Genomic DNA, 55,934 nt, shown 5'->3' on the forward strand with positions numbered 1-55,934 from the left:
ACCTCGCCGCTTGACACCCAACCTCCAGGGATGTCTGACCGGGGGAGGGAGTCAGCTCGAAGGACTGCCCGTCGTAGTGGACGATGGTCCGTCCGTCGGGGGTTTCGTTCGTGGTGACACTCAGCCCGATACCCATCCACCATTCGTAGCTGATCGTCGCCGGGTGATTTCAACCCGTATCCGTGGTTCGCGGCTGGCCGAATCCGGCCACACCTGCGCAGTGGGCGCACCCTCCCGTCGGGGCGCTCCGGTCGGGAAATGTGATCATCAGGTGGTGAAGGACTGCACCTTTTGCGGGATCGTTGCGGGGCGGCTGCCGTCATATCGGGTCCTTGAGGACGAGCGCACCGTGGCGTTCCTCGACATCGCCCCGGCCGCGCCGGGACACACGCTGGTCGTCCCGCGTGAACACGCCGCCGATATCTGGACCATCTCCGAGCCCGTTCATGAGGCTGTTGCTCGGATGGCGCATCGGGTCGCCGCCCTGGTGAAGGCGACACTGGCGCCAGACGGAGTGAACGTGACCCACTCCACTGGAGAAGCCGCCGGGCAGGAGGTCTTCCACTTCCACACCCATGTGGTTCCGCGCCGACATGGTGACGATCTGCGCTTGATGTGGAACTCCCACCAGGCTCCGGCTCACGAACTAGAACGCACCCTGGAGCTGATCACTACGCCTCGCTGATGCGAACAGCCCGGAGAGGCATCCGAAGGTGCGGGTCAGCGCAGGAGTGTGTTGGCTAGCGTGATGCCGTGCAGGAGGCGGAGTCTGCGCAGTTCGTAGTAGGCGAGAGCGGATACCGTCACCGGCGCCCCGAGCATCAGTGCCAGGGCCAGGACCTGCGGAACTCCCTTGTAGGAGTCGCTGAAAAGGTTGACCACGGCCATCACCCAGGACGCCGACACGCTCACCAGGGGCGGTACCACCTCGTGGATGTCGGCCGTCCGGAACACGTTGGTCAGTGAGAGGACGATGCCGTAGAGGGTGAAGGGGAGCATCCAGAGGAAAAGGACCACTCCCACGGGGATCATCACCACCGGCCCCGCCGCGTCGCGCGCACCCTCCAGATCGGGTACGGCCGCGAGCACGAACGTGAACATGGAGCCGAACATCGCCGCGACCGCTATCAACGGGTAGCGGAGCCGGCGCGCGAAAGCGCCACGGTTCGGCGGCCGGGCGGCAACGACGAAGGCGCCCACGACCAGTGGCAGGACGCAAGTGAGGATCAGGACGTTGATCCAGGCGTCACCGAACCGCTCGTCCGCCAGTTCCTTGGGGGCGGTGGCCCTGTAGACCCCGGCCACGGCGAGAGTCACCACGATGCCCGCCCAGGCACGGGCGACCTGCAGCTTCCGGACGTGCGTGTCGACGATCAGGTCCGGCCGTGAAGGCCGGAACACCGCCCGCGCGGCGAGGAACGGGTTCAGCTTCCGGAGGATCCGCCGCGCCCGCGACGGCGGCCGCGGAGGTCCGGGCGGCCGATACGGCGGGTGCGGAGGCGGGGGCTGGGGCGGGTAGGGACGTTGCGGGTGAGGCGGATACTGCGGCGGCGGCGGTGGCGGGCCCTGCCACCAGGGCGGCGGTGGTCCATATCCGGGAGGGGGTGGACGGTGTTGCGGCGGAATGGGGGGAGGCGGTGGCCTGTGTCCGCCTTGTCCCCACGGCGGACCAGCGGGTCCTGTCACCGAGAGCTCCTCCAAGTGCTGCCGCGGACGTCCCGAACACCCGGCCCGGAATCGGCTCGCGACACTATTGCATGATCTTGTCGGCTTCGTGGGGCCGAAGCGGCCGACTCGGAAGCCGTTACAGGGCTTCCGACGACTCCGGCGGCTGCCGGGTTCGGTGCGTCTTACCGACCGCGGCCGGACGTTCGTCACCACCGGTCCGCCCGAGGGGCCTATGGTTCGGCCGAGTGTTCGAGAATCGAGGATGTGTCGGCGCTGCGGGTTCTAGGGTCGCGGCGTGGTGAATTCCGAAGGCGCTGAGCCTTGCCGCGGTTTCTGGGCCGATTCCGCCCGGATCCGGACCGGCTATCTGGCCGACGTGCCGACGCATCTGCTGGTGATGAAGATCGCCGAAGAGGTCGGCGAGGTCGTCGAGGCCTACCTCGGGATGACCGGCGGCAATCCCCGCAAGGGCATCCACAAGACCGCCGCGGATGTGCTGGACGAGTTGGCCGACGTGATCCTTTCCGCCGCCGTGCCCATGGTCGACCTGGCCGGGGGCCCTGACCAGGCCGGACAGCACATGGCTAAACGGCTCGGCGTCGTCTCCGCCCGCGAGGTCGGCGGGGCGGACGCGGTCGCTGCGAACGGCTGGCACGGATCCTTCATCGCGCCCCACGTGTTGCTGCGGCGCGAGGACGGCGCGGTGCTGGTGCTGCGCCGCCACAACACCGGCTACCGCGACGGCTGGCTCTGCCCGCCCGCCGGACGGATCGAGCCCGGCGAAGACGTCCTGGCGGCCGCGATCCGGGAGGCCGGGGAAGAGACCGGCGTGACCCTTCACCGCGACGATGCCGTGTTCAGCCACGTTATGCACCGCGCCGAGGCGTCGTTGCCCGGCCCCTGCCACGCGATCAGCGACTACTGGTTCACCTTCCGCCGCTGGGGAGGCGAACCGCGTGCGGCCGAGCCCGATAAGGCATCGGAGGCGCTGTGGATCGACCCAGCGGCTCCACCGGCCGACCTGATCCCCCACTGTGCGCGGGCCCTCGCCGCGATCGAGCGCGGGGAAGCCTTCAGCGTCCACGGGTGGACCCCGGACGACTGAGCCGCTCGGCACGCTGCGGAGAGCCCCGGGTCGTCCGAAAGGCGACGCCCCCACCTGCGCGCCATTCGAAGGAGCTGGCTGGAGTGCTGAGTCCTGGTGACGCAACACCTCGGAGTTCGACGGCACAACCTGCCCTCTCGCGAGAATGCTTGCGTGACCACAGCCACATGCCGCCGCTGACAGGGTCTGGACGACGGGCGCCTCACTCGTTGCGGCGCTCCGCTGCCGCGGCCGCTATGCGCGTTCGCGGATCAGGGTTTCGGTGCCGGTCATGATGGCTTCCTCGCGTAGTTCGACGAGCTGACGCCCGTGTCACTTGAGGAGGGTAAGGAAGAAGTCCCGGACGTCCTCGGCGAGCAGTTCCGGCACCTCCATCGCGGCGAAGTGGCCGCCGCGCTCGAACTCCGACCAGTGCCTGATGTCGTACAGCCGCTCGGCCAGCGGTCGCACCGACTGCGTGATGTCGTGGGGGAGCACCGCCACGCCGACCGGTACCGGGCACGGCTCGATCCGCCGCGGAGTCTCGCGGGCCAGGCGCGCCGAGGACGCCGCCGTGGCGGTCAGCCAGTACAGCGAGATGTCGGTGAGCATCCGCTCGTCGCTGATCTGCGAGCGAGGGTCGGTCCACTGCGCGAAGCGCTCGGCGATCCAGACCAACTGGCCGACCGGCGAGTCGGTCAGCGCGTAGCCGATGGTCTGCGGGGTGAGCGCCTGCAGAGCCTGGTACGGCGGACGATTCGCCATCAACTTCCGAACCTTGTCCAGCCGGGCCTCATCCGTTTCCGACAGTTCGATGTCGGCGTCCGGGACCGGCCGGGTCGGCAGGTAGTTGACGTGCACCCCGACGACCTGTTCGGGTACGACCGCGCCGAGCGCCATCGAGATGCCCGCGCCGAAGTCGCCCCCCTGCGCGCCATAGCGCTTGTACCCCAGCCGGCGCATCAGCTCGGCCCAGGCCCGCGCGACCTGGACGACATCCCAGCCGCGCTCAGAGGTCGGCCCGGAGAAACCGAAACCCGGGATGGACGGAATCACCAGGTGGAAGTCGCGCGACAGGGGCTCGATCACGTCGAGGAACTCCAGGAACGAACCGGGCCACCCGTGGGTGAGGATCAGCGCGAGCGCGTCCGGCTTCGAGGACCGGACGTGGACGAAGTGGATGTTCTGGCCGTCGATCTCGGTGGTGAAGTGCGGAAGCTCGTTCAGCTCGGCCTCCTGCGCACGCCAGTCGTAGCCGGTGCGCCAGTACTCGGCGAGTTCCTTCAGCCGAGCCAGCGGGAAGCCGTAGTCCCACCCGGCACCGGCGATCTCGTTGGGCCAACGGGTGCGGGAGAGGCGGTCGGCCAGGTCGTCGAGGTCGGCCTGGGGGATGTCGATGCGGTACGGCTTGATCATGATCTTCACTCCAGGAAAATCGTTCGGAGGTCTAACGTTCGTGTCACTAACGAAACTAGACTGTTAGTGTCACTAACGCAAGAGGTGGAGGAGAACCCATGAGCCCGACCCCCGAACCCACTCCGGCCCGGCTGCGCGCCATCCCCAGCCGCCTGCTCGCCGGGGCCGCGGCCGCCGCCGACCGGCTCGTCAGCGAGCGCCTGGCCGGCGAAGGCGCTCGCAAGTGGCACTTCGCCGTGCTGACCGCGCTCGCCGAGGCCGGTGCCGCCAGCCAGGCCGAACTCAGCCGCCGCACCGGCATCTACCGCAGCGACATGGTCGCCGTCCTCAACGAACTCGCCGGCGCCGAATACATCCGCCGAGAGGCCGACCCCGCCGACCGCCGCCGGAACGTCATCACCCTCACCCCCGCCGGCCATCGCCGCCTGGAGCACCTCGACGCGCTCGTCACCGACGCCCAGCGCGAACTCCTCGCCCCCTTCACCCCCGGCCAGAAGGACGAACTCACCCGCCTGCTCATCGTCCTGACCGAGCACCACCGCCCCTCGCACCCCCGCCCGCACGACGCGAAGTAACCCATCCGCCGCCGCTGACGAGGGCTGGACGACGGGCGGCTCACTCGTTGCGGCGGGCGGCCCAGACGGTGCGTTCGGTGCGTACCGCGAGGTCGTCGCGGCGCAGGACGCTGTGAGGGCCATCGTCGTCGAGCAGCCGGTCGAGCGCGGCGAGGTCGTCCGCCGAGAGTGCATCGGCGACCTTGGCGCGGATGCGCCGCAGGCCCCCCAGGGCGTAGCGGCCGACCGCCTCGCTGCGGGAGCCCGCGATGTTCACGGAGAAGGTGCGTTCGCCCTCGATGGTGAATCCGGCGGCGGTCAGCATCGGCCCCCAGTCGGCGCCGCGATGGTCCACGCGTCCGGCGTGGAGGTGGTCGGCCGCGGCGTGGCAGCGCTCCTCCAGGCCCGGTCGGTCCTCTGGGGCGTCAGCGGGCAGGAAGCGGGGGAAGCCGGCCAGTTCGACGACGGCGAAGAGGCCCCCCGGCACGAGGATGTCGTGGACCTTGCGCAAGGCGCGCTCGGGGTCGGCCATGTGGTGCATCGAGGCCGAGGCCCACACCAGGTCCGGCGTGCCGAGGTCGGGCCAGTCGGCGTCGAGGTCGGTCTGGACGGGGTGGACGAGATCCGCCACCCCCACTGCGCGCGCCTTCTCCTGGAGGCGGTGGAGATAACCGGGCGAGGAATCGACGGCGGTCACGTGTGCCTGGGGAAACTGGGCGAGCAGGGCCAGGGCGCCGGTGCCCGTCCCGCAGCCCAGATCCACGATCTGACGGGGTTCCGCATGGACGGGTAGCCAGGCGGTGATGCCGGCGATGTGGTCGGCGAGGACCTCCGCGTCCAGGTCGAGGAGCTCGGCCTGGCCGTCGAGGTCGTGCGGGTGATCGGGCTGATGCCCCAGGTGGTGGCCGGGGTGCGCTGCATGCGGTGGAGTGGCGTTCACGCCGCCATCCTGCATCGCCCATGCGTCAATGGCATCGCGGCTTGCCGAACGCGCAAGGCGATGCCCGTCTGATCTGCCGACCGCGCAAGCTGCGTACCGGGCCGGTGTGCGCCGCGTCCGTCACTGCTCGGGGCGGTTCGCGTCGTCGTCGCCGTCACCGCGCTGGTGACCGCGGCGGGCGTCCCGGTCGAAGATGCCCAGGATCTCGCAGGGGCCGCCCTCGGCGCCGATGGCGTGCGGCAGCATCGTGGGGAACTCCGCGGCCTGGTTGGTCTCGACGCGGAAGCGGCGGTGCCCCAGCATCAGGACCGCGGTGCCGGACAGGACGACCAGCCATTCGCGTCCGGGGTGAGCGCGCATTCGCGACGGGTTGTCAGGCGGCGGCTCGGTCATGCGCTGACGTACGACGATCATGCCGGGATCGGCCTTGATGGGCCAGCGCATCGTGCTGTGGGCGCTGTCGATCATCGGGCTGATGACCACGTCGTCGGACGCGTCCTCGACGAGCTGATCGAGAGTGGTGTCCAGGGCGCGGGCGAGCGTGACGAGGCTGTCCAGTGCCAGGCGCCGCCGACCGTTCTCGATGCGGCTGAGCGTGGACTGGCTGAGATGGGCGCGCTTGGCCAACTCCTCCAGCGACCATCCCTGCGCGACCCGCAGGGCGCGGATTCGTTTGCGCACCAGGCCGTCCAGTTCTCCATCATCTTGCGTCATAAGCAAAATTCTATGCCTCTTGGGCAAACGCGACTAGCTTCCGTGCAGGTAGGGCGGACGGCGGCGCCACCCGCCGACATCCGCCCGCGCCGGAGCACCACGCGACCGCGCCCCTGTGGCGCGCGGCTCCGCCTTCCCCGTCCGATGCGACCGGCTCGCCCGGCGCGCAGTCCGCATGCCCTTTGAGAGGAATCCATGAGTATGAACCAGTCTCCGCAGGTGGGCGCCACCGGAGCTGCCGAAGCCGGGGGCGCCGCCTCGGGCCAGGACTCACCGGACCCACGCCGACTACGCATGATCCTGATCGCGGTCTGCGTCGCGTTGATGGCCGTCATCGCCTCGGTGTCCGGGCTGAACGTCGCCCAGCCCGATCTGGCCGCAGCCTTCGACGCATCGCAGAGCACGATCCTCTGGATCATCAACGTGTACACCCTCGCACTGGCCGCCCTGCTCCTGCCGCTCGGCGCGATCGGCGACCGGCTGGGCCGCAAACCCATGCTGATCGCCGGTCTGGGCGTCTTCGGCATCGCCGGCGTCCTCGCGGGTCTGGCCCCGTCGGCCGAGGTCATGCTCGCCGCGCGCCTGCTCGGCGGCGTCGGCGCGGCGATGATCATGCCGATCACCCTCGCGGTGATCACCTCCACCTTCCCCGCCCGGGAACGCGGCCGGGCGATCGGCGTCTGGACCGGCGTCGCCGGGGGCGGCGGCATCCTCGGCATGTTCCTGTCCGCCGCCCTCGTGGACCTGGCGAGTTGGCGATGGCTGTTCGTCCTGCCCGTCGTCCTGGTCATCGTCGCGCTCGTCATGGTGCTGCGCTCGGTGCCCGACTCCCGCGAGGCCTCCGGGCACTCCTTCGACATCGTCGGGGCGCTGACCTCCGTCATCGCCGTGATCGGCCTCGTCCTCGTCCTGCAGGAGGGGCCGCAGCGCGGCTGGACCCACCCCGCCGTCCTGATCAGCCTCACCGCCGGGATCGCCGCCACCGTCTGCTTCGTGACCTGGGAGCTGCACCGCCGGGACGCCTCGCTGCTGGACGTGCGCCTGTTCCGCGAGCGCGGCCTGGCCGGCGGCTCCATCACGCTGATGACGGTCTTCGGGGTGCAGGCCGGCATCTTCGTGGTCCTGTTCCCCTTCCTCCAGGCCGTGCTGGGCTGGTCGGGGCTGATGTCCACACTCGCGCTCATGCCCATGGCCGTACTGATGATGGCGGCCTCGGGCCTAGCCCCCAAGATGGCCGCCCATGTCGGCCCCCGCGCGACCATGGCGACGGGCATCCTGCTGGCGGGCGCCGGCCTGGCGCTTATGGCCGGCATCGTCTCCGTTGACGGCGGCTACCTGTCCGTCCTCCCCGGCATGCTCGCCATGGGCATCGGCATGGGCCTGTCGATGACCCCTTCGACCGAGGCCATCACCGCCTCCCTGCCACGCGAACGCCAGGGCGTCGCGTCTGCGCTCAACGACGTCACTCGGGAACTCGGTACGGCATTGGGCGTCGCCTTGCTGGGCACCCTCTTGGCCGTCGGCTACCGCAACGCCATCAGCGGTAAGCTCGACGGCGTCCCTTCGAGCACCGCCGCCACCGCCCGTGAAGGCGTCGCCAACGCCATGAAAGCGGCCGACGGCGCGGGCCCGCATGCACCGACACTTGTGCATGCCGCCCAGCAGTCGTTCGTCGAGGGCTGGCAGCAGTCCATGTGGGCAGGCGTCGCCGTCATGGCAGCCCTGCTCCTCTTCGTCCTAGCCCGAGGCCCGAAGCGCGGCGCCCCCACGGCCGACCAGGCGGAGCCGGCCGAATAACGTGCCGCCGCCATCTCCCGCCCGATGGCGGCGGACACGCGGCCGACAGCCGGTAGATCACGGATGGATGCGTGACCAGACCCACTTGCCGCCTGCCGGGTCACCGGTGACGCCGCACTTGGCCGACAGCGCTTGGACGATGTGCAGGCCCCAGCCGCCGTTGTCGTCGAACGCCTCCTCCGACAGGTCCAGGTCTTCGAGGGTGAGTTCCTTCATCGGCTTGGTCTGGGGCAGGGCGTAGTCGGCGTCCCAGACGGCGATGACGATGCCGTGCCCGTCCCGGCTGAGCTGGAGGCGGATCTCCTCGTGCGGCGTCTGCCGGGCCGCGTTGGTCACGAGCTCCGAGACGACCAGAAGCGCACTGTCCAGAATGTGGAAATAGTGCCAGTTGCGGATTCGTGCATCCACAAGCGTTCGCGCCAGTCCCACTGCGGACGGTGTGCCCATAAGGGGCATAACCAGATCCCCACTCGCTGTCATCGCCATCGCCATCGCCCCGCCCTTGCCGAGATTTTGATTTCCTGCGACAAGGATCACGGGGGGTCTTAGTGTTGACCTGTACATACAACATTGCAAAACAGGAGGACTGGTGCCCCTCGTTCGCGATCCCCTCGATCCCAAGATCTCCATGTATCACTTCCTGGCCTTCTACCTGCGTTTTCTTCGCGAGAGGGCTGGTCTCTCGCTCGCTCAGGCCGGAAAGATCATCGGAGTCACGAGGTCTTCTGTTTGTAACATCGAGGCGGGGAGGCAGCGTCCTCAAGAAGATCATTTGGTGAAGCTCGACGAGAAGTACGGGACCGGAAGGCTGTTGCAGCTCTTACTCTGGTTTGCCCGAATGATGCACGATCCGGATTGGGGGAGGCAGCTCGACAAGTACGAAGAGGAGGCCATCTCCGTCAAGACCTATCACGGTCAGGCCGTCCCCCTGGCGCTCCAAACAGACGACTACACCTGGGCCTGCGTCGAGGCGAGCAGGTTCAAAGATCTGGACGCGACCATGGCTCGCCGCGTCGCGCGCAAGCGGGCGTACTGGGAGAAGGGAGATTCGCTCCTGACCTGGGCGGTGATTGACGAGGCTGTCCTCGCCCGCATGGTCGGTGGCCCAGACGTAATGAGGAAGCAGTTTGAGCATCTGCTTGCCCTTGCTGAGCTTCCGCATGTGAGTTTGCGCATCATCCCTTTCTCGTCCGGCGCGCACATGGGTTTCGAGGGGTCGGTGCAGATCCTTGGACTGGAGGACCGCGACGTCGCGTACTCCGGTGCGCAGCATGGCGGACGCCTGATCGAAACGCCTGGCGAGGTTCGGGAGCTGTCCGTTATGTTCGATCGCATCGGCGTGAAGGCTGCCTCTGAGGAAGCCTCTCGCGAGATCATCAAGCAGTATGCGGAGCGACTCACATGAGTACGAAGTGGCGGAAGAGCTCGTACAGCGGCGGCGTGAATGATGAGCACTGTGTTGAGGTCAGCCGCCTCGCGCCAGGGGGCGAGATCGGTGTTCGGGACTCCAAGAACCCAGACGGTGGTCACCTCTCGCTGCCTGTTGCGGAGGCTGCATGTCTGATCCAGCGGCTCAAGCAGTATCAGGAAAGTCAAGCGTGACGAACGCATGGCGCAAGAGCACTCACAGCGGTGGAGCAGATGACCAGCACTGCGTTGAGCTGGGACGACTTGCGCCAGACGCCGGGGTCGGGGTGCGGGACAGCAAGGACCCGGGTGGGGGCCACCTCTCTCTGTCCGTGGCGGAAGCCGCCCGCCTGATCCAGCGGCTCAAGCAGTACTAACGTTAGCGTCGCCGGGCGTCCGTGTGTCGGGAGCGGGCCTCGTTGATTTCCGCCTCGTGGCGGACTGCCCAGTCGGCCAGCGCTGAAAGCGGTTCCAGCAGACTGCCGCCGAGCGGGCTCAGGCTGTACTCGACGCTTGGCGGCACCGTCGGGTGCACCTCGCGTCTTACCAGCCCGTCGGCCTCCAGACCTCGCAGGGTACGGGTCAGCATGCGTTGGCTGATGCCGTCGACGGCACGGTGCAGTTCGTTGTACCGGTGCGGACGACCCCCGAGAAGGATCACCAGGAGCATGCTCCACTTGTCGCCCACCCGCCGGAACACGTCCCCGACCGGACACGCGGCCAACTCGTCGGCGGGCACCGGGCGAGGCAGGTCATGCGCCAGCACAGAGGGAACACCGGTGTTCGTACCGGACATCTAACTGCCTTCTTCCGCCATCCGCCGGGGCGGCACATGATCAGACGTGCCGCTTACGAGACTAGGGAGTCGCACAGTGCCGGACCAGCCGTCCAAGACCGTCATCATCAGCGGCGGGACCACCGGCATGGGCCGGGCGGTCGCCCTGGAACGGCTGGCCAGAGGCGACCACGTCACCGTGATCGGCAGTAACGAGGCGAGGGGCCGCGCCCTGCTCGACCACGCCGCCGATCCGAACCTGCGGTTTCTGCGGGCGGACTTGTCCTCGATCGCCGAAGTCGAACGGGTCATCGCTGACATCTCCGAGCAGCATCAGGCCATCGATGCGCTGGCATTGTTCGCCAACCGGATCAGTCCCGAATACAAAGAGACCCAGGACGGACTCGAGTTCACCTTCGCCCTTTACTACCTGAGCCGCTATCTGCTCGGCCACCGGCTGCGCCCGCTTCTCGACGCCGCTCCCGACCCCGTGATCATCAACGTGGCCGGTGTCGGGAGCACCGCAGGAAAGATCTTTTGGGACGATCCGCAGCTGGCGCGCCGTTACGGGCAGGTGCGTGCCCAACTCCAGGCCGGCCGGGCGAACGACCTGCTCGGCGTCGCGTTCGCCGGCCAGGCGGAGAGCAAGGTCCGCTACATCCTTTACCATCCCGGATTCACGCGCAGTGGAGCCGACGGTCACCCGAACCCGCTCATCCGAAACACGATCAGACTGCTCGCGAGATTCTTCGCTCGTCCCGTCGCCGACGCGGTCCGGCCGATCGTCGAATGGATCGACCAACCGCCCGAAAGCGCGCTGTCCGCGATCGATCGCGGCAAGCCCGTCGACATGTCCCTGAAGACCTTGGACCCTGACGATGCCGCCCGTCTCGCCGCCTACACGCGAGACCTGCTGCGCAGCCGCAGCCGCTAGCGCCAATTCAGCCGACTATCCGCAGGTCAGCGCCATCTGGCGAAGGGGCCATCTTGGTGAAGCGTGCGGGTGGACGTGCAAGACGTGTCAGGTCGAGAAGCCCTGAGCGTCGCGTCCGGACGGGTCCGTTGCGCGAAGGCTCTCGTAAAGGCCGCCCAGGCGTCGTCCGGTGTCTTGGCCGGTGGAGTCGGTCTCGTGAAGACTCCAGCCTGGATACGGCTGGTCATCCGGGGTGGTGGCACTGGAATCGTCGATCACGAGCAGTGTGCCGAAGACCGCCTCGAACGCGGCGGCTTGCATGGTGAGCACGATGTCGTCGCGTTCGGCTCCGGCGGCGAGCAGGCGAGCTGCCGCAGGGACGTTCTCCACCGCGCCCGGACTGCCCCATCCGTCGAGGACCTCGTCCCAGAGGCGGCGCAGCAGCAGGAAGCCCGCCAGCTGGGGGATGTCTTCGGAGACCTCCGACATGGCCCACTCCTCCGGTCCGTCTGCACCGACTTGGGCGAAGCGGTCCCGCAGTGCGATCGCGGCGGCGCGCTGTTGCGTCGGGAGGCCGGCGAGCCACTGGTCCCAGGCGCTCTGTTCGTTGGTCATCGGATACCTGCAGCGTGGAGGCCCTGTCCTTCAGGGCGGGGAGGGAACGCGGCTTGGTGCGGCATGGGGACCGTCCCGGGTTTGTCGGTGGCTGTCTGTACGTTGTGCGCATGTACCGGTACCGCTTGTGTCCGACCTCTCTGCAGGAGGCGGGGCTGCTGGAGCATTGCGGGCATGCCCGCTTCGTGTGGAACCTGGCCGTGGAGCAGCAGTCGTGGTGGACGCCGCGCCGTGGTCCCGCGCCGGGGTATCTCGCCCAGGCCCGCCAGTTGACCGAGGCCCGCGCCGCGAACCCGTGGCTGGCGGCCGGTTCGCAGACGGTGCAGCAGCAGGCGCTGCGGGATTTCGCGCAGGCGATGAGCAACTTCTTCGCGGGCACGCACCGGCGCCCGACGTGGCGCAAGGCCGGGTTGCACGAGGGGTTCCGGATCGTCGGGGTCCGCAGGCGGCAGTGGGACGTGCGGCGCCTGTCGCGCCGCACGGGTGAGGTGCGGGTCCCGAAGGTGGGGTGGGTGCGGTTCCGGTGGTCGCGGCCCGTGCCCGAGGGTGTGAAGTCGTTCCGGGTGACCCGTGACCGCGCCGGCCGGTGGCATGTCGCGTTCGCCGCGGTCCCCGACCCGGTCCCCGCGCCCGGCAACGGGCAGGCGGTCGGCGTCGACCGGGGCGTGGCCGTGTCCGCTGCACTGTCGACCGGGGAGACCTCGACCGTTGCGGGCCTGACACCCGGCGAGGCCGAGCGGCTGAACCGGCTGCTGCGGTGCCTGGCCCGCGCGAAGCGGGGATCCAACCGCCGCAACAGGATCAAGGCCGCCATGGCCCGGCTCAAAGCCCGTGAGGCCGACCGCCGCAAGGACTGGGTCGAGAAGACCTCGACAGATCTGGCGCGCCGCTTCGAGGTGATCGCCGTCGAGGACCTCGACGTGCGCGCGATGACCCGCTCGGCCAAGGGCACCATCGGGGCCCCCGGCGCGGGCGTCCGCCACAAGGCCGGACTCAACCGGGGGATCCTGGCCAACGGGTGGGGGCAGCTCGCCGCCCGCCTCGAACACAAAGCACCCGGCCGCGTGATCCGGGTGAACCCGGCGTACACGTCGCAGACCTGCAACCCCTGCGGGCACCGCGCCCCGGAGAACCGCGAGAGCCAAGCGGTGTTCCGGTGCGTCGCCTGCGGGCACCAGGCCCACGCCGACGTCAACGCCGCACGCAACATCCGAGACACCGCCGTGGGACGCACGGTGGCAGCGCGGGGAGCCCTCCAGCCGGAAGGCGGGGCCGTGAACCGCGAACCTCAATCTTTGCTCCTGCCTGCGTAGGAGACCGGGTTGGAATCCCCCGCCTTCAGGCAGGGGAGGACGTCAAGGGCAGATCATGGCGTATGAGGCCGAACTCCTCGTATGCCTTGCTCTCGGCCCGGCGGCTCCGGCCCAGGCCGAGAAGCAGAGGCGACAGTCGTCCTAAGACGCGCCTGGCGCGCCATGCGGTAGTGGAGGTAGACGACTCTTGCGAAGGTGCGGGTCTCAACGAGTTCGAGATCCGCCTGGCGCTTGTGCTGGGGGTAGAACGGAGTGCCGCCCCCAACGAGCACCGGGTAGACCCTGACCCGGTACTCATCGATCAGATCCAGATCGGCCGCTTGGCCGGCGAGGGTCGCGCCGCCGATCGCGATGCTGCCTTCCCCCGGCTCGGCCCGCAGCCGCTCGATCTCCTCCGCCAGGCCACCGGAGGCCAGGCGGGCATTGCCCCGCACCTCCGTCAGCGTGGTGGAGAACACCACCTTCGGAAGCGGGTTCCAGAGTGCCGCCCATTCGCGCTCCGAGTCGTCGAACGATGAGACCTGGTCGCCGGTCTCCCAGTACAGCATCGTCTCGTAGAGCCGGCGCCCCATCAGGTGGACACCGACTCCTTGGATCTCCTCGATGGAGAAGCGGAAGACCTCCTCGTCGGGCGCCGCCCAGCCGAAGCCGCCGTCCGGCCCGACGATGTAGCCGTCAAGTGAGACGGCCATCGAATAGATCACGCTGCGCATCAGGCGCCTCCTCGGTAACGGGTTCGACAGTACGACCGCCATACGCCGCAGAACTCATCACGGTTCGGGAACCCCCTCCGCGTCCCCACAGGAGCCCCCCACCCGAATGCGGGAGCCTCCAAGCCCGGTCGCGCTCGACTCGTCGCAGTCGGCGAATCCCGGCGGGCGTCGCAACGCGTGCTCTGGCCGTGTCGTCGAGACGGATGGCCGTACTCGCACTCCCTTTTTCGCGGACGCTTCCAAGGGCGCTGCGGAAGCTAACGCGCTTAAGGCTGTACTGCGATCGGTGCTGGTCGGTTCGGCGTCACGCTCGGGTCGGAATCTCGGCCCGCACCTCGTCCAACGACAGGCCGAGGACCTCGGCGATCGCCGCGATGGCGGGACACCGAACTGGAGAGACCTCGCCAAGCGGATGACCTAGATCGTGACAGCGGCAATTGGGACACTACATATTTCTGCAAATAGGTCAGCTCCACATTACTTGTCTATAGTTGTCTGTATTCATTATTCGCCTATGCAAGCCCTCAACTATGCACGAAAGTGGTTGCCTGCCGGGCCCCGGGCCGCGCTAGGGCGCATGTCGACCCCCAGGAGGTCGACCTGTGCACGTGCAGAGTTCGCACATGCCCGGTTACATGGGGCGCGGTTCTGCCGTGACGTAAGCCCCGCGCGTCCAGGGCCGAGCCTGGCGGGCTGCCCGACCGTTGTCCTGGGAGCGGCCCGCCTCCCCAGTGGAAGGGCTGACGAGCGTGGGCATGGACAATCCCCCTGGTGGGCCGGGCAAAGGCCCCGAGACCACCGACAAGCCCACGTCACCCGACACCGGCGGCACGTCATCGCACGACCATCCCGGAGCGGACGGGAAAACGCCCCGCATGGACAGCCTCGCCGCAGCAGGCTGGAAGTTTCCCGGACGACCCGAAGCCGGCACCGGGCAGCCCGGCGACCGCGATCCGAAGACCAACGGCTCCACCGCCGACCCGACCCGCGACAAGCCACAGGCGCAGGGTGGCTCCCCAGCCGAAGCGAAGCCGGACGTCAGGAAAGGCCCAGAGGCCGACAAAACTGACTCCGACCCCCCATCGACCGAACTTGACGACGGCGAAACCGACCCGGCCCAGACCGGCAACGGTGGCCCGGAGGCGGTGAAGCCCGGCCCGGTCGATTCCGAGGACCTACGCGAGGACGAGGTTGATCGCGGCAACGACGACCAGGAAGCCAAGACCGGCCAATCGGAGACCCGTAACGCCGGTGACCAGGGAAACCGCGACAACAAGGAAGCACCTCCCCAAGACAACGGCAGCTCGACCGGCGACAAGACCGACGATCCGCCACCTTCCCAGCAGCTGCCTTCCCGCCTGGAAAGCCTCGCCCGCGCCCGCGAAGCACAACACGAATACGCAGAACAGCAACGCGCCGAGCCCCGAGGCGTCCAACCCTCCAACGAAATCGGGCAAAAGACCCTGAGTGGCCAGGACGACCAAGAAGCCTCACTCCAGGACGAGGACACGGGAGGGTGGGAGCTCGGGCCAGAAGTGCAACCTCCAGCCACCGAGACGCAACCCGGCGACGAGGACGACGACACCGAGGGCAGCGGCGGCGGTGGCAGCGGCGGCAGCAACGTCGACACCTACAGCGGCGGTGATAACGACGACAACGAGGACAACGCTGACGAGAACGGCAGGCCGCCCGAGGAAGAAACGGATGCCACGAAACAGAGCGGCGCCCCGCCCGACTTGGGAGAGACGTACCCTGTCACCGAGGAGCAACAGCGATCCTTCGATCAGATCAAACAGCGTCTCGACAGCCTCAGTAAGAAAAAACAGTTAGAGGAAGTCGGCAAAGGCTTCGAAAGAGACGGTCTGAAGTACAAGCCTGAAGCTGATCTGCTCGGGACCACGAAGCACGGTATCGACTGGTCTGAAGGTATGGCTCGCGCGATAAAAGACGGTCGACCGCAAGGGCGGTTCGGTAGCGCAGCAGACGTCCAGTACGCGACGGAGCGCGGAGCCGAACTAGGACCGAGAAAGAAGCGGTTCTTCAGACTCCCCGAAGGGCATGACTGTATAGAGTATCATCCAGATGGCACGACAAGCACACCAGACAGCATTTTCGTCAAGGTGCGCCCCAATGGCAAGGTTCACGCCTACCCGCTGACTCGATAGGGATATACATGAGTTTTTGGCTGCAGGTGGGAAGCCCGGAGACCCTGGAGGTCGCGTCAGCTGCGGACATGGCGCACGCGACAGCGCAAATGTATCCCATGAATACCGAAGATGCCATCTTGTTCTGGAACCGGGTCCCCGTGCGACTCGAATACCGCTACGACATTCCCGTCCTGCTTGATGATTTGGTCCCGCTGCTTGAAGAGGTCCAGGACCCCGAAATTTCCCAGACGGAGGTATACTGGGGATCCGACACATTCTCCGCCGATTGGAACATCGCACGTGACGGAGATTCGCTCAGAATCAATTCGCGCTGGGACAGTGTTCATGGAAGCTACGAACCTCTCCTCAACGAGCGAAGTCAGTTGACCGTGAGCATCGATTCCTTCGTAGCCGAGTGGTTGAAGGTGCTGCGCCGGATCACATCCGACCTCGCCCTCCGCCATGTGCGCCTGGAGGATGACGACATCGCGTCCCGGGCGAGAACGTTGTTGTCGAAGGCGAGTTGACCTCCGGGAGAATGGGCGCAGTTCCAGGTCGATACGATCGTGCCGTCCACCAGTGCGGTATCGCCACCGAGGAGCTCACGCGGATGCGGGGAAGCTCGCGACCGCCCACCGGATGTCCTTTCTCGCATTATGAGAATGCCGGTGACGAGACATTCGTACGGGTTGACCCGAAATGGGACGGCGAAAGATTTCATGGCTCCCAGAAAGAGCAGCATCTGCTCGGGGTGACACCGAGGTGCCCGACTGTTCGGTGGCGTTGAACTGAAGCCTGTCCCCGCCGCGCTTGCTGAGCTCGGCTGGGAATTCTAGCGAGGAAGATCGCGGTGGAGGCGTATTCGGAGTTGGATGCCGTCGCCATTGCTGAACTGGTGACAGGAAGGGACGTCTCGGCGGTCGAGGTCATGCAAGCGGCGCTCGCACGAGAGCGGGCCACTGAACCGACGCTGCGGGCGTTCCGGCAAGATTTCACCGCGCAAGCGCTGGCGGATGCGAAAGAGATTGACCGCGTTGTGGCACAGGGGGCGCGGTTGCGGTTGGCCGGAGTGCCCATCGGGGTCAAGGCATGGGATGGGCTGGATGATTTCCAGACGATTCGGCTGAGGCGGGAAGGCTGTGTCGTCATCGGCCTCACTTCCGTACCGAAATCGACGACCGAGTGGCAGACCTGGGGGTTTACGGAGCGCGGCCCGACGGTCAACCCTTGGTGTTCAGACCGGACGCCGGGCGGCTCCTCAGCGGGTTCCGCAGCGGCGGTGATGGCGGGGGTCGTACCGCTGGCCACTGCCAGTGACGGTGCCGGATCCACTCGCATCCCTGCCGCATGGTGCGGTGCCATCGGGCTCAAATCCACCAACGGGCGACTCCCGGCCCGCGATTCTGCGGGACTCAACGTTCCCGGTGCGATCGTCCGTTCGGCTAGGGACGCCGCGCTGCACATGTCCGTCCTTCTGGAGGAGGAAGCGATCGGAGTCGCCAGTGGCAAGGTTCTCGCAGCCACCTGGTCCGCGAATCTGGGGTATGCCGATGTCGACTCCGAGCAGGCGGAGATCGCTTGGGCGGCCGCTGCTCACCTGGTCGGCGCGGGCCATGTGAGATGGCATCGGGCCACAGCCGATCTGCTCGACCCCGAACCTGCCTGGATTGCGATCCGTGGCGTCGGCGATGGCCTTGCCGATGCCGAAACCGTCCGGCGAGTCAACAACGCGAGGCTGCAAGAGCTCTTCAACGATGTCGATGTGCTGTTCACGCCAACGACACCGGGGCCTCCACATGGGCACCAAGGCCCTGGCAGCACAATGTCGGTCGGTCTGACCTGGGCGTTCAACATCAGTGGACACCCTGCCATCAGCATCCCCGCCGGCCGGGCCGCCGACGGCACTCCAGTGGGGCTGCAGGCCGTCGCACGACACGGCGAGGAAGGTACTCTCCTGCGGTTGGTCGCCGACCTTGAACGCCTGAATCCCTGGCCGAAACGGGCACAGCCGACCCGCCCGGAAGGTCGGCCCAGTTCGGCTCTCGTGCGGCACTCGATCTGATGCGGTCACGGTGACCGGAGGCGTCGAGGCGGAGAGACGCGCCCGCGCCTCCTCGCCCGCCGACGTCCCCGACTCGGCCGCGGGAAGCGAGCCTCTGAGAGGCCGCCCGCTTACGCTGTATTGCGACCGGTGATGGTCGGTTCGACATCACGCTCGGGTCGGCTGATCTCGGCCCACACCTCGTCGAGGGAGAGGCCGAGGACCTGGGCGATCGCCGCGATGGTCGAGAAGGCGGGGGTGGCCACACGGCCCGTCTCGATCTTCCGGAGCGTCTCCGGGGAGACGCATGCGTCGAGCGCGGTGTCGAGAATCGAGCGCTCTCCCCTGGCTCGACGCAGGAGGGCGCCGAGGCGCTGCCCGCGTTCGAGCTCCGCGGGGGTGAGCGGCAACCTGACCATGTTCCGATTCTAGTACCGGTATAGTATGACCGGTATAGTTATTGGTGACGTGAGATGGGCGCCGCATGATCGAGATCCTGAACCCCAGCGAAGTGGCCCGAGCCAAGGACACGGGCGCCCTGGTCGCCGACATCCTGCAGACGGTGAAGAGCCGTACCGCGGTCGGCACGAACCTCCTGGACATCGACCAGTGGACCAAGGCGATGATCCTCGAAGCGGGAGCGGAGTCCTGCTACGTCGACTACGAGCCGTCCTTCGGCCGTGGGCCGTTCGGCCATTACATCTGCACGTCCGTCAACGACGCCGTCCTTCACGGGCTGCCGTACGACTACACGCTTGCCGACGGGGACCTGCTGAGCCTCGACCTCGCCGTCTCCCTGGGAGGCGTCGCCGCGGACTCCGCCATCAGCTTCGTCGTGGGCGAGTCAAAGCCCCCGGAGAGCGTCGCGCTGATCAACGCGACCGAGCGCGCCTTGAAGGCGGGGATAGCCGCCGCCGGGCCCGGGGCTCGCACCGGCGACATCTCCCACGCCATCGGCTCGGTCCTCCGCGAGGCGGGCTACTCGATCAACACCGAGTTCGGAGGCCACGGCATCGGATCGACGATGCACCAGGACCCGCACGTCTCCAACACCGGCCGCCCCGGCCGCGGCTACAAACTGCGCCCCGGCCTGCTCCTCGCACTGGAGCCGTGGGTCATGGCCGACACCGCCGAACTCGTCACCGACGCCGACGGCTGGACCCTCCGAAGCGCGACCGGCTGCCGCACGGCCCACAGCGAGCACACTATCGCCATCACCGAGAACGGCGCCGAAATCCTCACCCTGCCGAAGCACACGCGCCCGTGAGGTCGAAGCCGCGCCTGCCCTTGCGCTCCTAGCGACTCCCGTGGCTCGGTCAATGCCGCCGTGCCCCGCGCAAGGCTCCGCATGATCCGCTTCACATCCCGCCCGGGCTACGTGCAGGCCCGGTCGGGGACGCTGCAACCCGCCGATGCGGACGGTTGTGCGTCCCCGGGGCGCGGCTCACACGGACACCTCTCGATTGCGGGTCAGACGAAGACCGCGCGGATGTCGCCGCCGAAGTAGCCGCTGCCCGCGTAGGCCCACGAGATCGCGGGAGCGTCCACGATGGACCCGCCGATGGTGGTGCAGTGGCCCGGACCGCAAGCCGTTCCGACGACGTAGTAGCGGCCCGCGTCGCACCCGACGCCGATGCGCTTGCCGTCCGAGGACCGGTAGGTCGAGCAGACGATCCTCTTGCCGGCCTTCTCGGTGGCCTTGGTCGCGGCAGCGTGGGCGGGAAGAGCGGTCAGCGCCGCAACGGAGGCCGTCGCGGCCGCGAGTGCGGCCGCCGCTGCGGCCGTTGCGGTGATCTTGCTGAGGATGAGGCGGCCCATTCCGGCCCTCCCAAGATTCTCACTCTCGGTGGTATTTCAAGTGCATAAGGTAATCGACGCTGGTAGGGCCGGGCATCCGGGTAAACGCGTACAACCCCCGGAACCTCGAAGCCGCGCCAGAGGTGCTCGGTGGCGCCGAGCCGGGCGTGCCGTTGCTGCGCAGGCTCTCGCCGGAGTGGACGTGCCCGAACGGTGCTCCGTCTCAGGCTCTTACCAGGACCAGGAGCTTGTCCAAGGGCGCTGGGTCTGTGGGCGGAGGGCCCGGATCCGGCGTCAATGCGATGAGTGCTGTGAGGGCGGCGGACAGGTGGTTGGCCAGTTCCCCGTCCGAACCTCCTTCCTTGGCGGCGATCCTCGCCGCCAAGAGCGAGGTGACCGCCAGGACCAGGTCGCCTTCCCTGACCGGGCGGCTCCGATCCCACAGCGGCGCGGTCAGCCGTGCCGCGTTCCTGATCAGATTTCCGACCTCTTCCATGTTGGTCGCGTCGGCGCGGTGCAAGGCGGCCTCCAGCGCCATTTCCGGGTCATGGGCGGGTGAGTCGCTGACGGCGGCACGCAGTTCTTCGCGGAGGTACTCCTCCACGGTCGACGCCCTGCTCCGGCGGCCCGGAGAACGCTGGGCGTACCTCCATCGTGATTCCAGGAACGAGCGCTCCAAACGGGCGCAGGCCCAGGCTGTGCCGATCACAGCGTTCATGTCCAGCCTCCCCAGGTCGCCGGTGAAGACGAGTCGCGCCAAGCTCAAGCCCCACGCGAGGTTCAGTTCCTCTCTGGGGGGATGGGCCTTGGCCAAGGCGAGGGCGAGTGCATGGTGCCGGGCGCAGCGCAGTGCGAAGTAGAGGTCACGGGCTTTGTCGCGGGCCGACTCGTCATCGGCGTCGGAGGCGATACCGCCGAGTGCTCCGGTTGTTTCGACGATGAGGCCGACGATGAGGCCGATGAAGCGGTCGATGACAAGGACGCGATCAATGCTCGCGTTGCGTAGGAGGCCCCTGTATGCGGATGCGGCGTCAGGGCCGCCGTGCGCGGAGCCGGGTCTGCGGCCGAGCGCCACGTCGATCCTCCTGACGGTCATGCGTGCGATGTCGGAGGCGGGACGGTTGTCGGCCAGGTCCGTGAGGGCGCCTGCGAGGTGGCGGGCGTCGGCCAGGTCGCGCTCAAGTGCATCGCTGAGGGCACGGTCGAGGGCTCCCAGAAGCTGCTCGCGGTCGGCCCCGCTGCCGCGGATGTGCTCCTGAGGGCGGTCGAGGGCTGGTGCGAGCGGGGCGTGGCGAGCGTTGTCGCGGAACTGGTGAAGGACATCGAACAGAACATCGGCCGGATCTTCGGGGCCGAACTCCCGGTGGGCGGAGATCCGCTGGAGCCGGGGGCCGAGATCATGGCCGAGTTCCCCGCCGACCCTCTCGGCGTAGCGGAGGGCCTGGTCGCGGAGGCGGTCGAGATCGAGATCGTCCGCCCGGTCGGGCAGGTCCTCGAAGCCGAGGTCTACGGCGTACTCCAAGGCGCGTTCGCGCAGGGGGGCGAGGACCGCTTCACTGGCGATGCTGAGTTGGAAGGCGAGGTCGAGGGCGTGCAGCAACCGGTCCTCGGGCCGGTCGAGGTCGCGGGGCGCCCCGAAGGCCAGCAGGTCGGAGAACGCGGTCGGCGGATCGAAAGCGCGAAGCCGGAAGAGGACGTGGGTGTGCCGGAGTATGCGGGCCGCGTAGCCGTCGCGTTGCTGCAAAGAAGGCCGGTGGGGAGAGACGGTCGGCGAGAAGGGAACGAGGCGCACCTGACCGTGGTCGTCGGCCCAGTCCTGGTCCGCGGCGTAGAGGATCACCTTGGCCATGCTCCCGGTTCTTCTGGTGAACAGGTCCCGGTCGAGGATCTGGCGCGCCTCGGCCGGCGTGGGCAGGCGATAGCCGGTGCCGTCGCCGAACAGGCCGTTGAGCCAGGCGAGGAAGTCCTTGATGTCCCGGGTCCAGAGGCCATCGGACACGTCGGCCGACAGGTGTCGGCTTGCGATGTAGGGGAGGCAGCGCGTCCAGAGGTCGTTTGACACGGGGTGAGTGCAGACGCGGGTGCCGTCGTCCAGGGCATGGGTGTCCTGGAGGGCTCGCGCCGCTATGACTCCGTCCAGCAGCCACCTCGCGTCGTCATCCTGGGCCCCGGCCCGCAGAAGCTGATCGAGCCAAGTACGCAGAACGGGATCGAGTTCGCGGGCCTCGTCCGCGCAGGCATAGGCGAGATTGAGGGCGGTGACCGTTAGATCCGCCAGACATGCCTCGACGACGGGGCTGGCGTCGGCACGGGCGGCCCAGAGGAGTGTGACCTCCCGCCACCAGGGGTTGCCGACGTTGTCGATGAGGAGTTGGCGGCGGGACGCGTGCGCGGGCACCAGCATGGAGGCCAGGTACTCCTGCAAGGTGAGGTGCGCGAAACCGTACCGGCCGTACTGGTGCTCCAAGAGCAGACCGCTGCGCTTGACGTGGAGGAGGAAGGCCGCAGGAGTGATGTCCGGCGCGGTCCGCTCCAGGACGGTGCGGATGGCGCGTTCGGCTTCCTCGGCCGGGATGTCGCGCAGTTCGCGCCGCATCATGTACCAGGCCAACTCCTGGACGATGCGCTCCTTCTTCTCCCCGCTCAGGCGGTCCGCATCGGTGTCGCGGAGGTTCTTGGCCTCCTGGCGGCGATGGAGGAGGACCTGGCACACCTCCTCGTAGAGCGCGACCCGGCTGCCCGGCAGGCTGCCGCGGTACCGGTGCACGTTCGCGATCATGGTGAGCAGCAGCGGGTTCGCGGCCAGGTCGGAGAGAGTGGGGGCGCTGCTGAGGCGCCGGAAGAGGTCGTCGGCGGCTCGCGAGGCGATGCGGTCGATCTCCCTGGGATCGCCCTCCCGGGAGCGGTGCTCGATGGCCTGATACCAGGAGTGCAGGAAGTCGCGGATCTGCCGACTGGTGAACCGCTGCACCTGGAGGACATCGGCGCGGGACAGGCGGTTGGCGTCATATCCGGCTGGGCGGGACGTCACCACGAAGGCGCTGGCCGGGTAGCGGCTGATCTGGGCCTCAATCCACTGCACCACACGGCTTCGGGCCTCCGAGTCGGCCACCTCGTCCAGGCCGTCCAGCAGGACCACGCACCGGCCCCGCATCAGCCGCTCCTCCAGCCACTCGGCCGAGACGGCGCCGTTCAGCCAGGGCGCGGTCACCGCGATCTGCGCCAGCCCTTCGGGCTCCCCGGCAGCGATCTCTTCGGCATGGTCGCGCAGATACAGCAGTACTGGAAGCTGCCGCCGTCCGGGTCGGCGCCGCTCCACGATCTCCAGTGCGGTGTGCCGGACCAGCGTCGTCTTCCCGGATCCCGCGGCGCCCAGGACCGCGAGGACCCGCCCCGGGGCCAGGAAGGACGCCAGCGACGCGCGCCGCCCGGCCTCCGTGGAGGGCACCGAGCCGATGCCGGTATCGGTGACGACCTCGGTCACCGGCCGCGGCCGCAGCATCACGTCGACGTATACCTGACGGGTCCGCAAGACGTATTCCGCCTGGGTGACCAGCCCGATGGTCTCCATCTGGTCGACCGCCGTGCGCATCCGCCGCAGATAGCCGCGCCGGGATCCCTTTCGCGGCCCATTCGCCCGGGGAGGAGGCGACGCCGTTTCCGGGGAGGGCACGGGGGTTTGCTGCGCCGCTTGCACCAGCGCGCCCAGGACCGTGAACACCAGCGCCAGATATCCCCAGCTCCAGCTCAGCTTTCCATTGTCGTAGATCTGGTTGACCGCCACGCCTGCCGCGACCGCCAGGGACGCCCCGACCAGAGCGCGCCCCACGAACCTCAGCCTTTGCACAGCAGTCAGCCCCCGGCCGCTTGACGACAAGACGAGCAAATCCACTTAACAGCGCCGTCCCGCCGTCCGCCGGAAGAGTCGCCGATCCGTGGCCGCATTGTCGCCGGAGCGTCCGCTTATGGCGTGGTGTCCGGTTGCCAGCGGAGCGTCATGTCGGGGAGGTTCTCCATGTTGCGGGCGCCGTCGTTGGTGTCGACGACGGTGAAGCCGTGGTGCTCGTAGAACGCGCGGGCCTCGGTGTTCTGCTGGAAGACGCGCAAGGACACTCCGCAGGGGCTGTGCCGTCTCACCTCATCGAGCAGGAGTGTTCCGATGCCCTGACGGCGCATGTCCGGGCGCAGGTAGAGGTGTTCGAGCATGTCGCGGTCGAGGGCCGCGTAGCCGTTGATCTGCGTGTCGCGCACGGCTACCCAGACGCGGCATCGCTTGAGCAGGACGTCCCTTATCCAGGCGACCACCTGGTCGTGGCTGTGCTCTGGGGGAGGCAGGTACGGCATGGTCGCCGACCGAGAGGTCAGGTGGATGTGTGCGATCTCGGCCGCATCCGCCTCCGACGCGAAGCGGATCCGGGTCCGGTCGTCGACATTCATGCCGGGAACCTGCACACGACGAGAACTCGCACAGTCCGGGATCGTACAAGCTCGGCAAGTCGCGGCCCTCTGTCCGACTCCGATCGAGAGCGCCGGTCAGCGCACTAGGTGAGTAGCTCTTTGGGGCTGGTCATGGTCGGGAAGCCTGTGCTGGCGCCCCGCATTTCGGCGAAGCGGCCGTTCTCGAAGCGGAAGATCTCGAACAGTTCGGGCTGCGCGGCGTCGTTCGGCAGGGGGAGCCCCTCGACGGTCGAGCGGACGGCCGCCCTGTCGCCGTCGACCAGGATGTCCCGGGCGACGACCCGGATGTCGGGGAAGCGGGCGACGAGTGCCGTCCAGGCCGCCTTGCCCGCCTCGAATCCCGTGGTGCCGAGAGGGTGGCTGAAGAAGTCAGGGATGTGCAGGGCGGCGGCCTCGTCGAATCGCCGGCTGTTGAAGCACTCCTGCAGTCGTCGCACCAGGGCGGTCGCGTCCTCGCGTGTGGTCATCGGCTTCGTCTCCTTGTGGCCGGTCATGGGCGGCATGCCTAAGCGGTGCGCCGCCCCGGTTAATCACAGACTATACGGTGTGCCGCCCCGGTTATGCTGGCCGACATGTCCAGCCAGCCACCTGAGCCCCAGCCGCCGGCGGCTCGCCGGCGCGACCGGGAGCTGCGGGCCGACGCGCGCCGCAACCGCGAGCGGGTCCTGCGGACCGCTCAGCGGCTGTTCGCGACGGAAGGACTGGGCGTCTCGCTCGACGAGATCGCTCGGCGCGCCGGTGTCGGCCCCGGTACCGTCCACCGGCACTTCCCGGCCAAGGAAGAGCTGTATCTCGCCGTCGCGACCGACATGCTGGAAGGGCTGGTGAAGGAGGCCGAGGCGCTCGCCGCCACCGGCGATCCGGAGGCGGTGTTCACGCTGCTGGCCCGAATGATGGCCTCCGGCGCCGAGAACGTGGCGGTGAAGAGCGCGCTCGAGGCAGCCGAGTTCGACCTGCGCACCGCCGCCCCGGACGTCGCGGCAGACCTCACCCGCCATGTCGCAGAGCTGCTCGACCGGGCCCAATCGGCAGGCGTCGTGCGCGGAGATATCACCGCCGACGAGGTGATGGCCCTGGTCGCCGGCGCTTTCGCCGCGATCCGCCACGCCGGCGCGGAGACCAGCCGCGAACGCTCGGCCCGCATCGCCCAACTCATCCTGGACGGCCTACGCCCCCGGTGACCGAGGCCCTCCGGAGTCGGCGCATCGGAGGACGCCCTCGTAAGCCGCACGCTCGTGGGCGAGTTCCGACCAGTCTTCGGGCTCTTCGGTGAACGCGAACGCCTCGGTGTCCGTGAGTCCCCAGACGTCCGCCTCGACCCAGCTCAAATGGCGGTACTTGCGCGGGGCCATGCACTGGGCGCCGAAGTCCCACCCCACCGCTGAGACCGCCTTGCCGGTGAAAAGCTCCCGCGCCCGCTGGACGTAGTCGTCGCGGGTGATCGTCTCCGGATGGAGGAACGACAGGTCGAAGCCGTTGGCGCCCAAGCCGAACACGGCCAGTCCGTACAGGAAGGCGGTCTCGATACCGCGCTCGGAGCAGAAGTCCGCGATCTTGGCGGCGCCGAGGAGCGTCCCGGCATAGGAGACGACGAAGACCCGCCGGACCGGATGGGCCTCCAGGTAGCGGCTCAGCGCCGCCACGATCGTGGCGCCGGACGCGACCGTGTCTCCGATGATCAGCGTGCCGGCGGGCGCCTCGAAGCACGCGTACGGCACCTCGATCCTGGCGGTGCCCTGGGACACCGCCGAGCGAGAGGTGGCGATCAGGTTGGCGGGCAGGTTCCGACCGGTCTCCGCCGCCACCGCCTCGCCGAGCTGGTAGACCAGACCCTTGCTGAGGATCAACAGCTCGGCGGTGTCGTCCGGAGGTAACTCGTCCGCGAGGTGGGCGATGAAGTGCCGGCTGATGCGAAGGCAGGTCCGGCGGAACTCGACCCCGGTCAGACCGCGGTCGAAGAGCAGGTCCTCGAGTGCGGCGTTGCGCACGATGTAGATCCGCGGGCCGGCGTCGCCGACGGGCTCGGCGACGCTCTTCCCCGAGTCGGCTATCACCTCACCGGCTCCCCGCGAACGGCTTCACGCGCAGCCGCTCCAATGCCTCCAGCATCGGCGGGTCACCTGGCAGGACGTTCTGGCGGTACTCCGTTATCGCCTCGTCCAGCCAGTCGGGCATGTGGTGCGCCTCGGAGGCCTTCTGCGATGCGAGCCGGGGGAGCAGTTCTCCCGCCGAAAGGAAGTCGTCCGCGACCGCGGTGGCGAGGGCGGCGACATGGGGATGGACGTAGTCGTGGACCAGGACGCCGCGGTACTCCAGTTCGTCGGCCCGGTACTTGGAGTTCGGCGGCGCCACCACGATGATGGGCGTGCCGAGAAGGGCGGCGGCGGTCATCTCCACGCCGATGCCGATCCCGCGCCTCTCCCGGGCGTCCACGATGACAGCCGTCGCGACCATGACCTGGTACATGTCGCGGCCGAACTGCCCGAGCGTGTTGCGCGGATCGGTGATCGGGTCGTCGGGGTTCAGGAAGACCACGTCCGCGGGCGCGGCACCCTTCGCGACCTCCAGTCGCTCGACGTCCGACCAGCAGAGCTTCTTCTCGTCCGAAGCCCCCTTCGCGATGGAGCCGGAGCAGTACACGGAAATGGTCATGGACGTTCTCTCCAAACGGGTTGTTGATCGGTCATCGCGTCGGCCGCCGCGAGGACGTTCGACCTCGCCTCGGCATAGGTGCCGGCTTGCCGGAACCCCGAGTACCTTCGGGCCTTCGTCGCGGCGATCCGCAGCGTGTTCACGGAGCGCTCGTCATAGGCGCGTTGGACGATCAGTCCGAACTCCGGCAGCGATCTCAACCGCAGGAGTTCGTCCCAGCGGGCGGTGCGGTGCACGAAGTCGTGCGCCTTCAGCCAATGCAGGGCGGTGTCCAGCCGCCGTGCCGGCAGCAGCCGGCCGTCCATGCCGGTGAGCCCGCAGGTCAGGTCCCCGATGGGGAGATCGACCAGGACGGCGGCGTCCATGTCGAGGAGGTAACTGCGGAGATAGGCGCGGGAGAGGAAGAAGGCGAGCGCCGTGCTCTCCGCGGGGTTCAGCCGGGCCGGAAGCGTCCGCTCGACGAAGCGTGCGATGAACGCTTGGCCGTCCAGCCGCTCCCCGCGTGTAGGAGGCCGGGACGAGGAGATGCCGCTCGGTGAGGAGAAGCGCCAGCCGGGTGGCATCCAGGGCCTGGGCTAGGACGAGGCCCGCGTGCTCCCCGCTGACCTTCGTTCCGTAGCACGCCAGTATCTCGGGATTCGTGTACTGGACGAAGAGGGGCCGGTCCCGCCGGTAGGCGGCCTTGCCGTCGCCGGCATCCTGCGCCGTCTTGCCTAACAGGGCGGTGACGTAGATGTCGCGTGCCGCCACGAAGGCGTCTCGTCTGGCCCACACGTCCTGGCTGGGTGCCGGACGGTCCAGTTCATCGCCCGTCATCGTCCAGCGGCTCCATCGCCATCGATATGTGCTGGTCCCTGCCCGCGATGAAGGCGTTCCGGTCGGCCCTGACGTTCTGCACGACGTGGCCGGTGCGGGTGTCGGCGCGTGACCGCCGCACCTGGGTGACGAATTCCTGGAGTTCCGCCGACGCCTCGGCGTGCTCGGCCAGGAAGACCGCCAGCAGCGCCGTCCATCGCGCCTGTTCCGCCTCCAGCGTCGCCCGCTCTGGCGGGGGCCGCCGGGTGAGCCTGCCCGCCGACTCCTCCAGTTCCCTGACGAGTCCTTCGTCGGCGGCTTGGGCGCCGCGGCCGATGATCTGCAGGATGCGCGTCCTGAAGGTCGCCCAGACATCGGTGGTCATGGCTTCCACCAGGGCCGCCCCCGCCGCGCCGGCGAGCCCTGCCAGCGCGGGGTCCATGCCGCCACATCCCTCTTGTCGGCTCGTTCAACGTCCCTTATTCAGGCCTCATTATGGGACGGCGGTCGCGGAACCTCCAGTGACGGCGTGCATTTTCGTGGTCGCGGCGAGGGAACGGTGTCCGATGTTCCGGATGCACACTGAAAGCATTTCGGATATGTCTTTCGTGTCCGTAACTCTAACGCCGATCGTGCGTGCGGGTCGGCACCTGCAAAAATGGGCGCCCTGCCCGTCGCCGTCCTTCGTGCTGCTGTCCGAAAAGGATGCACCTATGTAGATATGGCGACCCGGGATGAGAGATGCAGATCACTGCCCTGGGAATTTCAGAAGAGCGGACGGTGTGCATTTATTTTCGCAACGGCTTCGGGGTGGCCGATATCGGTCGTAAGGGGCTGGCTGTCGCTCGGTGGACCATCCCGCCGCAACCGATCGCGCGGCTGCGGGCCCGGAGAGTCGAACCGTGGGCGGGGTTGGTGCGTCGGTTCGGGGTGTAGGCGACGAGAGGGGACGGGATGCTCAATCTGGACGGGTGGAACGCGATCGACGGGGTGCTCAAGGCGCGGTACGGGGACGCGGAGCGGTTGGAATGGGACGCGCCCGTGCCGTACCGGCCCATGGGGCCGGTACCGATGGGGCAGTTCGTCACCAACACGATCGCGGTCTATCCGCGGGACGAGCCCGTGCCGCACTGGCATCTCGTCGGGTACGCGCTGACGGCGCCGTACGAGGAGCGCGGGTACGAGTTCACGTTGCGGGTGCCGCGGCGGGCGGGGGAGGAGGCCGCGCCGAACTGGGCGATGGGGCATCTGGAGAATCTGGCGTCGTACGTGGTGAAGAGCGGCAACGACTTCCGGCCGGGGCACTACATCGAGTTCCCGGACGGGCTCGATCCCGAGCGGCCGGACTCGGCCGTGCGGGCCGGGGCGCTGGTGCTCGACCCGGAGCTCGGGCGGGCGGAGACGGCGCTGGGGAACGTCGCGTTCCTGCAGTTCGTCGGCCTCACCACCGACGAGCTGCACGCGGCGCAGTCGTGGCACGTGCAGGGGCTCGTCGAGGCCATGGCGCCGCACCTGCCGCTGCTGGTCACCGACCTCGGACGGATGTCGCTGGCCGACGTGCCCGGGGTCGCGGCGGCGGTGCGCGAGGGCTCCGCGCGGGACGGGTCGGGGACCGGGTTCCTGTTCTTCCAGCGGCTGGCCGCCGACACCTCGCGCGGCGTCACGCTGGAGATCGGCGTCCAGCACGTCCCGCAGTTCACCAAGGTGCTGCCGGCCCGGGTGCCGCACGGGAACCCGCTGGTCCTGCGCGGTCCGGGGGAGCCCGTCGTGCTGCTCCCGGGCCCCGAGTTCGGCCACACCCGGGCGGAGGACGCGCTTGAGATCACGCTGCCGGACGAGGTGAGCCGCGCCGTCGCCGAGGCCGTCCGGCCGCAGCCCGGCACGTACCGGGTCGGGGCCCTCACCGTGAACGTGGTCGCTTAGCCGGGTTCGGTCGTCGTGTGGGGGAGAGCGACCATCGACATGACGTGTTGGGCGGGGCTGCCCGGTGGGGCGTAGAGGAGGAACGGGCGGCCCGGGGCGTCGGTGCGGGTCTCGGCCTCGAAGAGGACGGCGACGCCGGCGCTGGACAGGTGGGTGACGCCGGTCAGGTCGACGGTGAGGGGGGTGGTGCCGCCGCGGGTGCGCACCACGAGCTCCTCGCGCAGCTGCTCGGCGGTGGCGGAGTCGACCGGGCCGTCCAGCCGGATCCGCTGCGGCCCCGCCGTGGGCTGCTCCAGGATCAGCAGCAGTTCCGGCAGGTCGTCCGACGCGGACGGCGGCGCGACCTCCCCGGCGGTGAGCAGCCGTGCCGGGCGGGTCAGCCGGTGCCGGACGGTCGCCGTCGTCCCGCGCGGTCCGGTCTCGACGTGCAGGTCGTCGGCGAAGTCGCTCGCCATGGCCAGGCCTCGGCCGCGGTCCTCGGTGGGCTGCCACGGCTCGCGCCAGTGGCCGTCGTCGGCGACCTCGACCTCCACCATGCCGCGCCCGGTGCATTCGGCCCGCACCCGGACGGCGCCGGGCGTGCCGTTGTAGGCGTGCTCAACGGCGTTGGTGACCAGCTCGCCGACCGCGTGGCGCAGCAGGATCACGTCCTCGGCGCGGGTCCCGAGGTCGTACAGCCACTCGTCGAGCGCCTTGCGGGCGGCGGGGATCGCCTCCGACTCGGCCGGCAGGTCCAGCAGCAGCGGCGCCGGCGGGGCGGTCCGCTGCGCGGCCAGCAGCGTGATGTCGTCGTCATGCCCGGACGTCCTGACCAGCAGTTCCAGCGTCTGGGTCGTGAGGCGGTCGACGGCGGCGAGCCAGTCCTCGCGCAGCACCCGGCCGGCGGCGACGTCCGCGGCGACGCGCGCCAGTTCGGCGGTGCCGGCCACGACCTCCTCGCCCGACCGCCGCACGATTCCGTCGCTGTAGAGGAGGAGCTGGTCGCCGACGTCCAGGTGGTCCTCGGCGAGCGGGAAGCCGGTCCCGGAGCCGAGCGGCCCGCCGCCCGACGAGCGCAGGAACCGGGCGGGGCCCGCTGACGGGATCAGCAGCGGCGGCGGATGCCCCGCCGTGCAGTACGTCAGCCGCCCGTCGGCGGGGTCCAGGGCGGCGACGCACAGGGTCGCCGCCCGCGCGGCCGGAAGCCGCGACGCCAGCCGGTCGACGGCGGCGAGCGCCTCGCCGATGTCGCCGCTGTGGTCGAGCCGGTCCTCCAGGACGGAGCGGATCCGCCCCATCGCCGCCGACGCCTCGACGCCGCGCCCGGCCACGTCCCCGACGACGAGGGCCGTCCGGCCGTCCGGCAGGGGGACGGCGTCGAACCAGTCGCCGCCCGCGGCGGTCCCGCCGCCCGCGGGAAGGTAGCTGCCGCCGAGCTGGAGGCCCGGCAGGATCGGCAGGCCCGCCGGGAGCAGCTGCCGCTGGAGCACGCCGACGACGTCGACGGGCTCGCCCGGGTCCCGCTCCGCCTCGGCCGCCCGCCGCCGCGCCGCCTGCCGGTCCCGCACCCGCTCGGTGACGTCCTGCGCGAACGCCACGAGCCGGACCACCTCCCCGGTGGGGGACTTCTGCGGGACGATCGTGCAGTCGATGTAGACGTCCTCGTCGTCACCGGTCGCGCGGGGCAGCTGGACGCGCCACTCCCGCGCCGTCACGGTCTCCCCCGTGCGGAACGGGCGGTCGAACAGCTCGAACAGCTGCTGGGCGACGAGCTCGGGGAACAGCTCGGAGGCGGAGCGGCCGAGGACCTCGTCCCGCGCCACCAGCGCGCGGTAGGCGGCGTTCACCGCCACCAGGCGGTAGTCGCCGGGATTCTCGACCGCGGCCACCGCGGCCGGGATCGCTTCGAACACCTCGCGGACGATCCGTGCATCGCCGGTGATCCTGTCCATGTCCTCGTCGCCTGGGGAGTCCTGCATCAACCCTCCGGATGGTCACCCTCCGTGCGTCCCTTTGTTTCCGACACATCCGGGTTAACACCTTGTGACGCACCGGGTGCGCAAGCACCGGTACCCGCTTGCGCCGAGGAGATTCATCTCACACCGAGACCATTTCACGCCAGGCCCCGCAGGCTCTCCCGGGCGCCCCGGAAGCCGTCCGCGACCAGTGATGATCTTGTTCGCGGAACGGTTCCTTCCGGTTCCGCCGCGCCGCGCCCGGCCGGATCAAGATCGCTTGCGGGTCCGCCGCGCCCGGTGCGAACCTTGGTCCGTCCGCACGGCCGGTTCCGGTCACCGCGGCCGGACCAATGCCGCGCGGGCGTGCTGCTGGACTCACGAAAGGGGATCACGTGAAGTACCGCAAGCTCATCCCGGCCCTCGTCGGCACCGGACTGGCCGCGGGCGTGCTCGTCACCCCGGCCGCGGCGTCGGCCCAGGCCCGCCCGGACGGGGGCGTGTCCGTCAACGCGACGCACCACAAGTCCGCCAAGTGCAAGTCCCCCAAGGGGAAGAAGATCAACATCTCCTGGGGCGACGGCAACGTCTCGACGACCGTCTACTACAACAACCACTGCTCCCAGAAGCGCGCGATCGAGCTGGAGTTCGTCCGCGAGAACGGCACGCGCTTCAACAAGTGCTTCGTGGCCCCCGCCAAGAAGAAGGGCCACAAGAAGATCGACAACGGCAACCCGAACAAGGTCAGCATCCTGTCCAAGGGTTCGTGCTGAGCCGGTCCGGCGGTAGCCAGAGGGGGAACCACATGTCCGCACGCAGCCTGCGCACCCGCGCCGCCGCCATCGCCGCGGCCTCGGCCGTCACCGCCGGCCTCGCCGTCGGGGTGGGCGCCGCTCCCGCGTCCGCCGACGTCCACCGCGGCGTCGCCGGGTGCTTCGCCTGGTCCTACGGCGACGGCAACAGCTCCGTGACGGTGTACTGGCACAACCGCTGCAAGACCAAGCACAAGCTCCAGATCAAGTACAGCCTGAGCTGGACGACCAAGACCTACAAGACGTCGGTCAAGGCCGACGGCAAGGGCCACAAGAAGTTCCAGACCGCGTCCATCGTGTCCATCCGGGACCTCGGCCGCGCCTGATCCGAACCAGGGAAAGAGCGCCCACCCGACACGGGTGGGCGCTCTTTCTCGTCGTGTGGGCCCTCCTGGTCGCACGCAGGCGGTCGGCGGAGAACCCGACGGAGCCGCCACCGTGACCGGGCCGGGGTCCTAGGCCGATCGGACGTCACCGACCGGGACCGCCGACCGACGCGCCGCGCCCGCCCGGCGGCCAGCATGGACGCATGACCGCAGCAGACCTCAACGCCAAGGCGACGGCGCGGCCGGCCACGGCGACGACCCCGGGGTGGGCCGCGCTGCTCGCCGCGTCGATCGGCCAGTTCCTCGTCGTCCTCGACATCTCCGTCGTCAACGTCGCCCTGCCGCACATCCGCGAGGGCCTCGGGCTCGGCGTCACCGGCCTGCAGTGGGTCGTCAACGCCTACATGCTGGCCTTCGCCGGGTTCCTCCTCCTCGGCGGGCGCGCCGCCGACCTCTACGGCCGCAAGCGCGTCTTCCTCGCCGGCCTCGGCCTGTTCACCCTTGCCAGCCTCGCCGGCGGGTTCGCGCAGGACGGCGCCATGCTGGTCACGGCCCGCGCGTTCCAGGGCCTCGGCGCGGCGGTCCTCGCGCCCGTCACGCTGTCGCTCGTCACCGCGACGTTCCCCGAGGGCCCCGCCCGGACGAAGGCGATCGCGACGTGGACGGCCGTCGGCACCGCGGGCGGCGCGACCGGCGGCCTCGTCGGCGGGCTGCTGACCGACTACCTGAGCTGGCGCTGGGTGCTGCTGATCAACGTCCCGGTCGGCGCGGTCCTCGCCGTGATCGCCGCCCGCTGGCTGCGCGCCGAGCGCGAGACGGCCGGGCGCCGCCGCCTCGACCTGCCCGGCGCCGTCCTCGTCACCGCGGGCGTGGGGCTGCTCGCGTTCGGCATCGGCGAGATCGGCGACCACGGCTGGAGGGGCGTGCTCCCGCTCGGCGCGGGCGTCGTCCTGCTCGCCGCGTTCGTCGCGGTCGAGTCGCGGGCCCCCGAGCCGCTCGTCCAGCTGCGGCTGTTCCGGCTGCGCAGCGTCGCGGTCGGCAACCTCGCGACCCTCGTCGCGACGATGGCGGGCTTCGCGCTCTGGTACTTCCTGTCGCTCTACATGCAGAACGTCCTGCACTACAGCGCGGTCCGCACCGGCCTGTCGTTCCTCCCGCACACGGCGGGGATCATCCTCGGGTCGCGGCTCGCGCCGCCGCTGATGGCGCGGCTCGGCGTCCGGCGCCTCGCCGGCGTCGGCGGGCTCCTGGCCGCGGCCGGGTTCGCCTGGCAGAGCCTCGTGCTGGACGCCGATGGAACGTTCCTCACCGCGATCCTCGGACCGGGCGCGACCATGGCCTTCGGCTTCGGCCTCCTGATGACGCCGCTGGTGGAGGCCTCGACCAGCGGGGTGCCCTCCGCCGAGGCGGGCGCGGTCGCGGGCGTCGTCAACACCTCCCGCACGATCGGCGGCGCGATCGGGCTCACCGTCCTCGGCACCACCGCCGCGCACGCCGGGCCGGACCTCGTGGACGGCTACTCGGCCGCGTTCGTGGTCGCGGCCGACATCACGGCGGTCGGCACCGCCATCGTCCCGTTCCTGCCGCGGCCCCGCGCCGAGGAGGAGGCCGAACAGCGCCGGCGGCCTCAGCCGGAGGCGGACGCCGTCGCGTGACGGACGGCGCCGACCGCGACGACCGCCCACACGAGGCCCGCGAGGTGCAGCCCGACCGCTACGATCCCGGTCGCCATGACCTCGGCGCCCCATGGGTTCTTCGCCCGATGCTCGCCCACGGAACCACTATGGCCGCCGCACCGGGGGCGGGCCAGTCGGCGGACAAAGGCGCCGGAAAACAGAACGGGCGCACCGGAAGGCGCGCCCGTTTCTGTCGAAAGCGAGGAAAGCGAAAGGGCTGGTTATCATCTGAAAGTATGAGAAGGAAGCCCCTTCATGGCCTCGCACATCGACCTTAGCAGTCAGGCCGGGACAAGGTCACCCAGATTCTCCGGCGTGTAGACCATCGAGTCCTCGTGCAGGCCCTCCGGGCGTTCCAGGCCGATGAACGTGACCGGTCCGCCGGGCGCCGTGCCGTCCCAGAGGGTGGTCTTCTCGGCGCCGAGGAGGTCCATCAGGTAGCGGACGGTCAGGAAGCGGCGCTCCACGATCCCGCGCAGCAGCATCGAGGTCGTCACCCGGTTGTTCTCCACCCGGTTGAAGTTCGTCCCGCCCTTGAGGTGCAGGTGCAGCCACTTGGCGCTCCACCGGCCGTCGTCGCCGCGCAGGAACACCAGCGGGAGCGCGACCCGACCGGGCCCGCGCAGTTCCGACTTCATCCGGACGGTCCGCGCCTCGAACGGGCGGCCCTTCTGCTCCGCGTCGCGCAGCATGAACCCGAAGAACGACTCCTCGACGTCCTCGAAGCCCTCCCCGCAGTAGATGTTCACCTGCGGCACGATGAACCGCGCCTTGACCTTGGCCAGGGTCAGGTTGATGAACTCCGAGGCGCCTTCGGGGGCGTCGGTGATATCGCCGGAATGCTCTCCCGCCACGCTCGTGAGGTTGGTGTAGGACAGCCATTCCGGGTTGTCGTAGTCGTCATCGAGCATGAGCGCGGAAAGGTCGAAGTCCGTCCGCGTCTCGTGCTGCCGCCAGTAGACGAAGAACCGCAGCAGGGCGCCGTCGACGGGCGACATCGAGCCGCGCGGCAGGACGCCGAGGCCGTTCCCGGCGGCCTTCCCGCTGAGCGGCAGCGCGACGTCGAGCGCGTCCGGGGCGACGACGAGGTGCCCGACGGAGGGGAGCCGGCCGCGGATCTCCTCGTCCAGCAGCGCCGAGAGCCGCTCCACCGCGGCGGTGTCCAGAGGCGGGCGGGTGTCGGGCATGGCCACGCCGAGGCCGAGCCGGTTGGCGAACAGCCGCGTCCCCCCGGTCTCGGCGGCGCGGTTCAGCAGGTGCTCCCGCACCGACAGCAGCACCCGTCCCGACACGCGGCCGGCCACCGACTCGGCCGTCTTGAGCACCGCGTCCTGGGAGTCCGGCGCGAGGCGCAGCAGCCGGTCCAGGGACCGGAACAGCATCCCGGGCGCGCCCGCCGCCACGCGCGCGGCGCCCGTGACGTCCCCGGACGCCAGGCGCGCCTCGAAGCGCGCCGCGAACGACGGCGCCTTCTTCTCGCCGCGCGCGACCGCGAACACGTCCGCCGCCCCCGCCCACTTCGGGTACTCGTGCGGGTGGAGCCGCTCGCCGAGCCGCTTCCACGGCTCGCGCCAGGCGGCGACGTCGCCGAGCTTGCCGGGGTCGTCGCGGACCACGCCGTCGAGCGCGGCGAGCAGCGCCCGGCGCGTGGGACGCGGCATCGACGCGAACCGCGTGGGCTCCTGGAGGGTCACGTCGCCGTCCGACAGCGCGCACGCCAGGCGCAGCACGTCGGTGACCGTGTCGACGAGCGGCTCGGCGCCGAGCGCCAGGCGGACCCGGTTGATGACGGCGCGGTTCTCCCGGACGGGGATCCGCTCCGGGTGCGGGCCGGAGGTGTGGTGCGCGGCGAGCTTCCCGAGCGTCTCGAGGTCCTCTTCCCCCAGCGGGGTGGTGCTCTCCGCAAGGCGCAGATAGAGCTCCGCGGCCTCCTCGTCGAGGCCGCGCCCGAGGTGCAGGACGGTCACCCGGTCGCTCGCGGCGGCGACCAGTTCGTCCTGCGCGGCCAGCATCTCCTCGTAGGTGTGCTGGTAGCGGCCGTAGCCCTTGAGCGTCAGCAGGTCGAGAACGCCGCCTCGCAGCGACTCGCGCGCCGCCGGTGCGAGGTCGGCGTCCTGCATCGTCTCGTGAAGGAGCCCGAGCCAGAAGTCCAGGGTGTCGGGCACGTTGCGGGGGAAGTCGCGGAAGTAGGAGTTGTGCCGGACGTGGTCGCCCGCCATGTCGCGGACGGTCGCGAGCGTCCGCACCGCGAGGCTCCGGACGGTCTGCTCCGAGAGCCCCGACAGCGCGCGCAGGACGTCCCCCGACAGCTTGAAGCCGGCCGACATCAGCGCGGCGTCGAACTGCCGCGCCACCGCCGCCCCTTCTCCGGACGGGCCGGAGGGCGCGGGAATGCGATGCGTGTTCCGGACGACCAATGCCTCAAGCCAGATGTTCACCGCGCCATGGTGACAGAGCACCATAAATTCCCGCACGTCATTAACTTCTTCGCGGTCAATTGACCGTTCGGATCAGGACGCGAGTGCGTGCTGCTCCATCCGCGTATCCGGTGCGGTCGAGCGGGCGAGGCGCCTTCCCAGCCTTTGCGCGGGCGCCTCGATCCAGCGCTGCGAGGCCCAGCTGACCGCGATCAGCACGAGCAGGAAGAACGCGAGGCCGGCCGGGTCCTCGCGTCCGGAGACGTCGAAGAACTGCGCCGCCACCATCAGCAGCAGCGGATGCAGGAGGTACACCGAGAAGCTGATGGTGCCGAGACCGGTCGCCCATGCGGGGAAGCGCCGGTGCCGCAGCCGCCAGGCCGCCGCGAACGTCGCGGCCGCCGCCAGTACCGCGCCGCACCAGACGAGCTGGGCGTTCCGGCCGTAGGGGGCCGCGTTCCACGTCCCGGCGGCGAGCGCGCCCGTCAGGACCGCGGCGCACGTCGCTCCGGCCGCGCGCCGCGTCATCTGGCCGTGCTCGGCGTGGTGCACGGCGGTGCCCGTGAACATGGCCGCCAGCATGAGCAGGCCCTCCCAGGCGCCGACGCGCCCGTTGACCGAGACCAGCGCGAGGGCGAGCAGCCCGCCGAGCAGCCCGCCCGCGATCCGCGGCGCGGGGCGCCGGGACGACGCCGCCGGGATCGCCACCGCCAGCGCTGCCACCGTCACCGCGACCACCGGGCCCGTGCCCGCGGTGCGCGACAGCAGGGCCGCGGGGGCGTACGCACCCGTCAGCAGCCCGGTCGCCGTCAGCGCGACCGCCACCAGCGCGACCACCGCGAGGACGACGGCGGCCGGCGCCGACCGGCGGCTCCCGCCGACCACGAACAGCGCGACGACCAGCAGGTAGAAGGCCATCTCGTAGGACAGCGTCCACAGCACGTTCATCGCGTTCGGGACGTTCAGGACGTCCTGCAGCATCGTCGCGTGCGCCAGGACGGCCGTCGCGGGGGAGTACTCCTCCAGGCCCGCCCTGAGCCCGAGCACGCCCAGCAGGAACGGCAGGACGGCGAGGAAGCACGTCACGGCCAGCAGGGGGTAGATGCGGAAGAAGCGGCCGACCCAGAATCCCCGCACGCTGCCGCGCCGCTCCAGCGAGGCGGGCACGATGTACCCGCTGACCAGGAAGAACACCAGCACGCCGAAGAGGCCGGGATCGAACCAGTCGGCGATCCGCACCCGGAGGTCGGGCAGGTACACGTAGCTGGCGTGGTGCACCGCCACCGCCAGGGCCGCGGCCCCCCGCAGCGCATCGAGCCACCCAAGTCTGGACGATGCGGGGGAAACCCCCAAGGCGGGAAGCATTCCGACAGAGTAGTAGCTCTTACCTCATCTCTACCATCGAACTCAGGTCTTCCCTGAAACGCATATCTGCCGTGAAATGGACGAGAACGGTTTCCTGTGCGTCGCCCGAAAAGTGGCGGTTTGGAGGGCCAATGCCTGCGATCACGCACCGCTCGACCGGAGAACCCGCGATCAAGTCGCGTTTCCTTTCGCACGGCACGCTCAAGATCACTGATGTGGCGGCGACCCGGCGCTTCTACGAGGAGATCCTCGGCCTCGAGGTCGTCCAGCCGATGGTGGCGGTGCTCTACGCAAGGCTCGGCGGCGACCACACGTACGTGTGCGTGGAGTCCAAGCCCGACCGCCCCGACATGCCGCTGCTCTACCACAACGGGATCGACGTGGGCAGCGACGGCGAGGTGGACGACGCCTACCGCCGGATCGCGGAAGTGGCCGAGGAGTACGGGGTCAAGGAGCTCAACAAGCCCGTCCGCCAGCACGGGGTCTACTCCTTCTACCTCAAGGACCTCGACGGCAACTGGTGGGAGATCGGCCACCTGCCGCCCGGCGGCTACCGGTTCCGGTTCACCGACGCGCGCAACGACCTCACCGGCCGCACCGACCTCACCCCGCAGGAGGCGAAGGACGTCTTCCTGAACCCGGTCATCGAGGCCGACTGATCCCGCCGGGCCCCTGGCCCCCGGCGGTGGGTAGCCCCGGGGCGCCTGGGGACGATGGGGAACATGACGACCGATGAGAGCCGCACGACGCTGCCGCTGAGCCCGGACGAGCTGCTGACCACCACGCGCACCGTGCGCAGGCGCCTCGACCTCGACCGCCCCGTCCCCATGGAACTCGTCCGCGAGTGCCTGGAGATCGCCGTCCAGGCGCCGAGCGGCAGCAACCGGCAGGGCTGGCAGTGGATCGTCGTCACCGACCCCGCCACGCGCGCCGCGATCGGCGAGCACTACCGGCGCGCGTTCGAGGCCTACGCGCAGGCGGGCGGCGCCGGCGCCGCCCGCTACCAGGACGATCCGGAACGCGCCGAGGTCCAGCGCCGCGTAGGGGAGAGCGCCGCCCACCTGGCCGAGCGCATGGGAGACGTGCCGGTCCTGGTGATCCCGTGCCTGCACGTGCCCGGCGGGCGGCTGGCGGAGGGCAACCAGGCGGGCCTGTGGGGCTCGCTGCTGCCCGCCGTCTGGAACTACGCGCTCGCGGCCCGGGCCCGGGGGCTCGGCACCGCGTGGACGTCCCTTCACCTGATGTACGAGCGGGAGGTCGCCGAGCTGCTCGGCCTGCCCGAGGACGTCCGCCAGGGCGCGCTCATCCCCACCGCCTACTACACCGGCGACACCTTCCGTCCGGCCCCGCGGGTCCCGCTGGAGGAGATCCTCCACATCGACCGCTGGTGAGCACGGCCCAACCGGGCACGCGCCCTGGCCATGCCCTTCGAGGCCGCGCCCGGGTCGCCCCCCGACCGGGCGCGGCTCTTGCCTTATTGGCGTAGTGCCAATAAGCTGCCGAACAAGGCTTCAGGTCCTTGCCGGGAGACCCCGGCGGCCCCGCGTGACCCCCGTCTACGCGCCAGACGCACGCGGGACCGCCGGTCCCCGCCCGTCGGGGAGGATGGCGCAGTCCCATGTCCGTCCTCGCGCGTCCTGATCCCGGGCATGGAACAGGGCCGGCGCCGCGAGCGGGGCGGCGACGCCGGCCCTGGGATCGGGGGCGGGTCCGGCTCAGGTCATCGAGCCGTTCATTTCAGGCCGTCGTCGAGGGCCTTGGTCAGGACGCCGGGGTCGCCGGACATCTCCCAGATCATGGCGCCGAGCAGGTTCCTGCTCCGCAGCCAGGCGGTCTTCTTCTGGATCGACCAGGCGTCGTCGAACGTCCACCACTGGCCGTTGTCGCCGGTGTAGCAGGACGTCGCCACCGCCTGCTCGTCGTGGACGATCCTGCAGTTGGGCACGCTCGCGAGCAGGTTGCTGTAGCCGCGCGTCCCCGCCTCCTCCTGGAACTGCCCTGGCGCCGCGCCCTTGGCGTCCTGCCATTCGCCGCCCTTGCCGCCGTCGGCCACGTTCTGCCAGCCGCGGCCGTAGTAGGCGAGGCCGATCGTCAGCTTGCGCGGGTTGACCCCGGCGTCCAGGTACGGCTTCACCGCGTTCTCGACGCTGAAGTGGAACGAGTACGGGTCGTCGGTGTCGGCGTAGAGGTTGCCCTGGTGGCCCGTCCGGTTGGGCTCCCAGGAGTTGTCGCTGCCCGCGCCGTGGAAGTCGTAGCCCTGGATGTTGAAGACGTCCATGGACTTGGCGACCTCCGCCAGTTCCCAGCCCGCCTCGATCTTCGCCGGGTCGGCCGGGGTGAACGCCGACAGCAGGTACCGCTTGCCGGTCGACCTGGTGAGCTCGTCGAGTTGGCGGCGGAACTCCGCGATCAGCAGCGTGTTGTTGTGCTTGTCGTCCGGACTGACGTGGTTGCCCGGGTGCCCCTCGGCGCCCGGCCACTCCCAGTCGAGGTCGATGCCGTCGAAGATCCCGGCGGCGGTGCCCGGCCCGCCCGCGCCGTTGTAGTCGGGCAGGTTGCCCTTTATGTACGTGTCGATGCAGGACGCGACGAACTTCTTCCGGGACGCGTCGGTCTTGGCGACGTCGGAGAAGTACTTCGAGTACGTCCAGCCGCCGATCGAGATGAGCACCTTCAGCTTCGGGTACTTGGCCTTGAGCTTCTTGAGCTGGTTGTAGTTGCCGCGCAGCTTCTCCCAGCCCGTGTCGGCCACGCCGTCCACCGACTGGGCGGCGCTGAACGGGCGCCCGTAGTCGGCCTCGGCGTCGCCCGCGCCGTCCCCCTGGCTCGGGTCCTGCGGGTCGGACGTGGTGCCCTTCGTGACGCCTTGCAGGCATGTCAGGTTGACCGGGTCGATGTTCGCGAACGCGTAGTTGATGTGGGTGAGGCGGGCGGCGTTGCCGGTGGTGTCGAGGTTCTTCACGAAGTACTGGCGGCCGTAGATGCCCCACTGCACGAAGTAGCCGACACGCGCGTACCCGTCGGAGACCACGTCGTCCGTCGTCGCCCTCACCGCCGCGCTCGCCGCCGACAGGTTGTCGTACAGGTCGCGCGCCCGGACGGCGAACGCGTACTCGGTGGAGGGCGACAGCCCTGCGACGGTGGCGGTCGTCTCGGTCACGGTCGTGGCGACCTTCCCGTCCACCAGCACGTCGTAGTTCGCGACGCCGGTGTTGTCGGACGAGGCCGTCCAGGCGAGCTTCACGCTGGCGGAGTCCTTGCCCGTGCTGTGCAGCCCCGACGGGACGGACGGCGCCTGCGTGTCGGCGGCCGGGTCGTTGGTCCTGACGGTGACGGGCGCGCTGGCGGGGGAGAGGTTCCCCTTCCGGTCGCGGGCCTTCACCGTGAACGTGAACTCGGTGTTCGGGGTGAGGCCGGTGACCGTCGCGCTCGTCTCAGGGACGGTCGCCGCGAGCGCCGACCCGTTGTAGACCTCGTACGCGGTGACCGGCAGGCTGCCCGCCTTCGCCGCGTCCCAGGCCAGGGAGACGGTCCTGGTCGTCTTCACCGTGGACTTCAGGCCGGCCGGGGCGCTCGGCGGCGTGTCCGGGGCGCCGTCGCAGTTGGCGTCGTTGACGCGGCAGCTCGTCGGCTCGGCGCCGGACCTGCTGACGGTGAACGTCGGGCTGTAGGGCTCGGTCGTCCGCCCGGCCCCGATCGTCGAGTTGTAGTAGACCGGGCTGAGCGTGACCGTGGTGCCGCTCTGGCTGACCGTCCCGTTGTCGGCGTTGCTCGCGGTCACGCCCGCGGGCAGGTCGAACACGACGGACCAGTTGCCGATCGACGCGCCGGTGTGGTTCGCCACGACGAACTTGGCCCGCGTCCCGCTGACCGTGTAGTCCGCGGTGATCCCGGTGGGTGCGGGCGGCGGCTCGCCCGTCCCGTCGCAGTTCGCGCCGTTGATCGTGCAGCTCGTCGGCTGGGCGGGGGAGCTGAGCGTGAACGTGGGGCTGTAGGGCTCGGTGCTCCCGCCCGCCTTCACCGTGTTGATGTAGAACGCCGGGGTCAGCGTCACCTTCGTGCCGCTCTGCGACAGCGCGGCGTTCTGCGGGTTGCTCGCCGTCACCCCGGCGGGCAGCTCGAAGACGAGCTTCCAGCCGCTGACGTCGGCCGTCCCGGGATTGCCGACGACGTACTTCCCGGTCGTGCCGGACAGGCTGAAGACCGCCGTGAGCCGGTCGGCCGCCCGCGCGGGCGCGACGGCCAAGGCCGCGACGACGACGAAGGCCGCGAGGACCGCGATTAATCTGCGCATGCCGAACACCTACTTCTGGGGGAGGTTCTTCGGGGTCGGGGAGCCGAGGAGCGCCAGCATCCGGTCGATCTGAGCCGAGCGGGACCTGTCGACGCGCTGCGCGAGCCGCCTCGTCCACGCGTCCTCGCCCTTGCCGGTCTCCAGCCGCGCCAGCTGGACGGCGTCGTCCTGGTGGGCTATCAGCAGGTTGAGGAACGCGCGCTCGAACCGGTCCGGCGGCGTCCGCGCCAGCGCCTTCAGCTCGGCGTCGGTGGTCGCGGGCATCCCGCCGTGCAGGTCGTGCTCACGGGAGTGCGGGTCGGCGGTCGGCGGCCGGTGCCAGCCGCGCAGCCGTCCCGCCATGTCCCTGATCTCGGCGAGCTGCGTGGTCTCGATCGCGGCGGCCAGCGTCGCGACCTCGGGGCGGACGGGACGGCCGCGCGCCAGCCGGGCGAGCCGCACGCCCTGGCCCTGGTGCGGGACCATCATCTGCAGGAACATGACGTCGGTGGCGTTGAACCCGGTCCCGCCGCGCGCCTGCACGGGGACCGGCGACGGCGGACCGCCGCCGGCCCCGCACTGGACCGCGAGCAGGACGACGCACGCGGCGATCAGCGCCAGCGAGCCGGACGTCGTCAGGCCGCGCCTCATCGCGCCGGGCTCGTCAGACCGGCTGCCAGAGCGCGGCCGTGGCCGGCGGCTCCCAGCCCGCGATCGCCGTGTGCGCCTGGCGGCACTCGTAGGTGATGCCGTCATAGGTCACCCGGTCGCCCACCGCATAGGACGTCCCCGCCTTCCAGGTGCCGCTCGGCGTCCCGGTGGGGGTGGGAGTGGGTGTCGGGGTCGGAGTCTCGGTGGGCGTGGGCGTCGGGGTCGGGGTGGGCGTCGGGGTGGTGGTCCCGCCGAAGTCGACGTCGGAGCAGGTGTAGAACGCCTCCTGGCTGCCCACCACCCGCTGCCAGATCGAGTACAGGACGTGGCGGCCCGTCCGCGGCGGGATGTTCAGCGTCCAGTTGGTGTACTCGGACGGGTACTGGTGCGTGAAGCTCGCCAGCGGGACGAGGTCGCCCCAGCGCAGCGGCTGCGTCGGGTCCCAGCCCTCCCGGGTGATGTAGAACTCGAAGTTGCTGTCCCCGTGCGGCGCGGTCGCGCGGTAGGTGATCGTCTGCTGGCCGGATCGCATCGGCTTTGCGGGCCAGTCGGCGCGCTGGAGGTCCAGCCCCCGGTACTTGGCCCGGCCCGCGCTGCACAGCTGCCCGTCCGGGATGATCTCCCGGTGCCGCCCGCCGGCGTCCAGCAGCGACACCTCGTTCCAGTCGTAGAAGGCCTGCGTGCCGCTGGCCGCGACGGCCGCCTTGCAGGCGTCCGACGTCGGGTTCTCCGGCCCCTCCTGGCTGCACACGTACACGCGGCTGGGCGGGTCGGACATCGTGCCGTGCGCGCTCGCGGCGGTCGCCGTGCCGAGCACGACCAGCGCGGACGCGGCCGGCGCGGCGGCCGCCACCGCGGCGGCCTTCCTACGGGTGGATGGCATGGGTTTCCTTCCGGTGGGGTGGGGTGCTGCGAGAGGCCGTTCAGGACGGCCGGTCAGGGGAGGCCGTTCAGGAAGGGCTCGTGGCTGTTCATGAACTCCCAGCCGTAGTAGCGGTCCCAGTTGACCGACCAGGTCATCAGCCCGCGCAGGTCGGGGGACGTCCCGCCGCGCAGCGTGTACGAGCCGCAGCCCTGCCCCTTGGCCAGGCAGTTCACGGCCTGCTGCACCTGGGCGGGCGGCGTGTACCCGTTGCCGGCGCTGACCGCCGCGGGCAGGCCGATGCCGATCTGGTCGGGATGCAGGCCGGGGAACGTGCGACCGGTGTTCGCGACCGGGAACCCGGCCTTCACCATGTCGGTCATCGCGATGTGGAAGTCGGCGCCGCCCATGGTGTGGTACTGGCCGTCCAGGCCCATCACCGGGCCGGAGTTGTAGTCCTGGACGTGCAGGACGGTCAGGTCGTCCCGCATCGCGTCGATCACCGGCAGGTAGGCGCCCGTCCGGTTGTCGCCGCCGCCCGCGCCGCCGTAGAACTGGTGCCCGACCTGCACGAAGAACGTCTCCGGCGCCATCGTCAGGACGAACCTCGACCCGTATCTCGCCTTCAGCGACTTCAGCGCCGAGATCAGGTTGACGATGACCGGGGTGGTCGGGTTGCGGAAGTCGGTGTCGCCCGCGTCCAGGTAGAGCGAGTGGCCCTCGAAGTCGACGTCCAGGCCGTCCAGCCCGTACCTGTCGATGACGGCCGACACCGACCGGACGAACGCGTCCCGCGCGGCCGCCGTCGTGAGCTGCACCTGGCCGTTCTGGCCGCCGATCGAGATCAGCACCTTCTTGCCCTGCGCCTGCTTCGCGCGGATCGCGGCGATGAACTCCTCGTCGCTTTCCACGTTCGGGCACTCGCTCGCCGGGCACCGCGTGAACCGGATGTCGCCGGAGGTCGGGGACGTCGGCTCGCCGAACGCGAGGTCGATGATGTCCCACGCGTCGGGGACGTCCGCCATCCGCACGTAGCCGGAGCCGTTGGCGAAGCTCGCGTGCACGTAACCGATGAGCGCGTGCTTCGGGAGCCCGGTGTCGGTGCAGCCGCCGGTACGCGCGCTGACGGCCTCGGACTTCGCCGACTCGCCGACGTCGTTGTAGGCGGCGACCGTGAAGGTGTGCGAGCTGCACGCCGCCAGACCCGAGACCGTGGTGCTCGTTCCGGTCACCGTGGCCTTGGCCGTGGCGCCCTCGTAGACGCGGTAGCCGGTGACCGTGCCCGACGACGCACCCCATTGCAGGGCGATCGAGTCGTCGGTGACGGCGCCGGCCTTCGGTGCCGCGGGCACGCCTGGCACGCCGGGCTGCGGTTCGCCGCCGGGGCCGTCCAGGGCGACGTCGTCGGCGTAGTAGGCGCCGTTGCCGTACCAGCCGTGCAGGTAGACCTGGACGGACGTCTGGTCTGCCCCGGTCGTGAACGCCACCGACAGCTTGGTGAAGTCGGCGGCGGACGGCATCCAGGTGGACGCCCCGCCGGTCACGCCGAGGTACACGTAGCTGCCGCGCACCCAGGCCGACAGCGTGTACGCGGTGTTCGCCTTCACGCTCACGGTCTGCGTGCACTGGCCGGTGCTCCCGGCCGTCACGCCTCCCGCGAGCGCGTGGCCGCCCGTCCGCACCGGGCTGGTCACGACCGATCCGCCGTCGCACGACCACGGGGTGAGCGAACCGCTCTCGAACCCGGCGTTGGCCAGGACGTTGTCCGCGTGCGCCGGGGTGGTGACCCCGACCAGCAGTCCGGCGAGGAGGGCCGCGAGGACCCAGATCTTCTTCATCTCAGGCTCCCTACGGCAGGGTGTCCAGGTGCGGGCCCACGGTCCCGGCGAAGCCGCCGCCGTTGGTGACGTCCCAGTTGATGGACCACGTCATCGCCCCGCGGATGTCGGGGTAGGTGCGGGACGGCTTGAACGTGCCGCAACCGGTGCCCTTGGCAAGGCAGTCGAGCGCGTTGTTGACGACCGACGGCGCCACGACGCCGCCGCCCGCCGCGCCCGGCCCGGCCGGAAGTCCGAGCGAGACCTGGTCGGGGCGCAGCCCGTTCTCCAGCTGGATGCAGGCCAGCGCGGTGATGAAGTCGACCGTTCCCTGCCCGTACACCTTCTGGTCGCAGCCGAGCATCGCGCCCGAGTTGTAGTACTGCATGTGGACGACGGTGAGGATGTCCTTGATCTTCAGCGCGAGCTGGAAGTACGACCCGCCGGTCGACTGCATGTCGATCGTCTGCGGCGCCATCGTGATGATCAGGTCGGCGCCGGCCTTGGCGCGCAGCGCCCGCAGGGCCTGCTCCATGTAGGTCGGGTCGAGGCCGTTCTCCAGATCGATGTCGACCCCGTCGAACCCGTACCGCGTCATGAGCCCGGCGACCGAGTCGGCGAAGAGCTGCGCCGAGGCGCCGTCGGCGACCCGGATCGCGCCCTTCTCGCCGCCCACCGACAGGATGACCTTCCTGCCCTTGGAGTGCAGGCCGGCGATGTCGGCCCTGAGCTGCGCGTCGGTGTACCCGCCGAGGGCGGTGGACAGTTCGGGGTCGACCCGGAACGAGACCTCGCCGGACCGGGCGGTGGCCTCGCCGAACGACACGGCGACCAGGTCGTACTGGTCGGGGACCTGGGAGAGCCTGAGCTCCTGCGCCGGGTTGACGAAGTTGTGCCAGTAGCCGGTCAGGAAGTGCTTGGGCAGCGGGCCGGTCGCGCATCCGCTGGTCGTCCCGGTGACGGCCGCGCTGGCGGGCGACTCGCCCTTGTCGTCGTAGGCCTTGACCGTGTAGCCGTGCGTGGAGCACGCGGCGAGGCCGCCGATCACGGCGGTGGTGCCGCTGACGGTCGCCTTCAGGTCGGAGCCCTCGTAGACGCGGTACCCGGCGGGCGTCCCGCTGCCGGCCTGCCAGGCCAGCGTCAGCGAGGTGTCGGTCCGCGCGGTGACGGCGGGCGTGCCGGGGGCGCCGAGCCAGCCCGGGGGATCGGTCGTCCCGCCGCCCTCGCAGGGCTTCCCGTTGAACGTGCAGTTCTGCGGGCTTCCGGGACCGTTCCCCAGGAACCCGAACGTCACCGACCCGCCGGGCGGGACGACGGCGTTGTAGTCGCGGTTCTGGAACGTGCTGTGCCGGCCGTCCTTGGTGAGGAGCGCGTCCCAGTAGGACCCGACGGACGTCCCCGAGGGCAGGTCGAACTCGACCCGCCATCCGTTGATCGCCGTGTCGGTGCCGTTGGTGAGCGTGAAACGTCCCTCCCACCCGGAGCCCCAGTCGGAGGGCTTGCTGAAGGTGGCGGTGGCGGCGCCCGGAGCGGCGGCGCGGGCGCCGGGCGCGATGGTGAGGACGAGGAGCAGGGCGGCGAGGGCGCTGAGAGCAGAGCGGGGGCGCAAGGGCTCACTCCATCGGTGCGGAAAGGCTGGCGGATTCCCCCGAACCCCGAGATCGTTCACATATTGGATAGGAAGGTTTCCTATCTATTTAGGGTCAAGGTAGCCAGTGCCCGCGACGCGGGCAAGACCCTTGCGGGAGTGCTGGACCGTGGCGGGGGGACCACCCCAGCTCGCGTACCGAACCAGCTCCGGCGATCTTCGAAATCGGCAACTCTCGCCGGAACGGGCGGCGATCGACGGCGAACATCGCCAGGTGGCCGGCCGCCGCCGCCGATCTACGCTCGGGAATCCGTCCTCCTGGCAGGGGTAAAGAATCGATACACCCCTGAACATGGTTCATTCAATATCTTGACTGATTCCAGATAACGGGGCAGGCTGGGGGCGTGGCCAGCTCCTTGGACTTCCACCAGATGCTGCGTGCGGCCGCCCTGCGCGCGACCCGCCCGCGGCTGGCGGTGCTGAGCGCCGTCCACGCGCACCCGCACACCGACACCGAGTCGGTCATCGGCGCCGTGCGCGAGGAGCTTCCGAAGGTGTCCCACCAGGCCGTCTACGACTCGCTGCGCGCGCTGACGGCGGCGGGCCTGCTGCGGCGCATCCAGCCGTCCGGTTCCGTGGCCCGCTACGAGTCGCGGATCGGAGACAACCACCACCACGTCGTGTGCCGCTCGTGCGGAGCCATCGCCGACGTCGACTGCGCCGTGGGGGAGGCCCCCTGCCTGACGGCGTCCGACGACCGCGGCTACCTGATCGACGAGGCCGAGGTCGTCTACTGGGGCCTGTGCCCCGACTGCTCGACCGCCGAGAGTTCCTGATTCACCCACGGTCGCCCTGGAAGGAATCACATGTCTGAGAACAACGAAGCCGCCGCAGGCGGTTGCCCGGTCGCCCACGAGCGCGCCGCCCACCCGACCCAGGGTGGCGGCAACAACCGCTGGTGGCCGGAACGCCTCAACCTGAAGCTGCTCGCCAAGAACCCGCCCATGACGAACCCGCTGGGTGAGGACTTCAACTACGCCGAGGCGTTCGAGAGCCTCGACCTCCCCGCCGTGAAGCAGGACATCGCGCGCGTGCTCACGGACTCGCAGGACTGGTGGCCCGCCGACTTCGGCAACTACGGGCCGCTGATCATCCGCATGGCGTGGCACAGCGCGGGCACCTACCGCGTCAGCGACGGCCGCGGCGGCGCCGGCGCGGGCCAGCAGCGCTTCGCGCCGCTCAACAGCTGGCCGGACAACGCGAGCCTCGACAAGGCCCGCCGCGTGCTCTGGCCGGTCAAGAAGAAGTACGGCCGCAAGATCTCGTGGGCCGACCTGATGATCCTGGCCGGCAACGTCGCCCTGGAGACGATGGGCCTGAAGACCTTCGGCTTCGCCGGCGGACGCCGGGACGCCTGGGAGGCCGAGGAGGACGTCTTCTGGGGCCCCGAGACCGCCTGGCTCGACGACGAGCGCTACAGCGGCGAGCGCGAGCTGGAGAAGCCCCTGGCCGCGGTGCAGATGGGCCTCATCTACGTCAACCCGGAGGGCCCGAACGGCAACCCGGACCCGGTCGCCGCGGCGCGCGACATCCGCGAGACGTTCGCCCGCATGGCGATGAACGACGAGGAGACCGTCGCGCTGATCGCCGGCGGCCACACCTTCGGCAAGACGCACGGCGCGGCCCCGGCCGACAGCATCGGCGTCGAGCCCGAGGCCGCCCCGCTGGAGGACATGGGCCTCGGCTGGAAGGGCACGCACGGCACCGGCAAGGGCCGCGACTCCTACACCAGCGGCCTGGAGGTCACCTGGACGCCGACCCCGACCAAGTGGGACAACACCTTCTTCGAGGTCCTCTTCGGCTACGAGTGGGAGCTGACCAAGAGCCCCGCCGGGGCGAACCAGTGGCGGCCGAAGAACGGCGCGGGGGCCGACACCGTCCCCGACCCCGAGGACGGCACGCTGAACCGCCAGCCGATGATGCTGACGACCGACCTCTCGCTGCGCTTCGACCCGATCTACGAGCCGATCTCGCGGCGCTTCATGGAGAACCCGGACGAGTTCGCCGACGCGTTCGCCCGCGCGTGGTTCAAGCTGACCCACCGCGACATGGGCCCGGTCACGCGCTACCTCGGCCCGGAGATCCCGTCCGAGACGCTGATCTGGCAGGACCCGGTCCCGGCGGTGGACCACGAGCTCGTCGGCGCCGAGGACGTGGCGGAGCTCAAGCGCAGGCTGCTGGACTCCGGGCTGTCGGTCTCGCAGCTCGTCACCACCGCGTGGGCGTCGGCCGCCTCGTTCCGGGGCACCGACAAGCGCGGCGGCGCCAACGGCGCCCGCATCCGGCTGGAGCCGCAGCGCAGCTGGGAGGTCAACAACCCCGACGAGCTGCGGCAGGTGCTGCGCACGCTGGAGCAGGTCCAGGAGGCGTTCAACGCCGAGCAGACCGGCGGCAAGCGCGTCTCCATCGCCGACCTGATCGTGCTCGGCGGGTGCGCCGGGGTCGAGCAGGCCGCCAAGGCCGCCGGGTACGACGTCGAGGTGCCCTTCACTCCGGGCCGCACCGACGCCTCCCAGGAGGAGACCGACGTCGAGTCCTTCGAGGTGATGGAGCCGACGCACGACGGCTTCCGCAACTTCCTCCAGAAGGGCAACATCCTGCCGGGCGAGTTCCTCCTGATCGACAGGGCGAACCTGCTCACGCTGACGGCGCCCGAGATGACCGTCCTCGTCGGCGGCCTGCGCGCCATCGGGGCCACCTACGACGGGTCGTCGCTCGGCGTCCTCACCGACACCCCGGGGTCGCTGACCAACGACTTCTTCGTCAACCTGCTCGACATGGGCACGGTGTGGAAGGCGACGGGCGAGGACTCCGCGACCTCCGAGACGTTCGAGGGCCGCGACGCCTCGGGCGAGCTCAAGTGGACCGGGAGCCGCGCCGACCTCGTCTTCGGCGCGAACTCCGAGCTGCGCGCCGTCGCGGAGGTCTACGCGAGCGACGACGCGGGCGAGAAGTTCGTCCAGGACTTCGTCGCCGCGTGGGACAAGGTCATGAACCTGGACCGGTACGACCTCACCTGATCGGGAACGTCCGGGACGTCCGGGCCGGCCGCCGCGGCGTCCGGCCCGGACGCCTTTCGGACCGTTCGCGAGGACGCGGGACGCGGGGGGGGGGGGGGGCGGGCTCCGGGTGCGGCCGGGTCAGCCGGCGTCCGTCCGGCACGCCGGGCACAGGCCCCAGAACGTGACGTCGGCCTCGTCGACCAGGTATCCGGCGTCGTCCACCGGGTCGAGGCAGGGCGGGTGCCCCACGGCGCAGTCGACGTCCCTGATCGCGCCGCAGGCGCGGCACACCAGGTGGTGGTGGTTGTCGCCGACGCGCCCCTCGAACCGGGCCGGGCTCCCGGCCGGTTCGATCCGCCGGACCAGCCCCGCCGCGGTGAGCGCGTGGAGCGCCTCGTACACCGCCTGCAAGGAGATGTGGCCCACGCGGTCGCGCACGCCCTCGGCCAGAGCCTCGACGCCGAGGTGGTCGCCCGCCCGGACGGTGTCCAGCAGGGCCACGCGGGCGGCCGTCACCCGCAGGCCGGCACCGCGCAGATCCTCGGCGGTGGACGGGGTCTGGGACGCGGTCATGGCGCCGAACCTTCCCTCACAAACGCGATTCACTTAAGTCAACAAATGAGGCAAGTCTAGCCGGGCGGCCGCGACGCGGGCGCGGCCGGAAGCGGGCACGGCCCGCGCCCCGAGCCGGGACGCGGGCCGCCGGGGGGCCGGTCAGAAACCGGCGGTGATCTTGGTGAACTCCCAGGGCTGCTGGTCGGTGCCGCTGCAGTTCTCGGCCACGCCGCCGCCCGGGCAGGGCCGGTCCCGGTTGACCGACCAGAACGCCAGCCTGGCCAGGCCCTTGGACTTCGCCCAGTCGCGGATCTTCGTCCAGGTCGCGGTCGAGGTCGGCTCCTGCTGGTCGGACAGGCCGTTCATGCCGGAGATCCCCATGTGCGAGTAGGCGGTGGCGTCCGACCAGCCGAACGCCGACTTCAGCTCCGCCTTGAGCCCCTCGGACGCGTTGACGGTGCTGCCGTACATGTCCGCGCCGCCGCCGAAGTCGAAAGGCATGATCGTGAACACGTCCACGTCCGCCTGCAGCGCCGCGGCCTGGCCGATGAGCCGCTTGCCCCAGTAGTTCGGCCCGGTGGTGGTCGTGCCGAACGTCAGGATTGTCTGCAGGCCGGGGTTGTTGCGCTTGAGGATCTTCAGGGCGCCGAGGATGCGGTCCTGGACCGCTGCGTTCTCGAACTCGTCGCTGTTCTCGATGTCGATGTCGACGGCCTTGAGCCCGTGGGCGTCGATGACCTTCTGGTACGCGCCGGCCAGCGCCTCGGGCGTGGAGCAGTTCGGGCCGAGCTTGTTGCCCGACCAGCCGCCGACGGACGGCAGCACGTCGCCGCCGGCCGCGCGGATCTGCGCGATCGCCTGCTCGTCCACGCCGCCCTTGAGCGGGCGCTGCCCGTCCCATCCGGGGTTGCAGCCGCCGCTGGAGAGGATGAACGCCATCGTGAACCACTTGATCCCGGTGGCGCTCATGACGGTGGACGGGCTCGGCGGGTCGCCCCAGCCCATGTACAGGTAGGGCGCGGCGCGCCGGCTCGCGGGCGGCGGCTCCGTGCAGCCGGTCGTGGCGGCCGTGACCGGGCCGCTCGCCGCGGACTCGCCCGCGGTGTTGTACGCCTTCACCGTGTAGGTGTGCTCCGAGCAGGCGGTCAGCCCGCCGACGGTGGCGCCGGTCCCGGTGGCGGTGGCCTTGACGGCGGTGCCCTCGTAGACGCGGTAGCCGGTGACGGGGCCGGAGGAGGCAGACCACGACAGCGTCAGCGAGGTGTCGGTCCTGGCCGTCACGGTCGGCGCGCCGGGCGCGGAGGGCGTGCCGGGCGGAGGCGTGCCGCCGCCCGTGCAGGAGGCGCCGTTGACGGTGCAGTTCTGCGGCGTCCCGGCCCCGTTGACGATGAAGCCGAACGAGACGCTCGCCCCGGCGGCCACGCTGCCGTTGTACTCGCGGTCGGCGAACGCGGCGTGCTGCCCGGACGTGGTGAGGAGCGCGTCCCAGTAGGTCCCGACGGAAGAGCCGGACGGCAGGTCGAACTCGACCTTCCAGCCGCTGACGGCGGAGGCGGTCTCGTTCTTGATCGTGTACCTGGCCTCGTACCCCGAGCCCCAGTCGGAGGCCTTGGTGAAGGTCGCCGTCACCGAGGCGGCGGCGCCGGCCTGGACGGGGACGAGCAGGGCGAGGGCGAGGGAGCAGAGGGCGGTGAGCAGGAAACCGGGGAGAAGCCTTCTTCTTCGCAATGTCACTCCCGGGAAGGAGACGTGGACGAGCGGGAATCCCCCGAGCCCCGAGTCGGTCGTGCGGTGATCTGATAGGAAACTTTCCTATAAAACCCGACTGCACCGTAACCATCGGTCCGCCGCTCCGCAAGCCCCAGGAACGCGCCGTCCGGCAAATCCCATGGAGAATGTCAGAAGTCACTGGCATGATCGTCCGCGTCTCAGAACAGGACAGGACGGTACGTCGATGCCTCCCAGAATCGTTTCCGGCGCCGTCGCGCTGGGCCTGGCCGCCGGTGTGCTCACCGCCGCCGGCGCCACCACCGCGGAAGCCGAGTCGCTGCAGTTCCACATCAAGGTGCCGAAGCACCTCTCCGTATCAAAGGGGGAATACAACAAGGCCTGCGCCATGGACGTCTGGGTGTGGGGCACCGAAGGCTCCACGGTCGCCTACTCCAAGGCCTACCTGATCGACCCCAACGGGCGGACCCCCTCGGCCGTGGTCTACAAGCGCGTCCTGCCCGGATATCAGGTCGGCTGGGGCGTCGGTTGCCCCAGCCAGGTGGAGGACCTCGGGAAATGGCGCGTCCGGGTCATCGCCTACAACAGGAGCGGCAAGGCCCTGGGAAGCCGTGAGGACTACTGGTACGAGAAGTACGACACGAAGATCCAGAGTTACAACGCGGCGCCGGAGCCCGTGCGCAAGGGCCGCCCGATCACCGTTTCCGGCCGGCTGAAGCGGCTCGCCGACAACACCCTCGGCTACACCTCGTACCCGGGCAAGACGATCCGCGTCTACTTCCGTCCCAAGGGCTCCGCGTCCTGGGCCTACATGGGGTCGACGAAGACCGCCCGCGACGGCGGCTTCCGCAAGGCGTTCACGGCCAAGCGGGACGGCTACTGGCGCGCCTACTTCCCCGGCACGAGCAACTTCGACCGCCAGAAGTCCCTGGACGACTTCGTCGACGTCCGCTGACCCGGCTCCAAAGCGCGAACGCCCCGCCCGTACGGCGGGGCGTTCCGCGTACCGGGCCTCAGAAGCAGCGGTCGGCGGTGACGAGTTCGGCGCGCATGTTCGACTCCATCATGCGCAGCGCGGCGTCGCCGAGGTCCGCGTCGATGTGCGCGACCGCGTCCTCGACCACCCTGAGCCGGAAGTGCCGGACGTAGGCGTCCAGGGCGCTGTAGAGGATGCACTGCTCGGTGACCTGGCCGGTGAGCACGACCTGCTCCACCTTCTCGCGGGACAGCAGGTACTCCAGCGCGGTGCCGTAGAAGGCGCTGTGCCTGACCTTGGACATGAACCCGCAGCCGGGCTCCGGGACGATGGGCTCGATCAGGTCGGGCCGCCGCCCCTTCAACGCGCGGTCGATGAGGTCCTTCCGGTCGGCCGAGAAGTCGCCGTAGTTGTCGTTGACGTACAGGACGCGCACGTCGTCCCGGCGTCTGGCCTTCTCCAGCAGCCCCTGCAGGGGGTCCACCACCTCCTGCACGCTCTCGATCAACGCGTCCGCGTCCTCGTGCTCGTACGGGTTCAGCATGTCGATGACGACCAGTGCGCTCGTGCTCACGGCCGTGCCCTGCCCGGTCAGGGTGGCCGCAATCATCACCTCTTCCGCGCGTCCGCCCGCCCTTCGACCACGAAAAAGGCGGCGCGGGGATGTCACAGACCCGTATGGACGGGTCGTCTTCAGGGGAGGAGCACATAAGGGAAGGAACAAGAGCATGCGAGTTTTCGTCACGGGGGCCACCGGGGCACTGGGACGCCACCTCGTCCCCGGACTGCTCGCCGCGGGCCACGAGGTCACCGCCACCACCAGGACGCCCGTCAAGGCGGCGGCCCTGCGCGGGACGGGCGCGGAGGCGGTCGTCCTGGACGGACTGGACCGCGACGCCGTGGTCGCGGCGGTGCGGGCCGCGGCGCCGGACGTGATCGTCCACCAGATGACGGCGCTGGCGGACATGGGGAGCCTGCGCAAGGTCGACCGGGAGTTCGCCGCGACCAACGAGCTCCGGACCCGGGGCACCGACAACCTGCTGGAGGCCGCGGAGGCCGCGGGCGTCCGCAGGGTCGTCGCGCAGGGCCACAACTTCCTGTACGCGCACTCCGGCGGCCCGGTGAAGAGCGAGGACGACGAGGTCGAGACGCGGCCCGTCCCGTCCGCCGCGCGGACGGTGGCGGCGATCAAGTACGTGGACGAGACCGTGCGGCTCAGGTCGCCGGAGGGGATCGTGCTACGGTACGGCACCTTCTACGGGCCCGGCGCCTCGGACTCCATGGTGGAGATGGTGCGGAAGCGTCAGATGCCGGTGGTCGGCGGTGGCGAGGGGGTCTGGTCGTTCATCGACACCGCCGACGCCGCGTCCGCGACGCTCGCGGCGATCGAGGGCGGCGCGCCGGGGGCCTACAACATCGCCGACGACGACCCGGCGCCGGTCGCGGAGTGGCTGCCCTACCTCGCCGAGGTGGCGGGCGCGAAGCCGCCGATGCGGGTGCCGGCCTGGCTCGGGCGAGTGCTCGCCGGCGAGTTCATCGTGTCCAAGATGACCAGCGCGCGGGGCGTCTCGAACGAGAAGGCGAAGAAGGAGCTCGGCTGGGAGCCGCGCTACCCGAGCTGGCGGGAGGGGTTCCGCGCCGCGGTCGGCGCGTAGCCGCGGGGCCGGTCGCGCCCGGGATCAGCCGCGGATGTAGCCGATGATGAGGTCGGCGAGCTCGTCCACCATCCGCTCGTGCGGGATGGGCGGCCGGTCCAGGACGTACTTGATCGACAGCAGCCCCACGGTCTCGGTGATGACCCACAGCGTGGCGTCGATGTCGAGGTCCTCCCGGAACTCCGCGCGGTTGAGCAGGAGGTAGACGCGGACCAGGTCGGTCAGCCGCCGCTGGAGGGCCGCGAGCTTGTCGAACGGGCCGAGCCGCGGCACCTGCTCGACGACGATGCGCAGGAGGTCGGCGTTCTCCTCGAACAGCCGGATCTGGACGTCCAGGAGCGCGCGCCCGGCCTCCTGCCACGGCAGCCGCATCGTGGCCTCGATCTCCGCGCCGAGCCGGTCGGCGAGGCGGTCCGCGAAGCGGTCCAGGACGGCGATGACGATCGCGTCCTTGTTGGGGAAGTACTGGTACAGCGACCCGTTGCCGACGCCTGCGGCCTTGGCGATGCGGTTGG

54 protein-coding genes (1 of these 54 running past the window's edge) are annotated in these 55,934 nt (G+C 69.8%); 24 read left to right on the top strand and 30 right to left on the bottom strand.

Going from position 1 to position 55,934, the window contains the following annotated elements:
* Positions 1-274 precede the first annotated feature (274 nt).
* Positions 275-685, top strand: a complete 411-nt coding sequence (locus tag K4S16_RS23965; protein WP_200842073.1) for an HIT family protein — start codon at positions 275-277, stop codon at positions 683-685.
* 35 nt (positions 686-720) lie between these two features.
* On the opposite strand, the gene K4S16_RS23970 is transcribed toward K4S16_RS23965, so the two are convergent.
* Entirely contained in the window at positions 721-1,401 is a 681-nt protein-coding gene (locus tag K4S16_RS23970; protein WP_200842074.1) for a hypothetical protein, read from the bottom strand.
* A 562-nt stretch (positions 1,402-1,963) separates the two neighbouring features.
* On the opposite strand from K4S16_RS23970, the gene K4S16_RS23985 reads away from it, so the two are divergent.
* Positions 1,964-2,773: an NUDIX domain-containing protein gene (locus K4S16_RS23985; RefSeq protein ID WP_149261290.1), complete on the top strand. Its 810-nt coding sequence runs from the start codon at positions 1,964-1,966 to the stop codon at positions 2,771-2,773.
* Positions 2,774-3,085: 312 nt separating this feature from the next.
* Here K4S16_RS23985 and K4S16_RS23990 read toward each other — a convergent pair whose 3' ends face one another.
* Entirely contained in the window at positions 3,086-4,168 is a 1,083-nt protein-coding gene (locus tag K4S16_RS23990; protein ID WP_149261291.1) for an epoxide hydrolase family protein, read from the bottom strand.
* Between the two features lie 98 nt (positions 4,169-4,266).
* Here K4S16_RS23990 and K4S16_RS23995 point away from each other — a divergent pair, with 98 nt between their 5' ends.
* Entirely contained in the window at positions 4,267-4,743 is a 477-nt protein-coding gene (locus K4S16_RS23995; protein WP_149261292.1) for a MarR family winged helix-turn-helix transcriptional regulator, read from the top strand.
* Positions 4,744-4,783: 40 nt separating this feature from the next.
* Here K4S16_RS23995 and K4S16_RS24000 read toward each other — a convergent pair whose 3' ends face one another.
* Together K4S16_RS24000 and K4S16_RS24005 are read right to left on the bottom strand one after the other, a co-directional pair.
* The gene (locus K4S16_RS24000; protein ID WP_375708344.1) at positions 4,784-5,662 is read right to left on the bottom strand and encodes a class I SAM-dependent methyltransferase; all 879 of its coding nucleotides are present in this window, start codon (positions 5,660-5,662) and stop codon (positions 4,784-4,786) included.
* Between the two features lie 120 nt (positions 5,663-5,782).
* On the bottom strand, positions 5,783-6,376 hold the full coding sequence (locus tag K4S16_RS24005) for a helix-turn-helix domain-containing protein (protein WP_200842075.1): 594 nt from the start codon (positions 6,374-6,376) through the stop codon (positions 5,783-5,785).
* Between the two features lie 294 nt (positions 6,377-6,670).
* On the opposite strand from K4S16_RS24005, the gene K4S16_RS24010 reads away from it, so the two are divergent.
* Positions 6,671-8,173, top strand: coding sequence for an MFS transporter (locus K4S16_RS24010; RefSeq protein WP_200842076.1), 1,503 nt, complete (start codon positions 6,671-6,673; stop codon positions 8,171-8,173).
* Between the two features lie 57 nt (positions 8,174-8,230).
* On the opposite strand, the gene K4S16_RS44440 is transcribed toward K4S16_RS24010, so the two are convergent.
* The gene (locus tag K4S16_RS44440) at positions 8,231-8,581 is read right to left on the bottom strand and encodes an ATP-binding protein (protein ID WP_160161011.1); all 351 of its coding nucleotides are present in this window, start codon (positions 8,579-8,581) and stop codon (positions 8,231-8,233) included.
* 181 nt (positions 8,582-8,762) lie between these two features.
* Here K4S16_RS44440 and K4S16_RS24020 point away from each other — a divergent pair, with 181 nt between their 5' ends.
* The 3 genes from K4S16_RS24020 to K4S16_RS24030 are packed head-to-tail and all read left to right on the top strand — an operon-like array spanning position 8,763 to position 9,957.
* Positions 8,763-9,578, top strand: coding sequence for a helix-turn-helix transcriptional regulator (locus tag K4S16_RS24020; RefSeq protein ID WP_160161012.1), 816 nt, complete (start codon positions 8,763-8,765; stop codon positions 9,576-9,578).
* The gene (locus K4S16_RS24025; RefSeq protein ID WP_149261297.1) at positions 9,575-9,775 is read left to right on the top strand and encodes a DUF397 domain-containing protein; all 201 of its coding nucleotides are present in this window, start codon (positions 9,575-9,577) and stop codon (positions 9,773-9,775) included. The genes K4S16_RS24020 and K4S16_RS24025 overlap by 4 nt, the downstream gene beginning before the upstream one ends.
* The gene (locus K4S16_RS24030; protein ID WP_149261298.1) at positions 9,730-9,957 is read left to right on the top strand and encodes a DUF397 domain-containing protein; all 228 of its coding nucleotides are present in this window, start codon (positions 9,730-9,732) and stop codon (positions 9,955-9,957) included. The genes K4S16_RS24025 and K4S16_RS24030 overlap by 46 nt, the downstream gene beginning before the upstream one ends.
* A 2-nt stretch (positions 9,958-9,959) precedes the next feature.
* On the opposite strand, the gene K4S16_RS24035 is transcribed toward K4S16_RS24030, so the two are convergent.
* Entirely contained in the window at positions 9,960-10,376 is a 417-nt protein-coding gene (locus K4S16_RS24035; RefSeq protein WP_149261299.1) for a helix-turn-helix domain-containing protein, read from the bottom strand.
* Between the two features lie 76 nt (positions 10,377-10,452).
* On the opposite strand from K4S16_RS24035, the gene K4S16_RS24040 reads away from it, so the two are divergent.
* A complete protein-coding gene (locus K4S16_RS24040) occupies positions 10,453-11,289 on the top strand; it encodes an SDR family NAD(P)-dependent oxidoreductase (protein WP_149261300.1) in 837 nt (278 codons plus the stop codon).
* An 87-nt stretch (positions 11,290-11,376) separates the two neighbouring features.
* On the opposite strand, the gene K4S16_RS24045 is transcribed toward K4S16_RS24040, so the two are convergent.
* Positions 11,377-11,883, bottom strand: a complete 507-nt coding sequence (locus K4S16_RS24045) for a hypothetical protein (protein ID WP_149261301.1) — start codon at positions 11,881-11,883, stop codon at positions 11,377-11,379.
* 110 nt (positions 11,884-11,993) lie between these two features.
* On the opposite strand from K4S16_RS24045, the gene K4S16_RS24050 reads away from it, so the two are divergent.
* A complete protein-coding gene (locus K4S16_RS24050; protein ID WP_149261302.1) occupies positions 11,994-13,196 on the top strand; it encodes an RNA-guided endonuclease TnpB family protein in 1,203 nt (400 codons plus the stop codon).
* A 53-nt stretch (positions 13,197-13,249) separates the two neighbouring features.
* Here the strand turns inward: K4S16_RS24050 and K4S16_RS24055 are convergent, their stop codons facing one another.
* Positions 13,250-13,909 (bottom strand): dihydrofolate reductase family protein, encoded by a 660-nt coding sequence (locus tag K4S16_RS24055; RefSeq protein ID WP_149261303.1) that lies wholly within the window; start codon positions 13,907-13,909, stop codon positions 13,250-13,252.
* A gap of 755 nt (positions 13,910-14,664) precedes the next feature.
* Between K4S16_RS24055 and K4S16_RS44445 the strand changes: the two genes are divergently transcribed.
* From K4S16_RS44445 to K4S16_RS24080, 3 genes are all read left to right on the top strand, one after another.
* Positions 14,665-16,074 (top strand): hypothetical protein, encoded by a 1,410-nt coding sequence (locus K4S16_RS44445; protein ID WP_160161013.1) that lies wholly within the window; start codon positions 14,665-14,667, stop codon positions 16,072-16,074.
* Between the two features lie 8 nt (positions 16,075-16,082).
* Entirely contained in the window at positions 16,083-16,583 is a 501-nt protein-coding gene (locus K4S16_RS24075) for a hypothetical protein (RefSeq protein WP_149261306.1), read from the top strand.
* A 323-nt stretch (positions 16,584-16,906) separates the two neighbouring features.
* Positions 16,907-18,118 carry an amidase gene (locus K4S16_RS24080; RefSeq protein ID WP_149261307.1) on the top strand — a complete coding sequence of 404 codons (1,212 nt, stop codon included), beginning with the start codon at positions 16,907-16,909 and terminating at the stop codon, positions 18,116-18,118.
* A gap of 110 nt (positions 18,119-18,228) precedes the next feature.
* On the opposite strand, the gene K4S16_RS24085 is transcribed toward K4S16_RS24080, so the two are convergent.
* Positions 18,229-18,516: a helix-turn-helix domain-containing protein gene (locus tag K4S16_RS24085; RefSeq protein ID WP_149261308.1), complete on the bottom strand. Its 288-nt coding sequence runs from the start codon at positions 18,514-18,516 to the stop codon at positions 18,229-18,231.
* A gap of 65 nt (positions 18,517-18,581) precedes the next feature.
* Here K4S16_RS24085 and map point away from each other — a divergent pair, with 65 nt between their 5' ends.
* Positions 18,582-19,364, top strand: a complete 783-nt coding sequence (gene map / locus K4S16_RS24090; protein ID WP_149261309.1) for a type I methionyl aminopeptidase — start codon at positions 18,582-18,584, stop codon at positions 19,362-19,364.
* A gap of 203 nt (positions 19,365-19,567) precedes the next feature.
* Here the strand turns inward: map and K4S16_RS45160 are convergent, their stop codons facing one another.
* From K4S16_RS45160 to K4S16_RS24110, 4 genes are all read right to left on the bottom strand, one after another.
* Positions 19,568-19,915: a hypothetical protein gene (locus K4S16_RS45160; protein WP_200842078.1), complete on the bottom strand. Its 348-nt coding sequence runs from the start codon at positions 19,913-19,915 to the stop codon at positions 19,568-19,570.
* 202 nt (positions 19,916-20,117) lie between these two features.
* Positions 20,118-23,723 carry an NACHT domain-containing NTPase gene (locus K4S16_RS24100; RefSeq protein ID WP_149261310.1) on the bottom strand — a complete coding sequence of 1,202 codons (3,606 nt, stop codon included), beginning with the start codon at positions 23,721-23,723 and terminating at the stop codon, positions 20,118-20,120.
* A 134-nt stretch (positions 23,724-23,857) separates the two neighbouring features.
* Positions 23,858-24,331 (bottom strand): GNAT family N-acetyltransferase, encoded by a 474-nt coding sequence (locus K4S16_RS24105; protein ID WP_149261311.1) that lies wholly within the window; start codon positions 24,329-24,331, stop codon positions 23,858-23,860.
* 104 nt (positions 24,332-24,435) lie between these two features.
* Positions 24,436-24,819, bottom strand: coding sequence for a nuclear transport factor 2 family protein (locus K4S16_RS24110; RefSeq protein ID WP_149261312.1), 384 nt, complete (start codon positions 24,817-24,819; stop codon positions 24,436-24,438).
* A 93-nt stretch (positions 24,820-24,912) separates the two neighbouring features.
* Between K4S16_RS24110 and K4S16_RS24115 the strand changes: the two genes are divergently transcribed.
* Positions 24,913-25,533 carry a TetR/AcrR family transcriptional regulator gene (locus K4S16_RS24115; RefSeq protein WP_200842079.1) on the top strand — a complete coding sequence of 207 codons (621 nt, stop codon included), beginning with the start codon at positions 24,913-24,915 and terminating at the stop codon, positions 25,531-25,533.
* Here the strand turns inward: K4S16_RS24115 and K4S16_RS24120 are convergent.
* The 4 genes from K4S16_RS24120 to K4S16_RS24135 form a co-directional block, all read right to left on the bottom strand.
* Positions 25,519-26,406, bottom strand: a complete 888-nt coding sequence (locus K4S16_RS24120; RefSeq protein ID WP_149261313.1) for a hypothetical protein — start codon at positions 26,404-26,406, stop codon at positions 25,519-25,521. The genes K4S16_RS24115 and K4S16_RS24120 overlap by 15 nt on opposite strands.
* Position 26,407: 1 nt before the next feature.
* Complete coding sequence (locus K4S16_RS24125; protein ID WP_149261314.1) at positions 26,408-27,004, bottom strand: hypothetical protein; 597 nt, start codon at positions 27,002-27,004, stop codon at positions 26,408-26,410.
* The gene (locus K4S16_RS24130) at positions 27,001-27,567 is read right to left on the bottom strand and encodes a hypothetical protein (protein WP_149261315.1); all 567 of its coding nucleotides are present in this window, start codon (positions 27,565-27,567) and stop codon (positions 27,001-27,003) included. Before K4S16_RS24130 ends, K4S16_RS24125 begins: the two co-directional genes overlap by 4 nt.
* Before the next feature lie 239 nt (positions 27,568-27,806).
* Complete coding sequence (locus tag K4S16_RS24135) at positions 27,807-28,241, bottom strand: hypothetical protein (protein ID WP_149261316.1); 435 nt, start codon at positions 28,239-28,241, stop codon at positions 27,807-27,809.
* A 512-nt stretch (positions 28,242-28,753) separates the two neighbouring features.
* Between K4S16_RS24135 and K4S16_RS24140 the strand changes: the two genes are divergently transcribed.
* On the top strand, positions 28,754-29,722 hold the full coding sequence (locus tag K4S16_RS24140) for a suppressor of fused domain protein (protein ID WP_149261317.1): 969 nt from the start codon (positions 28,754-28,756) through the stop codon (positions 29,720-29,722).
* Here K4S16_RS24140 and K4S16_RS24145 read toward each other — a convergent pair.
* Positions 29,719-31,680: a SpoIIE family protein phosphatase gene (locus K4S16_RS24145; RefSeq protein ID WP_149261318.1), complete on the bottom strand. Its 1,962-nt coding sequence runs from the start codon at positions 31,678-31,680 to the stop codon at positions 29,719-29,721. The two genes, K4S16_RS24140 and K4S16_RS24145, sit on opposite strands and share 4 nt — an antisense overlap.
* 371 nt (positions 31,681-32,051) lie before the next feature.
* Here K4S16_RS24145 and K4S16_RS24150 point away from each other — a divergent pair, with 371 nt between their 5' ends.
* From K4S16_RS24150 to K4S16_RS24160, 3 genes are all read left to right on the top strand, one after another.
* Positions 32,052-32,429 (top strand): hypothetical protein, encoded by a 378-nt coding sequence (locus tag K4S16_RS24150; RefSeq protein ID WP_149261319.1) that lies wholly within the window; start codon positions 32,052-32,054, stop codon positions 32,427-32,429.
* 32 nt (positions 32,430-32,461) lie between these two features.
* Complete coding sequence (locus tag K4S16_RS24155) at positions 32,462-32,794, top strand: hypothetical protein (protein WP_149261320.1); 333 nt, start codon at positions 32,462-32,464, stop codon at positions 32,792-32,794.
* A gap of 203 nt (positions 32,795-32,997) precedes the next feature.
* Complete coding sequence (locus K4S16_RS24160) at positions 32,998-34,449, top strand: DHA2 family efflux MFS transporter permease subunit (protein ID WP_149261321.1); 1,452 nt, start codon at positions 32,998-33,000, stop codon at positions 34,447-34,449.
* Here the strand turns inward: K4S16_RS24160 and K4S16_RS44450 are convergent.
* From K4S16_RS44450 to K4S16_RS24170, 3 genes are all read right to left on the bottom strand, one after another.
* Complete coding sequence (locus tag K4S16_RS44450; RefSeq protein WP_160161014.1) at positions 34,422-34,568, bottom strand: hypothetical protein; 147 nt, start codon at positions 34,566-34,568, stop codon at positions 34,422-34,424. The two genes, K4S16_RS24160 and K4S16_RS44450, sit on opposite strands and share 28 nt — an antisense overlap.
* A gap of 183 nt (positions 34,569-34,751) precedes the next feature.
* Positions 34,752-36,908 (bottom strand): TerD family protein, encoded by a 2,157-nt coding sequence (locus K4S16_RS24165; RefSeq protein ID WP_149261322.1) that lies wholly within the window; start codon positions 36,906-36,908, stop codon positions 34,752-34,754.
* A gap of 72 nt (positions 36,909-36,980) precedes the next feature.
* Positions 36,981-38,240, bottom strand: a complete 1,260-nt coding sequence (locus K4S16_RS24170; protein ID WP_235037040.1) for an acyltransferase — start codon at positions 38,238-38,240, stop codon at positions 36,981-36,983.
* Between the two features lie 143 nt (positions 38,241-38,383).
* Between K4S16_RS24170 and K4S16_RS24175 the strand changes: the two genes are divergently transcribed.
* Complete coding sequence (locus tag K4S16_RS24175) at positions 38,384-38,911, top strand: VOC family protein (RefSeq protein ID WP_160161015.1); 528 nt, start codon at positions 38,384-38,386, stop codon at positions 38,909-38,911.
* A 63-nt stretch (positions 38,912-38,974) separates the two neighbouring features.
* Positions 38,975-39,643: a nitroreductase family protein gene (locus tag K4S16_RS24180; protein ID WP_149261325.1), complete on the top strand. Its 669-nt coding sequence runs from the start codon at positions 38,975-38,977 to the stop codon at positions 39,641-39,643.
* A 341-nt stretch (positions 39,644-39,984) separates the two neighbouring features.
* Here the strand turns inward: K4S16_RS24180 and K4S16_RS24185 are convergent, their stop codons facing one another.
* From K4S16_RS24185 to K4S16_RS24205, 5 genes are read right to left on the bottom strand one after another with little or no spacing between them, the layout of a single operon-like run.
* Positions 39,985-42,546 carry a glycosyl hydrolase family 18 protein gene (locus K4S16_RS24185; protein ID WP_149261326.1) on the bottom strand — a complete coding sequence of 854 codons (2,562 nt, stop codon included), beginning with the start codon at positions 42,544-42,546 and terminating at the stop codon, positions 39,985-39,987.
* A gap of 9 nt (positions 42,547-42,555) precedes the next feature.
* Positions 42,556-43,176, bottom strand: a complete 621-nt coding sequence (locus tag K4S16_RS24190) for a DUF305 domain-containing protein (RefSeq protein WP_149261327.1) — start codon at positions 43,174-43,176, stop codon at positions 42,556-42,558.
* Between the two features lie 13 nt (positions 43,177-43,189).
* A complete protein-coding gene (locus K4S16_RS24195) occupies positions 43,190-44,059 on the bottom strand; it encodes a lytic polysaccharide monooxygenase (protein WP_149261328.1) in 870 nt (289 codons plus the stop codon).
* Positions 44,060-44,112: 53 nt separating this feature from the next.
* Positions 44,113-45,876 carry a chitinase gene (locus K4S16_RS24200; RefSeq protein WP_149261329.1) on the bottom strand — a complete coding sequence of 588 codons (1,764 nt, stop codon included), beginning with the start codon at positions 45,874-45,876 and terminating at the stop codon, positions 44,113-44,115.
* Positions 45,877-45,886: 10 nt separating this feature from the next.
* Positions 45,887-47,464 carry a chitinase gene (locus tag K4S16_RS24205; protein ID WP_149261330.1) on the bottom strand — a complete coding sequence of 526 codons (1,578 nt, stop codon included), beginning with the start codon at positions 47,462-47,464 and terminating at the stop codon, positions 45,887-45,889.
* Between the two features lie 410 nt (positions 47,465-47,874).
* Between K4S16_RS24205 and K4S16_RS24210 the strand changes: the two genes are divergently transcribed.
* The gene (locus tag K4S16_RS24210; protein WP_200842112.1) at positions 47,875-48,279 is read left to right on the top strand and encodes a Fur family transcriptional regulator; all 405 of its coding nucleotides are present in this window, start codon (positions 47,875-47,877) and stop codon (positions 48,277-48,279) included.
* Between the two features lie 30 nt (positions 48,280-48,309).
* On the top strand, positions 48,310-50,523 hold the full coding sequence (gene katG, locus K4S16_RS24215; protein ID WP_149261332.1) for a catalase/peroxidase HPI: 2,214 nt from the start codon (positions 48,310-48,312) through the stop codon (positions 50,521-50,523).
* Between the two features lie 120 nt (positions 50,524-50,643).
* Here the strand turns inward: katG and K4S16_RS24220 are convergent, their stop codons facing one another.
* Positions 50,644-51,078 (bottom strand): Fur family transcriptional regulator, encoded by a 435-nt coding sequence (locus tag K4S16_RS24220; RefSeq protein WP_149261333.1) that lies wholly within the window; start codon positions 51,076-51,078, stop codon positions 50,644-50,646.
* A 141-nt stretch (positions 51,079-51,219) separates the two neighbouring features.
* On the bottom strand, positions 51,220-52,788 hold the full coding sequence (locus K4S16_RS24225; protein ID WP_235037041.1) for a cellulose binding domain-containing protein: 1,569 nt from the start codon (positions 52,786-52,788) through the stop codon (positions 51,220-51,222).
* A 226-nt stretch (positions 52,789-53,014) separates the two neighbouring features.
* Here K4S16_RS24225 and K4S16_RS24230 point away from each other — a divergent pair, with 226 nt between their 5' ends.
* A complete protein-coding gene (locus tag K4S16_RS24230) occupies positions 53,015-53,743 on the top strand; it encodes a hypothetical protein (RefSeq protein WP_149261334.1) in 729 nt (242 codons plus the stop codon).
* A gap of 58 nt (positions 53,744-53,801) precedes the next feature.
* Here the strand turns inward: K4S16_RS24230 and K4S16_RS24235 are convergent, their stop codons facing one another.
* Positions 53,802-54,374: a cysteine hydrolase family protein gene (locus tag K4S16_RS24235; protein WP_235037042.1), complete on the bottom strand. Its 573-nt coding sequence runs from the start codon at positions 54,372-54,374 to the stop codon at positions 53,802-53,804.
* A 118-nt stretch (positions 54,375-54,492) separates the two neighbouring features.
* Here K4S16_RS24235 and K4S16_RS24240 point away from each other — a divergent pair, with 118 nt between their 5' ends.
* Positions 54,493-55,419, top strand: a complete 927-nt coding sequence (locus K4S16_RS24240) for an NAD(P)-dependent oxidoreductase (protein ID WP_149261335.1) — start codon at positions 54,493-54,495, stop codon at positions 55,417-55,419.
* Positions 55,420-55,443: 24 nt separating this feature from the next.
* On the opposite strand, the gene K4S16_RS24245 is transcribed toward K4S16_RS24240, so the two are convergent.
* Positions 55,444-55,934, bottom strand: partial view of a TetR/AcrR family transcriptional regulator gene (locus tag K4S16_RS24245; RefSeq protein ID WP_160161016.1) — the 3' portion only. Its footprint extends 127 nt past the window's final position; 491 of the gene's 618 nt are visible here — the last part of the coding sequence; its start codon lies beyond the right edge, outside the window; its stop codon occupies positions 55,444-55,446.

This window comes from Actinomadura sp. K4S16 (genome assembly GCF_008327685.1).
Lineage (GTDB): Bacteria > Actinomycetota > Actinomycetes > Streptosporangiales > Streptosporangiaceae > Spirillospora.

Bases quoted from the DNA above. Each gene is read 5' to 3' on its own strand.
- K4S16_RS23990 (WP_149261291.1), bottom strand. From the start codon at position 4,168: ATGATCAAGCCGTACCGCATCGACATCCCCCAGGCCGACCTCGACGAC.
- K4S16_RS23995 (WP_149261292.1), top strand. From the start codon at position 4,267: ATGAGCCCGACCCCCGAACCCACTCCGGCCCGGCTGCGCGCCATCCCC.
- K4S16_RS24005 (WP_200842075.1), bottom strand. From the start codon at position 6,376: ATGACGCAAGATGATGGAGAACTGGACGGCCTGGTGCGCAAACGAATC.
- K4S16_RS24010 (WP_200842076.1), top strand. From the start codon at position 6,671: ATGATCCTGATCGCGGTCTGCGTCGCGTTGATGGCCGTCATCGCCTCG.
- K4S16_RS24025 (WP_149261297.1), top strand. From the start codon at position 9,575: ATGAGTACGAAGTGGCGGAAGAGCTCGTACAGCGGCGGCGTGAATGAT.
- K4S16_RS24030 (WP_149261298.1), top strand. From the start codon at position 9,730: ATGTCTGATCCAGCGGCTCAAGCAGTATCAGGAAAGTCAAGCGTGACG.
- K4S16_RS24035 (WP_149261299.1), bottom strand. From the start codon at position 10,376: ATGTCCGGTACGAACACCGGTGTTCCCTCTGTGCTGGCGCATGACCTG.
- K4S16_RS24045 (WP_149261301.1), bottom strand. From the start codon at position 11,883: ATGACCAACGAACAGAGCGCCTGGGACCAGTGGCTCGCCGGCCTCCCG.
- K4S16_RS24050 (WP_149261302.1), top strand. From the start codon at position 11,994: ATGTACCGGTACCGCTTGTGTCCGACCTCTCTGCAGGAGGCGGGGCTG.
- K4S16_RS24055 (WP_149261303.1), bottom strand. From the start codon at position 13,909: ATGCGCAGCGTGATCTATTCGATGGCCGTCTCACTTGACGGCTACATC.
- K4S16_RS44445 (WP_160161013.1), top strand. From the start codon at position 14,665: ATGGACAATCCCCCTGGTGGGCCGGGCAAAGGCCCCGAGACCACCGAC.
- K4S16_RS24075 (WP_149261306.1), top strand. From the start codon at position 16,083: ATGAGTTTTTGGCTGCAGGTGGGAAGCCCGGAGACCCTGGAGGTCGCG.
- K4S16_RS24085 (WP_149261308.1), bottom strand. From the start codon at position 18,516: ATGGTCAGGTTGCCGCTCACCCCCGCGGAGCTCGAACGCGGGCAGCGC.
- map (WP_149261309.1), top strand. From the start codon at position 18,582: ATGATCGAGATCCTGAACCCCAGCGAAGTGGCCCGAGCCAAGGACACG.
- K4S16_RS45160 (WP_200842078.1), bottom strand. From the start codon at position 19,915: ATGGGCCGCCTCATCCTCAGCAAGATCACCGCAACGGCCGCAGCGGCG.
- K4S16_RS24105 (WP_149261311.1), bottom strand. From the start codon at position 24,331: ATGAATGTCGACGACCGGACCCGGATCCGCTTCGCGTCGGAGGCGGAT.
- K4S16_RS24110 (WP_149261312.1), bottom strand. From the start codon at position 24,819: ATGACCACACGCGAGGACGCGACCGCCCTGGTGCGACGACTGCAGGAG.
- K4S16_RS24115 (WP_200842079.1), top strand. From the start codon at position 24,913: ATGCTGGCCGACATGTCCAGCCAGCCACCTGAGCCCCAGCCGCCGGCG.
- K4S16_RS24125 (WP_149261314.1), bottom strand. From the start codon at position 27,004: ATGACCATTTCCGTGTACTGCTCCGGCTCCATCGCGAAGGGGGCTTCG.
- K4S16_RS24130 (WP_149261315.1), bottom strand. From the start codon at position 27,567: ATGCCACCCGGCTGGCGCTTCTCCTCACCGAGCGGCATCTCCTCGTCC.
- K4S16_RS24135 (WP_149261316.1), bottom strand. From the start codon at position 28,241: ATGGACCCCGCGCTGGCAGGGCTCGCCGGCGCGGCGGGGGCGGCCCTG.
- K4S16_RS24140 (WP_149261317.1), top strand. From the start codon at position 28,754: ATGCTCAATCTGGACGGGTGGAACGCGATCGACGGGGTGCTCAAGGCG.
- K4S16_RS24145 (WP_149261318.1), bottom strand. From the start codon at position 31,680: ATGCAGGACTCCCCAGGCGACGAGGACATGGACAGGATCACCGGCGAT.
- K4S16_RS24155 (WP_149261320.1), top strand. From the start codon at position 32,462: ATGTCCGCACGCAGCCTGCGCACCCGCGCCGCCGCCATCGCCGCGGCC.
- K4S16_RS24160 (WP_149261321.1), top strand. From the start codon at position 32,998: ATGACCGCAGCAGACCTCAACGCCAAGGCGACGGCGCGGCCGGCCACG.
- K4S16_RS24175 (WP_160161015.1), top strand. From the start codon at position 38,384: ATGCCTGCGATCACGCACCGCTCGACCGGAGAACCCGCGATCAAGTCG.
- K4S16_RS24180 (WP_149261325.1), top strand. From the start codon at position 38,975: ATGACGACCGATGAGAGCCGCACGACGCTGCCGCTGAGCCCGGACGAG.
- K4S16_RS24185 (WP_149261326.1), bottom strand. From the start codon at position 42,546: ATGCGCAGATTAATCGCGGTCCTCGCGGCCTTCGTCGTCGTCGCGGCC.
- K4S16_RS24190 (WP_149261327.1), bottom strand. From the start codon at position 43,176: ATGAGGCGCGGCCTGACGACGTCCGGCTCGCTGGCGCTGATCGCCGCG.
- K4S16_RS24195 (WP_149261328.1), bottom strand. From the start codon at position 44,059: ATGCCATCCACCCGTAGGAAGGCCGCCGCGGTGGCGGCCGCCGCGCCG.
- K4S16_RS24200 (WP_149261329.1), bottom strand. From the start codon at position 45,876: ATGAAGAAGATCTGGGTCCTCGCGGCCCTCCTCGCCGGACTGCTGGTC.
- K4S16_RS24210 (WP_200842112.1), top strand. From the start codon at position 47,875: ATGCTGCGTGCGGCCGCCCTGCGCGCGACCCGCCCGCGGCTGGCGGTG.
- katG (WP_149261332.1), top strand. From the start codon at position 48,310: ATGTCTGAGAACAACGAAGCCGCCGCAGGCGGTTGCCCGGTCGCCCAC.
- K4S16_RS24220 (WP_149261333.1), bottom strand. From the start codon at position 51,078: ATGACCGCGTCCCAGACCCCGTCCACCGCCGAGGATCTGCGCGGTGCC.
- K4S16_RS24230 (WP_149261334.1), top strand. From the start codon at position 53,015: ATGCCTCCCAGAATCGTTTCCGGCGCCGTCGCGCTGGGCCTGGCCGCC.
- K4S16_RS24235 (WP_235037042.1), bottom strand. From the start codon at position 54,374: ATGATTGCGGCCACCCTGACCGGGCAGGGCACGGCCGTGAGCACGAGC.
- K4S16_RS24240 (WP_149261335.1), top strand. From the start codon at position 54,493: ATGCGAGTTTTCGTCACGGGGGCCACCGGGGCACTGGGACGCCACCTC.